General features: G+C 73.9%; 47 protein-coding genes and 1 riboswitch (2 of these 48 only partly in view). Of the genes, 20 read left to right on the plus strand and 27 right to left on the minus strand.

Translation table 11 applies throughout. The features are described from left to right. On the plus strand, nt 1-2,812 hold the 3' portion of the coding sequence (locus ACFYZF_RS05450) for an ATP-dependent helicase (RefSeq protein WP_387016302.1). The gene continues 1,769 nt to the left of window position 1, outside the view; 2,812 of the gene's 4,581 nt are visible here — the last part of the coding sequence; its start codon lies beyond the left edge, outside the window; the stop codon is at nt 2,810-2,812. Here ACFYZF_RS05450 and ACFYZF_RS05455 read toward each other — a convergent pair. Continuing rightward, nucleotides 2,760-3,326 (minus strand): Lrp/AsnC family transcriptional regulator, encoded by a 567-nt coding sequence (locus ACFYZF_RS05455; RefSeq protein WP_387016304.1) that lies wholly within the window; start codon nt 3,324-3,326, stop codon nt 2,760-2,762. The two genes, ACFYZF_RS05450 and ACFYZF_RS05455, sit on opposite strands and share 53 nt — an antisense overlap. 96 nt (nt 3,327-3,422) lie before the next feature. On the opposite strand from ACFYZF_RS05455, the gene ACFYZF_RS05460 reads away from it, so the two are divergent. Continuing rightward, a complete protein-coding gene (locus ACFYZF_RS05460) occupies nt 3,423-4,262 on the plus strand; it encodes an arginase family protein (protein ID WP_387016305.1) in 840 nt (279 codons plus the stop codon). Between the two features lie 118 nt (nt 4,263-4,380). Here the strand turns inward: ACFYZF_RS05460 and ACFYZF_RS05465 are convergent, their stop codons facing one another. Next, nucleotides 4,381-5,313, minus strand: a complete 933-nt coding sequence (locus ACFYZF_RS05465) for an SDR family oxidoreductase (protein WP_387016307.1) — start codon at nt 5,311-5,313, stop codon at nt 4,381-4,383. 93 nt (nt 5,314-5,406) lie between these two features. On the opposite strand from ACFYZF_RS05465, the gene ACFYZF_RS05470 reads away from it, so the two are divergent. Further along, nucleotides 5,407-6,003, plus strand: coding sequence for a TetR/AcrR family transcriptional regulator (locus ACFYZF_RS05470; RefSeq protein WP_387016308.1), 597 nt, complete (start codon nt 5,407-5,409; stop codon nt 6,001-6,003). An 803-nt stretch (nt 6,004-6,806) separates the two neighbouring features. Here ACFYZF_RS05470 and ACFYZF_RS05475 read toward each other — a convergent pair. Next, on the minus strand, nt 6,807-7,193 hold the full coding sequence (locus tag ACFYZF_RS05475) for an ATP-binding protein (RefSeq protein ID WP_387016310.1): 387 nt from the start codon (nt 7,191-7,193) through the stop codon (nt 6,807-6,809). Nucleotides 7,194-7,408: 215 nt separating this feature from the next. Here ACFYZF_RS05475 and ACFYZF_RS05480 point away from each other — a divergent pair, with 215 nt between their 5' ends. After that, complete coding sequence (locus ACFYZF_RS05480) at nt 7,409-7,774, plus strand: STAS domain-containing protein (protein ID WP_387016312.1); 366 nt, start codon at nt 7,409-7,411, stop codon at nt 7,772-7,774. Here the strand turns inward: ACFYZF_RS05480 and ACFYZF_RS05485 are convergent, their stop codons facing one another. The 5 genes from ACFYZF_RS05485 to ACFYZF_RS05505 form a co-directional block, all read right to left on the minus strand. Continuing rightward, entirely contained in the window at nt 7,775-8,998 is a 1,224-nt protein-coding gene (locus ACFYZF_RS05485) for a PP2C family protein-serine/threonine phosphatase (RefSeq protein WP_387016314.1), read from the minus strand. A 278-nt stretch (nt 8,999-9,276) separates the two neighbouring features. After that, nucleotides 9,277-10,461 (minus strand): polysaccharide biosynthesis protein, encoded by a 1,185-nt coding sequence (locus ACFYZF_RS05490; protein WP_387017096.1) that lies wholly within the window; start codon nt 10,459-10,461, stop codon nt 9,277-9,279. Nucleotides 10,462-10,505: 44 nt separating this feature from the next. Then, entirely contained in the window at nt 10,506-11,531 is a 1,026-nt protein-coding gene (locus tag ACFYZF_RS05495; protein WP_387016316.1) for an NAD-dependent epimerase/dehydratase family protein, read from the minus strand. Nucleotides 11,532-11,542: 11 nt separating this feature from the next. Then, nucleotides 11,543-12,349, minus strand: a complete 807-nt coding sequence (locus tag ACFYZF_RS05500; RefSeq protein ID WP_387016318.1) for a glycosyltransferase family 2 protein — start codon at nt 12,347-12,349, stop codon at nt 11,543-11,545. Then, nucleotides 12,346-13,551, minus strand: coding sequence for a nucleotide sugar dehydrogenase (locus ACFYZF_RS05505; RefSeq protein WP_387016320.1), 1,206 nt, complete (start codon nt 13,549-13,551; stop codon nt 12,346-12,348). The genes ACFYZF_RS05500 and ACFYZF_RS05505 overlap by 4 nt, the downstream gene beginning before the upstream one ends. Before the next feature lie 113 nt (nt 13,552-13,664). Between ACFYZF_RS05505 and ACFYZF_RS05510 the strand changes: the two genes are divergently transcribed. The 3 genes from ACFYZF_RS05510 to ACFYZF_RS05520 are packed head-to-tail and all read left to right on the plus strand — an operon-like array spanning nt 13,665 to nt 18,163. Further along, nucleotides 13,665-14,426: an FkbM family methyltransferase gene (locus ACFYZF_RS05510; protein WP_387016322.1), complete on the plus strand. Its 762-nt coding sequence runs from the start codon at nt 13,665-13,667 to the stop codon at nt 14,424-14,426. Continuing rightward, nucleotides 14,423-16,354, plus strand: a complete 1,932-nt coding sequence (locus ACFYZF_RS05515) for a hypothetical protein (RefSeq protein WP_387016324.1) — start codon at nt 14,423-14,425, stop codon at nt 16,352-16,354. The genes ACFYZF_RS05510 and ACFYZF_RS05515 overlap by 4 nt, the downstream gene beginning before the upstream one ends. Nucleotides 16,355-16,357: 3 nt before the next feature. Further along, complete coding sequence (locus ACFYZF_RS05520; protein ID WP_387016325.1) at nt 16,358-18,163, plus strand: hypothetical protein; 1,806 nt, start codon at nt 16,358-16,360, stop codon at nt 18,161-18,163. 55 nt (nt 18,164-18,218) lie between these two features. On the opposite strand, the gene ACFYZF_RS05525 is transcribed toward ACFYZF_RS05520, so the two are convergent. Beyond that, nucleotides 18,219-19,400: a glycosyltransferase family 4 protein gene (locus tag ACFYZF_RS05525; protein WP_387016327.1), complete on the minus strand. Its 1,182-nt coding sequence runs from the start codon at nt 19,398-19,400 to the stop codon at nt 18,219-18,221. Between the two features lie 101 nt (nt 19,401-19,501). Here ACFYZF_RS05525 and ACFYZF_RS05530 point away from each other — a divergent pair, with 101 nt between their 5' ends. From ACFYZF_RS05530 to ACFYZF_RS05540, 3 genes are all read left to right on the plus strand, one after another. Beyond that, a complete protein-coding gene (locus ACFYZF_RS05530) occupies nt 19,502-21,223 on the plus strand; it encodes a substrate-binding domain-containing protein (protein WP_387016328.1) in 1,722 nt (573 codons plus the stop codon). Further along, a complete protein-coding gene (locus ACFYZF_RS05535; protein ID WP_387016330.1) occupies nt 21,220-26,187 on the plus strand; it encodes an alpha-(1->3)-arabinofuranosyltransferase family protein in 4,968 nt (1,655 codons plus the stop codon). The genes ACFYZF_RS05530 and ACFYZF_RS05535 overlap by 4 nt, the downstream gene beginning before the upstream one ends. Before the next feature lie 65 nt (nt 26,188-26,252). Further along, nucleotides 26,253-27,341, plus strand: a complete 1,089-nt coding sequence (locus tag ACFYZF_RS05540; RefSeq protein WP_387016332.1) for a DUF3068 domain-containing protein — start codon at nt 26,253-26,255, stop codon at nt 27,339-27,341. A 377-nt stretch (nt 27,342-27,718) separates the two neighbouring features. Here the strand turns inward: ACFYZF_RS05540 and ACFYZF_RS05545 are convergent, their stop codons facing one another. After that, nucleotides 27,719-28,300, minus strand: coding sequence for a hypothetical protein (locus ACFYZF_RS05545; RefSeq protein ID WP_387016334.1), 582 nt, complete (start codon nt 28,298-28,300; stop codon nt 27,719-27,721). 183 nt (nt 28,301-28,483) lie between these two features. Between ACFYZF_RS05545 and ACFYZF_RS05550 the strand changes: the two genes are divergently transcribed. Continuing rightward, nucleotides 28,484-29,044, plus strand: coding sequence for a hypothetical protein (locus ACFYZF_RS05550; protein WP_387016335.1), 561 nt, complete (start codon nt 28,484-28,486; stop codon nt 29,042-29,044). An 80-nt stretch (nt 29,045-29,124) separates the two neighbouring features. Here the strand turns inward: ACFYZF_RS05550 and map are convergent, their stop codons facing one another. Continuing rightward, the gene (map, locus tag ACFYZF_RS05555) at nt 29,125-29,907 is read right to left on the minus strand and encodes a type I methionyl aminopeptidase (protein ID WP_387016337.1); all 783 of its coding nucleotides are present in this window, start codon (nt 29,905-29,907) and stop codon (nt 29,125-29,127) included. Nucleotides 29,908-29,974: 67 nt separating this feature from the next. Between map and ACFYZF_RS05560 the strand changes: the two genes are divergently transcribed. Continuing rightward, nucleotides 29,975-30,277, plus strand: a complete 303-nt coding sequence (locus tag ACFYZF_RS05560; RefSeq protein WP_387016339.1) for a helix-turn-helix transcriptional regulator — start codon at nt 29,975-29,977, stop codon at nt 30,275-30,277. Between the two features lie 104 nt (nt 30,278-30,381). On the opposite strand, the gene ACFYZF_RS05565 is transcribed toward ACFYZF_RS05560, so the two are convergent. Beyond that, a complete protein-coding gene (locus ACFYZF_RS05565) occupies nt 30,382-30,909 on the minus strand; it encodes an RBBP9/YdeN family alpha/beta hydrolase (RefSeq protein ID WP_387016341.1) in 528 nt (175 codons plus the stop codon). A gap of 81 nt (nt 30,910-30,990) precedes the next feature. On the opposite strand from ACFYZF_RS05565, the gene ACFYZF_RS05570 reads away from it, so the two are divergent. Both ACFYZF_RS05570 and ACFYZF_RS05575 read left to right on the plus strand, forming a co-directional pair. After that, a complete protein-coding gene (locus ACFYZF_RS05570) occupies nt 30,991-31,776 on the plus strand; it encodes an S-adenosyl-L-methionine hydrolase (protein ID WP_387016343.1) in 786 nt (261 codons plus the stop codon). A 115-nt stretch (nt 31,777-31,891) separates the two neighbouring features. Beyond that, a complete protein-coding gene (locus ACFYZF_RS05575; RefSeq protein WP_387016345.1) occupies nt 31,892-32,134 on the plus strand; it encodes a CPCC family cysteine-rich protein in 243 nt (80 codons plus the stop codon). A gap of 121 nt (nt 32,135-32,255) precedes the next feature. Here the strand turns inward: ACFYZF_RS05575 and ACFYZF_RS05580 are convergent, their stop codons facing one another. Then, a complete protein-coding gene (locus ACFYZF_RS05580) occupies nt 32,256-32,483 on the minus strand; it encodes a hypothetical protein (protein ID WP_387016346.1) in 228 nt (75 codons plus the stop codon). Between the two features lie 70 nt (nt 32,484-32,553). Here ACFYZF_RS05580 and ACFYZF_RS05585 point away from each other — a divergent pair, with 70 nt between their 5' ends. Together ACFYZF_RS05585 and ACFYZF_RS05590 are read left to right on the plus strand one after the other, a co-directional pair. After that, complete coding sequence (locus ACFYZF_RS05585) at nt 32,554-33,426, plus strand: zinc finger domain-containing protein (RefSeq protein ID WP_387016347.1); 873 nt, start codon at nt 32,554-32,556, stop codon at nt 33,424-33,426. Nucleotides 33,427-33,647: 221 nt separating this feature from the next. Continuing rightward, on the plus strand, nt 33,648-37,295 hold the full coding sequence (locus ACFYZF_RS05590; protein WP_387017098.1) for a multicopper oxidase domain-containing protein: 3,648 nt from the start codon (nt 33,648-33,650) through the stop codon (nt 37,293-37,295). Nucleotides 37,296-37,299: 4 nt separating this feature from the next. On the opposite strand, the gene ACFYZF_RS05595 is transcribed toward ACFYZF_RS05590, so the two are convergent. From ACFYZF_RS05595 to ACFYZF_RS05625, 7 genes are all read right to left on the minus strand, one after another. Beyond that, the gene (locus tag ACFYZF_RS05595) at nt 37,300-38,085 is read right to left on the minus strand and encodes a hypothetical protein (RefSeq protein ID WP_387016349.1); all 786 of its coding nucleotides are present in this window, start codon (nt 38,083-38,085) and stop codon (nt 37,300-37,302) included. A gap of 95 nt (nt 38,086-38,180) precedes the next feature. Then, complete coding sequence (locus ACFYZF_RS05600) at nt 38,181-39,047, minus strand: PspA/IM30 family protein (protein WP_387016351.1); 867 nt, start codon at nt 39,045-39,047, stop codon at nt 38,181-38,183. 309 nt (nt 39,048-39,356) lie between these two features. Further along, nucleotides 39,357-39,812 carry a helix-turn-helix domain-containing protein gene (locus ACFYZF_RS05605; protein ID WP_387016353.1) on the minus strand — a complete coding sequence of 152 codons (456 nt, stop codon included), beginning with the start codon at nt 39,810-39,812 and terminating at the stop codon, nt 39,357-39,359. A gap of 158 nt (nt 39,813-39,970) precedes the next feature. Beyond that, nucleotides 39,971-40,549 carry a CinA family protein gene (locus ACFYZF_RS05610; protein ID WP_387016354.1) on the minus strand — a complete coding sequence of 193 codons (579 nt, stop codon included), beginning with the start codon at nt 40,547-40,549 and terminating at the stop codon, nt 39,971-39,973. A 157-nt stretch (nt 40,550-40,706) separates the two neighbouring features. Next, nucleotides 40,707-41,300, minus strand: a complete 594-nt coding sequence (gene pgsA, locus ACFYZF_RS05615; RefSeq protein WP_387016356.1) for a CDP-diacylglycerol--glycerol-3-phosphate 3-phosphatidyltransferase — start codon at nt 41,298-41,300, stop codon at nt 40,707-40,709. Nucleotides 41,301-41,377: 77 nt separating this feature from the next. After that, nucleotides 41,378-42,979: a 30S ribosomal protein S12 methylthiotransferase RimO gene (gene rimO / locus ACFYZF_RS05620; protein ID WP_387016357.1), complete on the minus strand. Its 1,602-nt coding sequence runs from the start codon at nt 42,977-42,979 to the stop codon at nt 41,378-41,380. An 88-nt stretch (nt 42,980-43,067) separates the two neighbouring features. Then, nucleotides 43,068-43,991: an ornithine cyclodeaminase family protein gene (locus ACFYZF_RS05625; protein ID WP_387016358.1), complete on the minus strand. Its 924-nt coding sequence runs from the start codon at nt 43,989-43,991 to the stop codon at nt 43,068-43,070. 75 nt (nt 43,992-44,066) lie between these two features. Further along, a riboswitch (guanidine-III (ykkC-III) riboswitch) is annotated at nt 44,067-44,139 on the plus strand. A 56-nt stretch (nt 44,140-44,195) separates the two neighbouring features. On the opposite strand from ACFYZF_RS05625, the gene ACFYZF_RS05630 reads away from it, so the two are divergent. Next, nucleotides 44,196-44,510: a DMT family transporter gene (locus tag ACFYZF_RS05630; RefSeq protein WP_387016360.1), complete on the plus strand. Its 315-nt coding sequence runs from the start codon at nt 44,196-44,198 to the stop codon at nt 44,508-44,510. A 54-nt stretch (nt 44,511-44,564) separates the two neighbouring features. Here the strand turns inward: ACFYZF_RS05630 and ACFYZF_RS05635 are convergent, their stop codons facing one another. Further along, the gene (locus tag ACFYZF_RS05635; RefSeq protein WP_387016362.1) at nt 44,565-47,036 is read right to left on the minus strand and encodes a DNA translocase FtsK 4TM domain-containing protein; all 2,472 of its coding nucleotides are present in this window, start codon (nt 47,034-47,036) and stop codon (nt 44,565-44,567) included. Nucleotides 47,037-47,150: 114 nt separating this feature from the next. On the opposite strand from ACFYZF_RS05635, the gene ACFYZF_RS05640 reads away from it, so the two are divergent. Continuing rightward, nucleotides 47,151-47,618: a YbjN domain-containing protein gene (locus ACFYZF_RS05640; RefSeq protein ID WP_387016363.1), complete on the plus strand. Its 468-nt coding sequence runs from the start codon at nt 47,151-47,153 to the stop codon at nt 47,616-47,618. After that, nucleotides 47,615-49,327: a YbjN domain-containing protein gene (locus ACFYZF_RS05645; protein WP_387016365.1), complete on the plus strand. Its 1,713-nt coding sequence runs from the start codon at nt 47,615-47,617 to the stop codon at nt 49,325-49,327. The genes ACFYZF_RS05640 and ACFYZF_RS05645 overlap by 4 nt, the downstream gene beginning before the upstream one ends. A 78-nt stretch (nt 49,328-49,405) precedes the next feature. On the opposite strand, the gene ACFYZF_RS05650 is transcribed toward ACFYZF_RS05645, so the two are convergent. From ACFYZF_RS05650 to ACFYZF_RS05670, 5 genes are all read right to left on the minus strand, one after another. Continuing rightward, nucleotides 49,406-51,094 (minus strand): ribonuclease J, encoded by a 1,689-nt coding sequence (locus ACFYZF_RS05650; protein WP_387016367.1) that lies wholly within the window; start codon nt 51,092-51,094, stop codon nt 49,406-49,408. A gap of 55 nt (nt 51,095-51,149) precedes the next feature. Then, nucleotides 51,150-52,073 (minus strand): 4-hydroxy-tetrahydrodipicolinate synthase, encoded by a 924-nt coding sequence (gene dapA / locus ACFYZF_RS05655; RefSeq protein ID WP_387016369.1) that lies wholly within the window; start codon nt 52,071-52,073, stop codon nt 51,150-51,152. 53 nt (nt 52,074-52,126) lie between these two features. Beyond that, entirely contained in the window at nt 52,127-52,864 is a 738-nt protein-coding gene (thyX, locus tag ACFYZF_RS05660) for an FAD-dependent thymidylate synthase (RefSeq protein WP_387017100.1), read from the minus strand. Between the two features lie 633 nt (nt 52,865-53,497). Further along, complete coding sequence (locus ACFYZF_RS05665; protein WP_387016371.1) at nt 53,498-54,199, minus strand: DUF2752 domain-containing protein; 702 nt, start codon at nt 54,197-54,199, stop codon at nt 53,498-53,500. Continuing rightward, complete coding sequence (locus ACFYZF_RS05670) at nt 54,196-55,425, minus strand: winged helix-turn-helix domain-containing protein (protein WP_387016372.1); 1,230 nt, start codon at nt 55,423-55,425, stop codon at nt 54,196-54,198. The genes ACFYZF_RS05665 and ACFYZF_RS05670 overlap by 4 nt, the downstream gene beginning before the upstream one ends. Before the next feature lie 78 nt (nt 55,426-55,503). On the opposite strand from ACFYZF_RS05670, the gene ACFYZF_RS05675 reads away from it, so the two are divergent. Continuing rightward, on the plus strand, nt 55,504-56,055 hold the full coding sequence (locus ACFYZF_RS05675) for a GNAT family N-acetyltransferase (protein ID WP_387016374.1): 552 nt from the start codon (nt 55,504-55,506) through the stop codon (nt 56,053-56,055). On the opposite strand, the gene ACFYZF_RS05680 is transcribed toward ACFYZF_RS05675, so the two are convergent. Further along, nucleotides 55,954-57,169 carry the 3' portion of a glycosyltransferase 87 family protein gene (locus ACFYZF_RS05680; RefSeq protein WP_387016375.1) on the minus strand. Its footprint extends 95 nt past the window's final position, so only the last 1,216 of its 1,311 coding nucleotides appear in the window; its start codon lies off the right edge, out of view; the stop codon is at nt 55,954-55,956. The genes ACFYZF_RS05675 and ACFYZF_RS05680 overlap by 102 nt on opposite strands.

Raw genomic sequence — 57,169 nt, forward strand, 5'->3', positions numbered from 1 at the left:
GTCCTCGTGGCGGATCGAGGAGATCACCCCCGACCGGGTGCTGGTGTCGCCCGCCCCCGGCCAGGCCGCGCGGATGCCGTTCTGGAAGGGCGACCAGCTCGGCCGCCCCGTGGAGCTGGGCCGGGCCATCGGCGCCCGGGTGCGCACCCTGGTGCGCCACGGCGACGAGGCGGCGGTGGCCGCGCTGCGCGCCGGTGGGCTGGACGACTGGGCCGCCGGGAACCTGATGGCGTACCTGCGGGAGCAGCAGGCCGCCACCCGGTCCCTGCCGGACGACCGGACGGTGCTGGTCGAGCGGTTCCGCGACGAGCTGGGCGACTGGCGGCTCGCCGTGCACTCGGTGCTCGGGGCCCGGGTCAACGGCCCCTGGGCGCTGGCGATCGCCCGCCGGCTGGCCGAGCGGTACGGCGTCGACGCCCAGGTCATGCCGTCGGACGACGGGATCGTGGTGCGGCTGCCCGACACCGCCGAGGAACCGCCCGGGGCCGACGTGGTGGTCTTCGAGCCCGACGAGATCACCCAGCTCGTCGAGGAGTCGGTCGGCACGTCCGCGCTGTTCGCGTCGCGGTTCCGCGAGTGCGCGGCCCGGTCGCTGCTGCTGCCCCGCCGCGACCCGCGCCGCCGGCAGCCGCTGTGGCAGCAGCGCCAGCGCGCCGCCCAGCTCCTCGACGTGGCCCGCGAGTACGCCGACTTCCCGGTCACCCTGGAGGCCGCCCGGGAGTGCCTTCAGGACGTCTTCGACCAGCCGGCGCTGGCCGGGCTGATGCGCGACCTGGCCGCCCGCAAGGTCCGCCTGGTGGAGGTGGAGACGGCCCAGCCGTCGCCGTTCGCCCGGTCGCTTCTTTTCGGGTACGTCGGCGCGTTCCTCTACGAGGGTGACGCCCCCCTCGCCGAGCGGCGGGCCGCCGCCCTGGCGCTGGACTCGGCTCTGCTCGGCGAGCTGCTCGGCCGGGTCGACCTGCGCGAGCTGCTCGACCCGGCGGTGCTCGCCGAGACCGAGCGTCAGTTGCGCTGGCGCACCGAGCAGCGCCGCCCCCGCGACGCCGAGGACGCCGTCGAGCTGCTGCGCACCCTCGGCGACCTGTCCGAGGCGGAGCTGGCCGAACGCGGCGCCCCGGTCGACTGGCTCACCGAACTGGCGGCTGCCCGCCGGGTGCTGCGGTTGCGCATCGCCGGCGAGGACCGCTGGGTGATCGTCGAGGACGCCGCCCGGCTGCGCGACGCGCTGGGCGTGGCGCTGCCGGTCGGGGTGGCCGAGGCGTACCTCGCCCCGGTGGCCGACCCGCTCGGCGACCTCGTCGCCCGGTACGCCCGCACCCACGGCCCGTTCGCCGCGGCCACCTGCGCGGCCCGGTTCGGGCTCGGGGTGTTCGTGGTGGAGCAGGCGCTGCGCCGGCTCGCCGCGACCGGGCGAGTGGTGTCCGGCGAGTTCGCCCCCGACAGCGTGGGCACCCAGTGGTGCGACGCCGAGGTGCTGCGGCTGCTGCGCCGCCGGTCCCTGGCCGCGCTGCGCCGGGAGATCGAGCCGGTGCCGCCCCGGGCCCTCGCCGCGTTCCTGCCCCGCTGGCAGCAGGTCGGGGCGTCGGCGCGGGGAATGGAGGCGCTGGCCGCCGCCGTCGAGCAGTTGCAGGGCGCGGTGGTGCCGGCGTCCGCGCTGGAACGCCTGGTGCTGCCCGGCCGGGTCGCCGACTACTCCCCCGCCCAGCTCGACGAGCTGTGCGCCAGCGGCGAGGTGGTCTGGGCCGGGGCCGGGGCGATCTCCGGCGGCGACGGCTGGGTCACCCTGGCGTACGCCGACTCCGCGCCGCTGCTGCTGCCCCCGCCCGACGACGCGTTGACCCGTACCCCGCTGCACGACGCCGTGCTGGACGCGCTCGCCGACGGGCAGGCGCTGTTCTTCCGGTCGCTGGCCGACCGGGTGGAGTCCACCGACGACGCCACGCTGACCGCCGCGCTCTGGGACCTGGTGTGGGCCGGGCACCTCACCAACGACACCCTCGCCCCGCTGCGGGCGGCGCTCGGCGGCGGCGGGGCGCACCGGTCCCGGCCGACCGCCCCGCGCACCCGGTACCGCCGCCCCGGCCGGGTCGCGCTGCCCGGCCGCACCGGCCCGCCCACCGTCGCCGGCCGCTGGTCCCGCCTGCCGGAACGGGACCTGGACCCCACCCGGCGGGCCGCCGCCCTGGCCGACGTGCTGCTGGAGCGGCACGGCGTGGTGACCCGGGGCGCGGTCGTCGCCGAACAGGTCACCGGCGGCTTCGCGGCCGTGTACCCGGTGCTGTCGGCGCTGGAGGAGCGCGGCGCGGCCCGGCGGGGGTACTTCGTGGAGGGGCTGGGCGCGGCCCAGTTCGCGGTGCCGGGGGCGGTGGAGCGGATCCGCGCCCTCGCCGACCCGGCCGGGCCTGGCCGGGGCCGGGGCGGGGCCGCCCTGGTCCTCGCCGCCACCGACCCCGCCAACCCGTACGGCGCGGCGCTGCCCTGGCCCGAGCGCGTGGTCGACTCCGGCGACGGGGCGGCCCCGGCCACCGGGCACCGGGCCGGCCGCAAGGCGGGCGCGCTGGTCGTGCTGGTCGAGGGCGACCTGCTGCTCTACGTCGAGCGCGGCGGGCGGACGATCCTCTCCTTCGCCGACGACCCGGACGCCCTCGCGGCGGCCGGCAAGGCCCTGGCCGACGCGGTGCACTCCGGCGCGCTCGGGGCGATCTCGGTGGAGCGGGCCGACGGGGAGGCGATCTCCACGTCCCCGCTGCGCGACGCGCTCACCGCCGCCGGCTTCCGGGCGACTCCCCGCGGCCTGCGCCTACGCGGCTGACCGCGCCTGCGGCGGTCGCCGCCGGACGGTCTGCTCCACCGGCTGAGCGGCCACCCGTCAGCGAGTTGAACAGCAGGCTCGTCTGCGTGTCCAGGACCCCCGCGAGTCCACGGATTCTCTCCAGTGCGAGATCCAACTCCGACAGTGAGGCGGCACGTAGCTGTAGGACCAGGTCCCAGGCCCCGATCGTGGAGAACAGCGTCTCGACCTCGGGGTAGCCCCGCACCGCCCGCACTACGTCCTGGCCACGGTTCGGTTCGAGCCTGACCATCGTGACGCCCCGGATGGCGTCCCGGTCGACGTCGTTGCTCAGCCGAACCGTGAACGCCTCGATCACCCCGGAGTCGCGGAGGCGCTCGATTCTCGTTGTCACCGTCGATCGGTTCGCACCGAGGACCCGGGCCAGGGCAGCGACCGGAGCACGGCTGTCGTGACGCAACTCTGCGATCAGTCGGTGATCGAGATCATCCAGCACGCAGTTCGCCCTCTCCCCTTGTGCAATCTGCTGGAACATGCAGCAGATTGTGCGCTACCTGGTCATTGTGTCACCGCTTCGACTGCTCCTACCGTCAGGTCGTCCCTGCCAACTCTCTGGTGAAAGCGAGAACCCGTGTCCACCTCCGACGCCTCGGGACCGGTGATCACCCACTTCGCGGCCCGCGCCGGCGACCACAATGACCACGCCATGCGGGGATCGGGCATGATCGCAGCCGAACTCGCAGTTCGCCTGGGGTCGGCGCCGGTCGTCATCGGGTCGCCCCAGCCCGCACTGTGCGCAAACTGGGACGAGGAACTGGCCCTGGCCCGACCAGCGCTCCACGCCATGTCAGCGCACTTCGACGGACTGTTCCGCGACGGCGCTCTTCCCGTCACAGCGCTGAGCCGCTGCGCGGTCGCCCTGGCCACGCTCCCGGTCGTCGCCAGGCACCGCCCGGATGCGGTGGTCGTCTGGTTCGACGCGCACGCAGACCTCAACACACCCCAGAGCACCACCACTGGCTACCTCGGAGGCCTCGCCCTCAGTGGCCCGCTCGGGATGTGGGACTCCGGTCTGGGACAGGGACTGAAGCCAGAAAACGCGATCCTCTGTGGGGCACGCGACATCGACCCGGCCGAACAGTCCTTGATCGATGACGGCGTGATCACGCTGGTCGAAGTAGGCCCCGGCCTGGCGGAGAGGTTGCGGGCCGCGATCGCCGGCCGTCCGGTCTACGTGCACATCGATTGCGACGTCCTCGAGCCCGGCACGGTGCCCACCGACTACCTCGTGCCCGGCGGCCTCACACTCAGCGATCTCAGATCCGCCGCGCTCGCCATGAGCGGGTTCGACGTCGTCGGGCTGGAAATCGGCGAGTTCGAGGCCGGGGAAGACCCCAATGGTGTCCCGATCCACCCCGGTCCGCTCCTGGACGCCCTTCAGCCGTTACTCCGTTTGGCTGCCGCCTCGTAGCAGCACCTGGTCCGGTGGCCCGGCGACGAAGGCGGCCGGGTCGGCGAGTGCGCGTTCTCGCCCACCCGGCCGGCGCAAGCCCTGTCACCGCCCCTGCCTCGATGGGCGGACCCCGCGCTCAGGAGAAGTAGTGGCCCTGATGGAGGTCGGCGATCAGCCCGGGGCCAGTAGGTTGCCATCCGAGAAGGTCACGAGTGAACTGTGCCGAGGCAGGCCCGTCGATTGACCAGAGGCCGCCGAGCCAGCCGACGTAGTCGCCAGCTTCCTCGGGGCTGACGGAGACTGCGGGAAGGTGTAAAAGCTCGGCGAGAACCTCGGCGACCACCCGGATCGGCACGCCCTCGTCGCCGACCGCGTGCAGCACGGAGCCGGCCGGCGCGGACTCGGCCGCGAGGCGGAACAGTCGCGCGGCGTCATCGCGGTGGACGGCGGGCCAGCGGTTGCCGCCGTCGCCGACGTACGCGACGGCGCCCTTCTGGCGCGCGAAGCCGATCGCGGTGGTGGTGAAGCCGTTGTCGCCCTTGCCGTGCGTGGCGGGTGGGAGCCGCACGATCGAGGAGCGGACCCCGTGGCCGGCGAGCGCAAGAGCGTGCCGGGCGTTCGCCATCCGTCCGCCGGCGCCGCTGATCGGGCCCGTGCTGCCGGCGTCCGGGGCCAGCCCGTCGCGTTCGGTGGCGACCACACCGGACGGCAGCCCGAGCACACCGAGCATGCCGGAGGCCATGACGAACGGCTTGCCGGTGCCGGCGAGGGCTTCGCCGAAGGTGTCGATCGCCGCGCGATCGGCGTCGGTGGCGCCAGCGGGGTCGCCGGCAAAGAACATGTCGTGGTCGAACGCGAGGTGGACGACGCCGTCGGAGGAGGCAGCCGCGTCGCGCAGGGCGTCGAGATCGTCGAGCGGTCCCGGGCGGACCCCGGCCCCCATCGCCCGCAGCGATTGGGCCGCCGCGTCCGAGCGGGCCAGCCCGGTGACCTGGTGGCCGGCGGCGATCAGCTCAGGGACGAGCCCCCGGCCGACCCAGCCCGACGCTCCGGTGACGAACACACGCATGAGGACCTCCCAGATCCTAGAACGATCGTACGAGGAATTAATGTAGTACGATCGTTCTAGGAACTGCAATGCGAGAGGGATCACGAGGCAGCGATGACGGGACGGCCGGTCAATCACCAGCGGCGGGCCGACCTGCTCGACGCCGCGGTCGACTACGCGATACAGCATGGGTTCGCCGAGTTGTCGTGGCGGCCGGTGGCCCGCGCCCTCGGGGTGTCGACCACGACGCTGGTGCATCACTTCGGCACCAAGGAGCAGATGCTCGAGGCCATGCTCGGGCGGTTACGGGAGCGCGCTTTCGCGGCCACGAGCGATGCGGTCGGCGACCAGCCCGACCTGGCTGCGGCCGCGCGCGCGGTCTGGACCCGCACCTCCGACCCGGGCCAGTGGGCGGAGTTCCGGCTGTTCTTCGCGGTCTACGGACGCGCTTTACAGGCGCCGCGACAGTTCGCGGAGTTCCTCGAACGCGTCGTGGCCGACTGGATGAGTGCCCTGGTCGACGCGCAAGGACCGGACACCGACGTGGCGACAGCGACGCGCACCGCCACCCTGGTGATCGCGACGATCCGCGGGCTGCTGCTCGACCTGCTGGCTACCGGCGACCAGGATCGCGTTCAGGACGCGGCCGACAGCTTCCTGGCGACCCTCGAACACGGCCCACGGCCACAGAGCAACGCACAGCCACGCTGAGCGGTCAGCATCGTCGTCCTACTCAACCCCGACCCTCCGGCGGAGCAAGCCGCCGACGTCTGGGCGAAGCTGGCCTCGAGCCAGTCCGCGACGGGCAGCCGGCGGGCAGTGCGGGACCCGGCAGACCGGGCAGTTTCCGTCCCGGCCAGGCCGGTGGTGGCGCAGGACCGTCCGGGCGTTCAGGGTGAGCCGGTTGCGAATCTGGGCCAGGGAGAGAAACGGCGCCGTCAGCGGGTCAGGCCGACCACAGCGGCCAGGTACGCCACGTCGGCCGGTGTCGGGCCGCCGCGCGCCACATCGGCGATCACCGTACGCGCCACGGCCGGCATCGGACCTCGGCCGGCGCGGTCCGGTCCGCCTCCACCAGCGCCCGGCCCGCCCGCACAACGACAGTTCCTCCAACGGGCCGTCGTGTGGCACAGCAGGCGCGATCCTGTGCGCGGCGGCGACCGTGACGGCCATCGCCAACCGGCCCCGCCCCGCCGCGCGCAGCGCCTGCCCCAACGACACCGCCGCGACCGCCCCCAGCAGCGGATCACCGGCAGCCACCGTCAACGCCCGATCGGCTGCCAGCCACGCCAGGTCCGCCTCCCCCAGTTTCACCAGCACTACGGTGCCCGACGGCCAGCCCCGGAGATCGTCTGTCGCGTACCGGCGTCCCGCCCGGCGTGTCGCGCCGGTGACCAGCAGACGATCAAGGGGCGACCCATGGCACTGTGCCGGCGGTGGTGCCGGAAACTTTCTCGACTTTGCCGAGCCCGGGGAGGGGAACCCACTGAGGATGGCGACGCTATTTTCGTACATCAATCGAGGTTTTTGGTGATGCGTAGCAGCACCTGGTCCGGTGGCCCGGCGACGAAGGCGGCCGTGTCGGCGAGTGCGGCAATCAGGGGCAGTCCACGGCCGCCGACGGTGAGCGGGGCGGGAAGCTCAGCGTCGAGTCCGGCGCCCTCGGGGGTACTGCCGCGGTTGCCGACCTTGAGCAGACACACGCCGTCGTCGATGACGATGGCGATGTCGACGGTGCTGTCGGGATCGGCGTGCATCACCGCGTTGGCGCATGCCTCGGTGATCAGCACGGCGAGGTGGCCACGACAGTCCTCGGCGGCGTCGGTGAGGCTCAGCAGGGTGGCGAGCACATGGCGGGCGCGGGTCACCGAGGACGGTTGACGCGGGAGTGACAGCGTCATGTTCACCCGCATTGCGTAGCTCCTCCCCGGCCCGAGCGTGACCCGCCGGACTGCTGCGTCACACCCTAGGCCGGGCTGCTCCGACTGCGATCAGCACTACCCGGGGGTCGCCGAGGTGAAACGGTCCGGGAGCCGCCTCGGCGTGCGCCGGCCCGGGGGAGGTTCGCCCGCTGGCGGATAGGGTAAGTGGAGATCATCGGCGTGGGGAGGTCGTTGTGAGTCTGCTGTTGTCGGTCCGGCCGGGCCAGGGTTGCACCGTGCTCGAGGTGGGCGGCGAGCTGGACATGACGACGTCCCCGCAGTTGCGCGAGGGTCTGCAACGGTTGGTTGACGCCGGTGACCGCCAGGTGGTGGTGGATCTGGCCGGGGTGGGGTTCATGGACTCCAGCGGGCTGGGCGCGCTGGTGATGATGTTCAAGGCGTTGCGTGACCTCGACGGTCGGTTGTGCCTCGCCGCGGTGCAACCCGCCGTGCACAGCGTCCTGACGGTCACGTCGGTGGATCGGGCTATCCAGGTCTATGACAGTGTGCAGGCGGCCGAAGCCGATGTGCCGTCCGTGGACGACGCGACAGGCCCGTAGTCAGTCGGGCAGCGCGGTGCTGGCCCGCGCCTGGTCGGCGCCGGCGCTGGTACGCCGGTCCTCGCTGTGCCCGTCGTGCCAGTCGAGGATGAACAGGGTGGCATCATCGGCCAGAGTCGGTCCGCTGACCTCGAGCACGGCATCGGCCAACGCCCGGACAGCCTCGCGCGGGTGCAGACCGGTGATCGACCGCAACAAGGCCGGTAGATCCAGGTTGGCGGCGCTGCGCTCCCGCATGCCATCGGTGACCACTACCAGACGGTCGCCCGGTCGCAGCGTGGCCTCACCGGCGCGGTACTCGGCCTCGGCGAACATACCCAGGGGGAAGTTGGCCGGTAGCGACAGCGTCCGGGTGTCCCCGTCGCGTACCAGCAGTGGCGGCACGTGTCCCGCGTTGAGCAGCGCGCACACCCCGGTGCGCAGGTCGAGACGGCCGAGGACCGCAGTCATGTAACTGCCGGCCACACCGGCGTGTGCGGCCACGTCGGTATTCGCGGCCTCGGCCTGCTCCACCAGACCAACCCCGCGGCGGCGGCTGTTGCGCAGGCTGCCCACGCCCAGGGTGGCCGTCAGCGCGCTGGCCACCCCGTGGCCCATCGCGTCGGTGACGCTGAAGTGCAGCACGTCCCGGGCAAGGCTGTAGTCGAAGGTGTCCCCGCCGACGCTGGCGGCGGGTTCGAGCCAACCGGACAGGGTGAACGAACTACCCTCACACGTGAACGAGCCGGGCAGCAGGCGGCGCTGGATCTCCCCGGACAGGGTGAAGGGGGTCGTGCGTTGCCCCCACTCGAAAAGGTCGGTGTACCGCCGGTTGGCAATCACCACGTACGCCAGCATGTGCGCCGTGCGGCCGATCTCCTCCAGCGCCTGCGGAGCGGGCTCGTCCGGCAGGACCATCTCGAGCAGGCCGATCGTCTCACCGCGATCGGTCACCGGCGTCAACACCGTCCACCTGTCGGGCTGCGCGACAACCTGCACCGTCTGGGTGCGTAGCGCCTGCTCGGCGGGGCCGCCGTCGAACGGCATCACCGTGGCGACCTCAGCACCGTCCCGGCGGCCCCCACCGGCATCGTCGAACGGCACGTGGGCCAACCGGACCAGCGCCCGACCACTGAGGTCCGCGATCAGGAACGCGACGCTACGTGCCCGCAGCGCCACACCGAGTTCCCGGGTGACCGCCTCGACCGCTTCGACCGGCGAGGCGTTCTCCGCCGCATCCAACATATGGGCCATGATCCGCCCTCGACTGCCTTCCACTGTCGGAGCCTACGAGACCCGGCTTGTCGTCGCCGAGCACGAGGATCGTCACAGCAACGTCGACAGCCCCAACCAGGTCCAGATCCAGGGCCTGTGGATGGGTCCGGCCCCATCATACGGTCCGCCTCCCGGCTGACGACCCGCCCGTGCGACCCGGCGAGGCGGCGCACAGGCAGGCCCCGTGCACAGCGAACGGCGAACCCCGACCACGGACAGCGGCCCGTCATCGGTGCGGAGGGCGCCGGTCACGGCACCGGCTGCGCGCCACCCCGGCGGGTCGCGAGCGCGGTGAGCGCGAGCGCCACCGCTGCCGTGCCGACCGCGCACCACAGGATCGCCGTGAAGGTGTGCGGCACCGCCCACTCGGCAACCACGATCAGGCCGACCGTCGCCGTCCACAATGGCGCCGACGGCCACCGCGCGCCCGCCGCCACCTGGGCATTCACCAGCACGAACACCAGCGCGTACAGGGCGCCGGTGGCGGCGAAGAGCGGCGCGTGGCGGCCGAGGCCGACGTAGTCGGCGCCGCCCGCCAGCCGGAACGCGAGCCCACCGGCGAGCGCCGACGCCGCCACCAGCAACGCGCCGCAGCCGGCCACCAGCCCGGCGGCGATCATCAGTGCCCGCCGGTTGCCCCGCGCCAGGCGCGGGAGCGCCAGCACCGTGACCACCTGGGGCGCCCACAGCGCCCCCTTGGTGAGCACGGCCCCGACCGCGTACCCGCCCGAGGCGTCCGCCGGCAGCAGGTGCCGGACCAGGATCAGGTCGGCGTACGAGACGACGAGCATCGCGAGCGTCGCCGAGCAGGCGGTGAAGACCTGACGGGCGGTGATGCCGTTCCCGCCCGACGCGTCGACCCGCGACCGGGTCAGGTGGGCCAGGACCGGCGGGATCAGCAGCGCGACGGCCGTACCCGCCAGGACCGACCCGGTCAGGCCGGCACCGAGCAGCAGGCCGGCGATCAGGCCGGCGTACCGGCCGACGGCCAGCACCGCCATGCCGAGTGCCAGGCGCAGGAAGCGCTCGTCACCTTGCAGCTCGCCCAGCCACCTGCCGGCCACCACGACGGCGCCGGTGTAGACCGCGAGCAGCAGCGGCACGGCCGGCGGAAGGTCCAACAGCGCGCTCAGGACCGGCGTCAGGACGACCATGGCGCCGGCACAGACGGCCGCGGTCAGCCAGCCGATCCGGCCGCTCGCCGCGCCGCGCGTGCGGGCCCGGTGGATCGCGACCGCGATCTGCAGGCCCACCCCGGGAACGCCGGCGATCGCCGCGATCGCCAGGACGGTGGCCAGCGCGCCCAGGTCACCGGGGCCGAACTGCCGGGCACCGAGGACGGGTACGAGGTAGCCGAGGCCGTTGGTCAGCGCGCCCGCCACGGCCACCGCCGCCCCGGACACGCCGATCCGCCGCCGGGCGGACGTCGTCATGGTCACGGCAGCAGCCGCCGGAGGGGAGGGTGGCTCGACGCGGTTCAGAGGCGACCGTCGTGCACGGCCCGGGTCACCCACGGGATCACCTCGTCGAGCATGGCGTCGAGGCCGGTCGTCGCGGTGAAGCCGAGCACCTCGCGGGCCTTGGCGACGTCGGGCACCCGCTTGGTCACGTCGTGCTCGAACGGCTCGTCGCTGACGTACCGGAACGGCACGTCCGGGCCCTTGATCTTGCGCCAGATCAGCTCGGCCAGCTCCAGCACGGTGGTCGAATCGGCGGTCGAGAGGTTGAAGTCCTCGTTGCGCGCCGCCTCGTGCTCGATGGCCACCGCGATCCCGCGCGCCAGGTCGCCGCCGTAGGTGTAGTGGCGCACCTGCTCGCCGGTGCCGAGGATGTGCAGCGGGTCCTGCCCCTTGACGATCTTCTGTACCAGGTCGGGGACCACATGCGACATCGCCAGCTTGACGTTGCCGGAGAGCACCTCCGCCTCGCCGAGCGCGCGCCCCTCGCCGACACCGACGCAGTTGAACGGTCGCACGATCGTGTACGGCAGCTTGTACTGGTCCCAGGCCGCCCGCGCGTAGTACTCGACCGCCAGCTTCTGGAAGCCGTACGAGGACAGCGGCGGCGGGATCCGCCGCTCGTCGCCCTCCCGGCTCGGCCAGCGGTCGGTCGACTCGTACACCATCGACGACGAGATGTAGGTGACCTTGCGCAGCCGGCCGGCCCGGTGCGCCGCGATCGCCGCGTCACAGGACGCCGCCATGATCCGCTCGTTGGTGGCGAGGAGGTCGTACGCGTACGCGTGGAAGTAGGAGATCCCGCCGATCATCGCGGCGCCGGCGACGAAGTGGTCGCAGCCGGCGAGCAGGTCGGTGAGGAGCGCGGCGTCGCGGGCGTCGCCCTCGACGAACCGGTAGCGGGGATGATCGTCGTAGCTGTGCGCCACGGGGCCGTACTTCGAGAGGTTGTCGAGCCCGACCACCTCGTGCCCGCGGCCGAGCAGCTCCTCCACCAGGTAGCCGCCGATGAACCCCGCCGAGCCGGTGACCAACACCGTCGCCATCCGTGCCTCCTCTACCGCGCCACGTCGCCGGCTGCCACGTCGTCAGCCGCCACAGCCGGCGCGGGTGCGGCCGGCGCCGGGCGCCGGGCCTCCCACCGCGCGGCGAGCTGCTGCGCGGTCAGCCGCCGACCGAACGCGAAAAAATACCAGCGCAGATAGCTGGGCAGGAACCGCCCCACGTCGAAGTGCGACTCGCCGAGCTGCCGGTCCAGCCAGATCGTCGGGATCTCGGCGACCGGACGGCGCAGCCGGGTCGCCTTCGCGGTCAGCTCGATGCCGATCTCGAACCCGGTCCGGGACTCGATGCCGACCTCGCGGACGAAGTCGGTGTCGTACGCCTTGAAGCTGTTGGTCGCGTCGCGGGTGCCGACCCTCGCCAGCAGCCACAGGGTGCGCCCGGCCCACCGGGAGGCCATCCGCTTGAATCGCGGCCCGCCGACCTGCTGCCCACCGGGCATGTAGCGGGACGCGGCGGCGACCACCACGCCACGGTCGACGAGCCGGGCCAGGTCGTCGATCTGCCGTGGGTCGTCACAGCCGTCGGCCATCGTCACCACGGCGACCGGTGCCCGCGCCGCGTCGATGCCGAACCGGATCGCGTTGGCCGGCCCGGGCCCGTACGTGTTGAGCACCGGGCGGACCCGCGGATCGCGGCGGGCGACCTCCCGGGCGTACGGGACGGTGGTGTCCTCCGGCATGTCGTGCACGATGAGCACCTCGGCCGGCAGCAGCACCTCACACAGGATGCGGTCGAGGCAGCGGACGACGTCCGCGCCCTCGTTGTAGACCGGGATGACCACCGTGACCCGGGGCGTCATACCCGTACACCCCGCCCGGTCAGGCCCCACATGTCGATCAGCGGCTGGTCGGTGTCGAGGTCGGCGTAGTCGGCGTGCGGCGCGGCGATCACCAGCAGGTCGGCACGCCGGAGCACCTCGTCGAGCGGGACGAGCCGGTCGTCGACCACGTACGGGTCGGTGCACAGGGTCTCCCCCGCCTTGAGCGTCAGGATCTTGCGCAGCTTGTACGCCAGGCTGCTGCGGGAGTCGTCGCTGCCGCCCTTGAACGCCATGCCCAGGATGCCGACGGTCATCGTGGCGAGGTCGAACCGGTCCTCCAGCCGGGAGACCAGGTACAGCGGCAGGCCCTCATTGATCAACATCGCCGAGTGGCCGAGCACGAAGTTGTTCCGGTTGAACGCGGCCAGCTGCATGGTGTCCTTGAGCAGGCACGGCCCGGCGGCGAACCCGGGCATCGGCAGGTCGGCCGCGCGCGGGTAGTCGAACGCGACGGCGTGCCGGATGCGGGCGAAATCGAGGCCGAAGTCGTTGGCCATCATCCAGAACTGGTTGGCGGTCGCGAACTTCACGTACCGCCAGGTGTTGGTGAACAGCTTCGCGAGCTCGGCCTCCTCCGGCTCCAACGGGACGATCGAGTCGGTGAGCCGGCGGAAGAGCAGCTCCGCCCGTTCCCTGGCCTGCGGCGTCCGGGCCGCGACGATCTGCGGCAGGGCGAACAGCTCGGTCATCGCCCGGCCCTCGGCGATCCGCTCCGGGCAGAACGCCACGTCGACCGTGAGGCCCCTGCTCGCCAGCAGCTTCTCGGTCAGCGCCGTCACGCCCGGGTAGACCGTGCTGCGCAGGACCACCAGTTGCCCGTCGTGCAGGTGCTCGGCGCAGCGTTCCAGCGCCCGGGGCACCGCGCCGAGGTCGGGGTTGAGGTGTTCGTCGACCGGGGTGCCGACGACCACGACCAGGGTGTCGGCCAGACCGACGCTCGTCGCCTCGGTGCTCGCGCGCAACCGGCCGGCGGCCAGCGCTTCCGTCAGCAGCTCCGCGGCGCCCTCCTCGGCGAAGGGCAGCACACCGGAGTTGACCCGGTCGACCGCGGCGGCGTCGATGTCGTACAGCACGACGCTCAGGCCGCGGGAGGCCAGCGCGATGCCCAGCGGCAGGCCGACCCGGCCGCAGCCGCCCACGACGCAGACGTCGACCGTCGCCGCACCGTCCGCCTGTGTCATCGCCGCATCCTTCCGCCGGCCCGGCACGGAAATCGCCTGCCGGCCAGTGCAGGTTACTGGCGAGGAAACCTCGGGTCTACCCATCCGTAGGTAAGGGACTAAGGTTCCACACCATGGCCAGCACGCTGTCCACGGAACTGAGCTCGCGGTTCGCCGCCAGGCTCCCGCCCCGCGCCGTCGGGGCCGCCGTTCGGCTCGCCTATCCGCGGGTCGAACCGGAACTCGCCCGGCTGCCCTCCTACGCTCCGCGCGGCGGCACCGCTGTGGACATCGGCGCCTGGTACGGGCCCTGGACCCGCGGCCTGCGGCGGCTGGCCGACCGGGTCGTGGCGGTGGAGCCGGCCGCCGAGCTGGCGCGGTGCGTGGCCGCCGCCTACCCGGACGTGCGGGTCGTCGAGGCGGTGGCCTCCGACCGGCCGGGTAAGGCGGAGCTGTTCGTGCCCGCCGGTGGTCCCGGTATCGGCACCTCGTCCGTGGAGGGGGGCGACGGCCCGTCAGTCACCGTCGACCGGATCACAGTGGACGGTCTCGGGCTCACCGACGTGCGGTTCGTCAAGCTCGACGTCGAGGGCCACGAGCTGCCGGCGCTACGCGGCGCCGAGCGCACCATCCGGCGGGACGGACCGCTTCTGCTCATCGAGCTCGAAGAGCGGATCCAGCCGATCGACCCGGTGCTCACGCTGCTCGACGGGTGGGGCTACCGGCCGCACGTCATGCCGAACGACCGCTGGGAGCCGCTGGCCGGCTTCGACCTGGTCGCGCACCAGCGGGCAGCGGTCGGCCGGGTGGCGCAGAGCTTCGCCCGACGGGTCGTCGACCCACGGCCGCGTTACGTCAACATGGTCCTGTTCCGTCGCGAGGAGCCGCCCCGATGACCGAGCCGGGGGCCCCGGCCACGCCCGACACCACGGCCGCACCCGACACCACGGCCGCACCCGACACCACGGCCACGCCCAACACCACGGCCGCCAGGCGGGTCGACCCGATCCACATCGCCGCCGTCGTGCTGATCACCGCGAGCGTGTTCTGGCGGGCGTCGATCACCACACGCGGGTTCCTCACCGCCGACGACTTCCCGATCATCGCCCAGGCCGACGCCGGCGGCTTGGCGCCGGGGCACCTGTTCGCGCTCTACAACAACCACCTCATGCCGGCCGCCCGGCTGCTCACCTGGGTCACCCACCGGCTGACCGAGTACGAGTACTGGCCGTACGCCGCGCTCATGGTGATCGGTCAGGTGGCCGTCAGCGTCGCCTTCTACCGGCTGCTGCGCCTCTTGCTCCCGGCGGGCTGGGCGTTGCTGGTGCCGCTGTGCCTGTTCGTGTTCAACCCGCTGACGCTGGAGGTCAGCGCGTGGTGGGCGGTGGGGATCAACCTGCTGCCGATGCAGTTGGCCATGATCGTGGCCATCGGGGCCCAGGTGCGTTACATCCGTACCCGCCGGCGCCGCCACCTGGTCGCGCTCGGCGCGTCGGTCGTCGTCGCCCTGCTCTTCTTCGAGAAGGCGCTGCTGGTGGTCGCGGCGGTCTTCCTGTTGACCCTCTGCCTCTACGCGCCGGGCGGGCCGCTGCGGGCGGTGCCGACCACGATCCGCCGCTGGTGGCCCGCCTGGCTGGTGCTCACCGGGATCTCCGTGGTGTACCTGGCCGGCTACCTGTCGATGTCGGCGTCCGCGCTACGCGCGCCGATCTCGGCGGGCGAGGTCGGCGCCTTCCTCCAGCAGTTCTACGGGCAGTCCCTCCCCGCCGGCCTGGTGGGCGGCCCGTGGACCTGGCTCGACGCCTCGGACGGCCCCGCCGTCGCCGCCCCGGTCCCGGCCGCACAGTGGGTCTCGTGGGCGATCGTGGCGGCGTTCGTTGCAGGTACGGTGTGGCTGCGCCGCACGGTGGCCGTCCGGGCGTGGATCCTGCTGGCGCTCTACTCCGGGCTGGCGGCCGGGCTGATCGGCGCCACCCGGCTCGGCTCCGGGTTCAGCGGCGTGGCCGGCCTGGTGCCGCGCTACTTCGGCGACGTGCTGCTCGTCGCGGCCCTCTGCGCCGGCGTGGCGCTCTGCGGCCTGCGCCGGGTCGAATCCGCCGACGCCATGGAGCCCGCCAGCGCCGCCGAACCGGCCAGCGCCGCCGAACCCGCGCCGATCCGCAACCACCCCCAGCCGTTCGCCACCGCGCTCGCCGTCGGCCTGGTCCTGCTGATCGCCAGCAGCGTCTACAGCGGCGTCGACTTCGGCACCGACTGGCGGTCCAAGGCCAGTCGCGACTACCTGAACACGGCCCGCGCCGGCCTGGCCACCGCCGAGCCGGGAACGGTGTTCATGGACCAGCCGGTGCCCGAGATCGTGGTGCCCGGGTTGTCCCACCCGTGGAACATGCAGTCGCGATTCTTCGCGCCGCTCGACGACGGACCGACCTTCGTGACCAGGGCCCGCAAGCTGTGGGTCTTCGACGACTCCGGCCACGTCCGCCCGGCCTGGGTCAAGGGCGTCAAGGCGGCGCCCGGGCCGGCGCCGGGCTGCGGCTACCAGGTCGCGGGTGGCCGGACGGCCCGGATCCCGCTCCGGGGGACGGTCGTCGACTACTGGCAGGTGGTGCGGATCGGGTACCTCAGCGACCGGGACACCACCGCCACGTTCCGGCTCGGCGGCGGCGAGGTGGTGCCGTTCGACGTGCACCGCGGGCTCAACGCGATGTTCCTGCTCGTGCCCGGTGGCGGCGACGAGGTCCAGCTCGCGGTGGACGACCCGGCGGCCACCCTCTGCACCGACGAGATCGAGATCGGCGCGCTGGTGCCACAGCCGGTCGGGTAGCCGGTGCGCCACCGGCTGATCCCGCGCGCCGCGCCGCATGCCGTCGCGGCGGCGATCACCGCCGTGGTGCTCGCCCCGCTGGTCCTGCCCGGTTACGTGCTGCGCTACGACATGGTCTTCGTGCCCCGTCAGCCGCTGAACTGGGAGATGGTCGCGCCGGCCGACGCGCTGCCTCGCGCCGTGCCGCTGGACGCGCTGGTGTCGGTCACCAACCTCGTCGCGCCGGGCTGGTTGGTGCAACGGATCGCGCTGGTCGCGATCGTCTACCTGGCGGCGCTCGGCATGGCCCGGCTGGTGCCGACCGGACGGACGCTGACCCGGGTGGCCGGCGCGTTCGCCTATGCCTGGACGCCGTATCTCGCCGAGCGGCTGCTGCTCGGGCAGTGGGGCCTCCTGCTGGCGTACGCGGCCCTGCCCTGGCTGGTCGCCGCGGTGCGGGACGTGCGCACCGGCCGGCCCGGCGGGCTGGCCCGCCTGGTGCTGGCGGCGGCGCCGGCCGCGGTGACCCCGACCGGCGGCGTGATCGCGCTGTGCACCGTGGCCGTGTTGCTCCCCGGTGGCTTCGCGGGCTGGCGCCGGGCGACCGCCGCCGCCCTCGGCGCGGTCACCGCGATCAACGCGCCCTGGCTGGTCGCGGCCGCGACGAGTGCCGCCGGCGGCCGATCGGACCCGGAGGGCGTCGCCGCGTTCGCCGCGCGGGCCGAGAACTGGGGCGGCGCGTGGACCGCGCTGGCCGGCACCGGCGGCATCTGGAACGCACAGACCGTTCCCGGCAGCCGGTCCTCGCCGCTCGTGCCGGTCACGACGCTGGTGCTGCTCGCGGTGGCCGTGGTGGGTGTGCGGGAACTGCGCCGGCGGTGGCCGGGCGGGGCCGGGCGGCTGGGGCTGCTCGCGGCCGGCGCGTTCCTGGTCGCCGCAGCGGGCACCGCGCCCGGCGCGCCGGTCCTGGAACGGCTCGTCGGCACGGTTCCGGGCGCCGGGCTGTTACGCGACGGCCAGAAGTTCCTGATCCCGTACGCGGTCCTGCTGGCGCTGGGGGTGGCCCTCGGTGCCGAGGTGCTCGCCGGCAGGTTGGCGCGCCGCCTCGACGCCGGAGCAGGCCGGGTCGTCCTGGCCGCCGCCGCGCTGCTGCCGGTGGTGATCCTGCCCGACCTGGCCTTCGGCGCCGCCGGGCAGCTCCGGCCGGTGCGCTACCCGGCCGACTGGGACGCGGTGGCGGCACGGGTCGCCGCCACGCCCGGCGAGGTGCTCTCGCTGCCGTTCGAGGGCTACCAGCGTTACGGCTGGACCCAGGACACTGTGGTGCGTGACCCCGCGCCGCGCTACCTGGACGCGCCGGTGCTGATGAACGACGCGCTGCGGGTCGGCGACGTGACGGTCGACGGCGAGAACCCACGGGCGGCGCGGGTCCGTGCCGTTCTCGACGCGGACGGCCCGCTCGCCGGACTGGGGGTCCGGTGGGTGCTGGTCCGGCGCGAACCCGGCGTCGAGCCGCCCGCGACGGCCCTCGCCGGACTGCGTCCGGTCTTCGCCGGTCCGCACCTCGAGCTGTGGGAGAACCCGGCCGCCGTACCGCCGCCACCCGCCGGCCGGCGGTGGCCCGCGGCCGCCGCGCACCTGGTCGCCGCAACGATCGTGGTGCTCGCCCTCCTGGCTCTGCTGCTCGGACGACAAAGATCGTGGTATATTCCGCGCACTCACGAACCCGGGGAGGTAGAGCTATGGCCAAGCTGGCCACGTTCGCCGTCGCTGCTGTCCTCGGCGCGGCGCTCGGCGTCATCGGCCTCGTCGCAACGGTCGGAGCGGTGAGTCCCTCGGCCGACCACGTCGCCGAGGAGACCACCACCGACTCTGTCACCAAGGTCTACGGCAACCGCTGATCCACTAGCTGCGGCGTGGTCGCCGGCAACTGTCCGGCGACCACGTCGGCGAATGCCGCCCCCGACACCGACCAGGTGAAGCGCCGCGCATAGGCCGCGGCAGCCGTGCCCATCTCCGCGCGCCGGTCCGCGTCCACCAGCAACGCCCGGACCGCCTGGAAGAACTGGAACTCGTCGTCGACCAGCATGCCCGTCTGCCCGTCGGCCATCGCCTCGGCGACCCCACCGGCGGCGCGGAACGCGACGGACGGGGTGCCCCGGGCACCGGCCTCCACGATGGTCAGCCCCCAGCCCTCCTTGAGCGACGGCACCAACGACACCCACGAGCGGCACAGCAACTCGTGCTTGCGCTCCTCCGGGATGAACCCGGTGAACCGGACGCGGTCGGCGATGTCGAGGTCGGCGGCGAGCCGCCGCAGCGGCTCGTCCCACCAGCCCTGGCCGGCCACCACCAGTTCGAGCTCCGGCAGCTCCGTGGCGAGCAGGGCGGTGGCACGCAGCGCCAACTCCACCCGCTTGTGCGGGACGAGCCGGCCGAGCACCACCAGGCTCGGGTGGGCGGTACGTGGCGCCGGCGGGCCGACGACGGCCGGCGTTCCGTTGTGGATGACCGCGATGCGGCCCGGGTCGACGCCGAGCCCCGCGAGCTCCGTGCGCGTCGACTCGGACACCGTGACGTACCGGCAGGTCCGGTAGACCCGGACCGCCAGCCGCGACTCGATCCACCAGCCGATCCGGGCCATCCACGGGCCGAAGACCACCGGCCACTGCTCACGGTGCACGTGGTGGACCAGCGCGATGACCGGGCGGCGGGCGTAGACCCGGCTGAGGAACGGCATGCCGTTGCACACGTCGACGATCACGTCCGGCCGGCCGAGCCACCGACGGGCCAGCGGACCGACGCCGAAGGCACCCGCCAGGTAGACCAGGGCCGCGTACAGGTAGACCGTGTGCCGGCCGCCGCGGCGCAGGATGCGGAACCCGTCGGGCATCGTCTCCAGGGCGGGGCCGTCGGCGTGCGCCTGGCAGAACAGGGTCACCCGGTAACCGCGCGCGACCAACTCGGCTGCGACCCGTTCGAGGAAGACCTCCGAACCGCCGCCCTCCGGATGCCGCGTGTCCCGCCAACTGAGGAAGAGGACATGAGGACCAGAGGTTTGGGTCATGGCCTACTCATCCACCCCTACTTGCGAGTACGGTTCGCGGTTGCGTCACACTAGGGCGCTCTGCAGAGTTTCCGCAACGGTGACGTCACAGAGGAGGAAGTGTGGCGAACGGCGGCCTGCGGAACCGGCCGGAGTTCTGGCCGGTCCTGCTGCTGAGCGTCGCGCTGGTCGCGGTGCTCGGCGGTTGGGGTGCGACGAGCTACCTCGATCGGACCCGGCGTGAACCGCCGTGTACACAACGGACCGCGCTGCGGATCGCGGTGGCGCCGAGCGTCAAAGCGCCCGCCCGACAGGTCGCGCGCGACCTGACCGCCCGGGAACGCTGCCTCGACGTGACGGTGCAGGCGCGCGAGTCCGCGGACGTGCTGCGCGACCTCACCCGGCCGGCGGCCGGCGGAGCGGGGACCGGCACGGCGACGGGTCCGCTGCCCACGGCGACGGCCACGACCTCGGCTCCCACCGCTCCCCCCGACGCCTGGTTGCCGGAGTCGACGCTGTGGCTACGCCGGGCCCACGCCGCCGGCGCCTTCCAGGTGCCGGCGGAGGGCGTCTCCGTGGCGAGCACCCCGGTCGTGCTGTCGCTCGACGAGCGGTCGGCCGCGCGGCTGAGGCGCGACCGCGACCTCGGTTGGACCAGTCTGGTCGCCGCCGAACGACCACCGCTGCCCGTCGTGCTGCCCGACCCGACGGCCAGCCCGCTCGGCTTCGGCGCGCTGGTGGGCATCCGGGCGCTCGCCGACGCCGCCCAACCGGCGGCGGGTGCGGCCGGCGCGGCGGCGATCATGCGTCGACTGGCGGCCCGCACAGCGCCGTTCCCCGGTGCGGCCCCCGCACCCACCGGCCCCGGTGCGGCCGAATCCGCGGTCGTCAGCACCGAGCAGCAGATCCTCCTGGCCGCCGCCAGCGGCGGTACCCGCCAGGTCGCCGTCTACCCGCCGACGCCCGTACCCGGCCCGGACTACCCGTACGCGATCCTCGCCTCCGATGCGCGCCGCGACGGTGCCGCCGCCTTCCTGCGCGGGATGCTCGCCACCGAGGGCGCGGCGGCGTTGACCGGCCACGGCCTACGTACCCCGGGCGGCGGGTCACCCGCCGGCATCCCCGCCGGCAGCGGGATCCGCACCGGGGAGTACCCGCCGGCGCCCATCCCCGCCGAGGCGGACGCAACCACGCTGCTCAACGCATGGGGCGGGGTGCACATCAGCGCCCGGATGCTCGCGGTCCTGGACATTTCCGGATCGATGGCCGCGCGGCTGCCGGGATCGACGCAGACCCGGCTCTCCGCCACGATCAAGGCCGCTCAGGGCGGCGCGGAGCTGCTCCTGGGCACCACCGAGCTCGGCATCTGGGAGTTCTCCACCGACCTGGACGGCGAACGTGACTACCGCGAGGTCGTACCGGTGGGTCCGGTCGGCCCGCGCCGTGAGGAGATCGTGGACGCGCTCGACCGGGTACAGGTCAAGCCGAACGGCGCGACCGGGCTCTACGACACCACGCTCGCCGCGTACCGCGACGCGACCCGAAACTGGACCGTCGGGCGGATCAACATGGTGCTGGTCCTGACCGACGGCAAGGACGACAACGCCAGCGGGATCAGCCGCGCCGAGCTGCTGGACGAGCTGGCCGGGCTGCGCGACAAGCGCCGCCCGGTGCCGATCCTGTTCATCGGCGTCGGCCCGGAGATCGATCCGGACGAGCTCAGACAGATCGCCCGTGCCACGGGCGGACGGGTCGCGCTGACCCCGCGACCGTCCGGCATCCAGCAGATCTTCTACTCCGCGCTGGCCGAGTTCAGCTGCCTGCCGCCGAAGTGCCGCCGATGACGGCCAGCACGCGGGACCGCGTTACCGGGCCCACCGCCGCCCGGCCGGTCGGCGCGGCCGTCCGCCCCGATGCGGTGGACCGTCGCCGACGGCGTCTCGCCACCTGGGCGGGCGCGCTCCTGCTCGTGATGGTCGCCGTGCTGCAGCGCCCCGGCCGGACCACCTTCGACACCAAGCTGGACCTGGCCGTCGACCCGATCGGGTTCATGGGCCGGGCGCTGCACCTGTGGAACCCGGAGGCGGCCTCGGGGGAACTACAGCAGCAGGCGTACGGCTACCTGTTCCCGATGGGCCCGTTCTTCGCCGCCGGTGACCTGCTCGGCCTGCCCCCGTGGGTGACCCAACGAGCCTGGAGCGCACTCCTGCTCTGCGCCGGGTACCTCGGCGTGGTGCTGCTCGCCCGGGCGCTACGGATCGGTGCCGAGCCCGGGCGGCTGCTGGCCGGGCTGGCCTACGCGCTCGCGCCCCGGATGCTGACCGAGATCGGCCCGCTCTCCGCGGAGATGCTGCCGGTGGTCGTGCTGCCGTGGGTGCTGCTGCCGTTGGCGGCGGTGCGCCGCGTCGGCTCGGCCCGGCGCGCGGCGGCCCTCTCCGGGCTCGCCGTGCTCTTCATGGGCGGGATCAACGCCGCCGCCACCGTGATGGCGCTGGTGCTTCCCGCACTCTGGCTGGCGACCCGGCGCTGGGACCGGCAGCTGGCCGTGCTCGCCGCCTGGTGGTGCGTCTTCGTGGCGGGCGCGACCCTCTGGTGGGTCGCGCCACTGCTGCTCTTCGGGCAGTACAGCCTGCCGTTCCTGGACTACATCGAGTCGTCGGCGACGACCACCGCGGTGACCTCGCTCTTCCAGGCCGTACGCGGCACCAACCAGTGGGTCGGCTACGTCGTCCAGGGCGAACCCTGGTGGCCGGCCGGCTGGGTGCTCATCGACAACCCCGTACTGATGGCCGCGACCGCGCTGGTCGCCCTGGTCGGCCTGGTGGGGCTCGCGCTGCGCGGCCTGCCCGAGCGCCGCTTTCTCGTCCTCGGCGTGCTGACCGGGCTGGCCCTGCTGACCACCGGCTACCTCGGCACGCTGGACAGCCCGCTCGCCCCGTTCGTCCGCGACCTGCTCGACGGGCCACTCGCGCCGCTGCGCAACGTGCACAAGTTCGAGCCGGTGCTGCGGCTGCCGCTCCTGCTCGGCCTCGCCCACGCGGCCAGCCGCCTGGTCGCCCGCCGCCGGGTGCGGATCCATGCGGCACCGGTCGTGGCGGTCCTGCTGCTCGTCGCGTCCGCGCCCGCGTGGTTGCTCATGCTGCGGCCGGGTCCGGGCTGGACGGACCTGCCCGCGCACTGGCGGCAGGCGGCCGGCTGGCTCGCCGCGCAGGATCCGCAGGCCCGCACGCTGGTCGTCCCCGGGTCCGGGTTCGCGCAGCACACCTGGGGCCGGACGGTGGACGAGCCGCTTCAGCCGCTGACCGGCGCCCCCTGGGCGACCCGGCACCAGATCCCGCTCGGCTCCGAGGGCAACATCCGGGTGATGGACACCGTCGAGACGGTCCTGGCGCAGGGCCGTGGCTCACCGGCGCTCGCCGACTTCCTCGCCCGCTCCGGCTACCGCTACCTGCTGGTCCGCCACGACATCGACCGGACGGCCAGCGGCGCCCCGCCGGTCGCGGTCATCCGGCAGGCGATCGCGGGCTCCCCGGGGCTGCGCCCGGCCGCGTCGTTCGGTCCCGAGGTGAGCGTCGACGATCCGCAGCGCAGCCCGGTGGACGCGGCGGAGTCCGTACCGGCGATCGAGATCTTCGCGGTCGACCGCGCGGTGCCCACCGTGTCGGCGTCGGCCCGCGCCGACGTGCCGGTGGTCAGCGGCGGACCGGAGTCGCTGCTCGGGGTGCTCGAACAGGGCCTGCTCGACCCCCGGCAACCGGTCCTGCTGACCGGCGACGCGGAACCGGCCGACGCGGCCGGTCCGCGGATCGTCACCGACGGGCTGCGTCGGCGCGAGCTGAACGTGGGCCGGATGCGCGACAACGTCAGCCACACCCTGACCGCCGACGAGGCGACCCGGCAGGGACGGATCCGCACCGACCTGCTCCCGTTCGCCGCCGACGGGCACCAGACCGTCGCCGTGTACCAGGGCATCCGGTCGGTGGACGCGTCCAGCAGCGCCAGCTTCGCCGACTCCGGCGGCGGCACCGAGCCGTCGCACCTCCCGTTCGCCGCGCTCGACGGCGACCCGGCCACCGCCTGGCGGTCCGACCCGTTCCAACCGGCTTCGGGCCAATGGCTGGAGTTCACCCTCGACACGCCGCGCCGGGTCACCGAGGTGACCGTGGACTTCTCCGACGACCTGCGGACGGCGCTCCCGGTCGGGCTGGTGCGGATCAGCACCGACCAGGGTGCGGTCGACCGAGCGGTGCCCGACACTCCCGGACCGCACCGGCTCGAGACGCTCCCCGGCCTGACCACGACCGTACGGGTGACGGTGCTCGCCCTCCGCGAGGGCTACAGCGGCGGCGCGGTGGCGCTGCGCGAGCTCGGCGTTGCGGGGCTGGCGGCCCAGCGTGGGCTGCGCGCGCCGGCGGACCTGAGCGGGGGGCCGGCGCCTGCGTACGCGTTCAGCCGCGCCCCGCAGGACCGCGGCGCCTGCTTCACCGGCCCGGACGGACTCCGCTGCGACCAGTTCCTGGCCCGTACGGGCGAGGAGCCGCTGGGCGTGGACCGGTTCTTCGCGACGCCGGTGGACGCGACGTACCACCTGCGACTGACCGCGCGACCGCGCGCGGGCGGGTCGATGCCGGTGGACCGCCCGGTGACCGCCTCGGCATCGTCGGTGCTCGCCGGGGACGTCACGGTAGCCGCCGACGCGGCGGTGGACGGCGATCCGGCCACGGCATGGCTCGCGGAACCGGTCGACGACCGTCCGACACTGCGCCTGCGGTGGGAGCAGCGTCGGAAGATCGACCGGGTGCGCCTGGTCGCGCCGACGGCGCCGCTCTCCGCCCGGCCGCGGCAGGTCGTGCTGCGCACCCGGTCCGCTTCGACCGCCGCGCCGGTCGACGCGGACGGCTGGATCCGCTTCCCGGCGCTGACCACCGACCGGCTGGACATCGCGGTGACCGCGTTCGACGGCGCGGTGGCCGACCCGCGCGGCAACGCGTGGCCGGCACCGGTCGGCGTCGCCGAGGTCGAGGTTCCCGCGCTCGCCGACCTTTTGCGGCCGACCGGTGCCGACGCGCCGGTGGCGGTGCCGTGCGGCGGCGGGCCGACGGTGTCGCTCGACGGCGTCGGGTACCCGACCTCGGTCTCCGGCACCCTGGCGGACCTGCGCGCCGGCCGGTCGCTGGCGGTGACCGTGTGCGACGACTTCGCGAGCGAAGGGGTGCCACTCCCCGCAGGCGAACACCGCCTGCGCACGGTGCCCTCGGCCGCGTTCGTCGTGGACTCGGCGGGGCTCGTGCCGGACGGGACCGAACGGGCGGCGCCGACGCGGTCGCGCGACGTGCAGGTCGGCCGGTGGGCCGCCACCGACCGGACGGTCACGATCGGCGCGGGCGAGGCGGCGCTGCTCGTCGTGACGGAGAACTTCAACGCCGGCTGGACCGCGACGCTGGACGGCCGGCGGCTGCGGGCCGAGCGGGTCGACGGTTGGCAGCAGGCGTTCGAGGTGCCGGCCGGCAGCGGCGGCACCGTGACGCTCAGTTTCACCCCGGACCGGCCCTATCGGGCCGGGCTGGTGGCGGGTGCTGTCGCCGTGTTCGTCGTCGGACTCGCCGCGCTCGTGCCGGCTCGACGCCGCCGACCGGTGGAGGGCCCGGCGACGGATCGGCCGTCCCGTACCGGCGGCGAATGGTGGGTCGTGGTGCCGCTGATGGCGCTCGCGGTCGCCCTCGGCGGCGTGGCCGCGGCCGCGCTGCTGCTCGCCGCCATGCTGGTGCGCCTGCTGAGGCCGGGTGCGCTGCCGGGGATCGCCCTCGTCGCCGGTGCCGGCGGCATCTCGGTGGCCGTCCTGGGCCGGCTGCTGGGGCATGGGCAGGAATGGGTGTACGGGGCCGTCGTGCAGGCGGCGATGCTCGCGGCGGTGTGCGCCGTCGCGGCGACCGTGGTGCCGGCCGCCGGCCGGCCGCCCGAGACCGACACCGAGCCGTCGCCGGAGCCCTCTTCCGCGCCACCCGACGAGAATCGGTACCGGGCGACCCTCGGCCGGTCGGTCGCGCTGTTCCGCGGCTTCCTGCACGAACAGTCCGACCCCGACCGGTTCTACTCGCTGCTCGCCGAGGACTCCGTACGCCAACTGCGGTCCTACGTGGACCTCGCCGGTGCGCGGGTCCTCGACGTGGGTGGCGGCCCCGGCTACTTCGCCACCGAGTTCCGGGCGGCCGGCGCGGCGTACATCGGTCTGGACCCGGCCGTCGGTGACTTCGCGGCGGCCGGTGCGGCGGTGTCGGGCATGCTGCGGGGCAGCGGGACCGCGCTGCCCGTACGGACCGGTGGGGTGGAGGTCTGCTACTCGTCCAATGTGCTCGAACACGTCGCCGATCCCGAGGCGATGCTGGACGAGATGGTCCGGGTGACCCGCGCCGGTGGCACCGTGTTCGTGTCGTTCACCCCGTGGCTGTCCCCGTGGGGCGGCCACGAGACCTCGCCGTGGCACTTCCTGGGCGGCGAGCGGGCCCGGCTGCGCTACCTGCGCCGCAACGGCCGGGAGCCGAAGAACCGGGTCGGGCACACTCTGTTCCCGGTCAGCGCCGGGCGGGCGGTGCGGTGGGCCAGGGCGGCCCGGCGCGCCGGCGCCATCGACATCGTCGACGTGCTGCCCCGGTACCACCCGGGGTGGGCGCGGTGGGTCGCCCGGATCCCCGCGCTGCGGGAGACGCTCACGTGGAACTTCACGATGGTGCTCCGGAAAACGGCGGAACCCGACGATCGAGCGTACGAGAATGCCGCGCAGGGGTCGCTTCGGGATGTAACTCGGTAGTAACCTCTGGCAGCCGGCAGCGGTCCGCCTGCCGAACTACCCGTCCCTCAATACGTGGAGGCACTATGAGGTCTCGCGTCATCGGCGCCGCGCTGTTCGGCGTCGGTGTCCTCGCGTTGGTCTTCGCCGGCGGTCTCGCGTTCGTCGTGGCACCCCAGGCGGAGCGTCTGCCGTACGACCTGGAGCGTGCCCAGTCCGTCGCCGAGGCACCCAACGCCCGCTTCCTGCAGATCACCAACGGCAAGGCGGAGGTGAACCAGGGCACCCTGCGCTCGACCATCACCGTCACGCCGGACACCAAGGAGACCGCCAAGCTGGACGGCTCGCTCGACGGCAACGCCGTCGTGTGGCTGGCCGGGCAGGAGGTCATCCGCACCGACACCAAGGCCCTGATCAGCGCCTACAGCACGTCGCTGGCGCTCGACCGCAAGACCGGCGCCGCCCAGCAGTGGGACAAGCAGTGGCTCGACACCGGCAGCAACCGGCAGAGCGTCAACTACTCGGGCCAGATCTACAAGTTCCCGTTCGGCACCGAGAAGAAGACCTACGAGATCTTCGACCGGGACATCAGCACCACCCAGCCGGCACGCTTCATCAAGACCGAGCAGATCAACGGGCTGGAGACCTACCAGTTCACCCAGGAGATCCGCGACGCGACGCAGCCCCTGCCGGCCGACCGCCTGAAGCTCCTGGTGGGCCAGCTGGTGCCCGGCGCCACCACCGGCCGGGTCAGCTACAGCAACACCCGCACCGTGTGGGTGGAGCCGGCCACCGGCCAGTTCATCAAGGTGCAGGAGAAGCAGAGCAAGAAGCTCGTCGGCGACAACGGGCAGGAGACCGTCATCCTCGACGCGGTCTTCACCTACACCGACGACACGATCGCCAGCAGCGCCGACAAGGCGGGCTCCAACCGGCAGCTGCTCCAGATGGTCAAGCTGTGGGGTCCGCTGGCGCTCGCGGTCATCGGCCTGGCGCTTGTGATCGTCGGTCTCCTCATGGCACTTCGCCGTCCCCGCGTGGCGACGGTCGCCGGCAGCGTCCCGGGGCCCCGCCGGGGCTCCGGCCGCCACACCGTCCCCGGTCCGGGGGAAACGGACCCGGTACGCGACGGACCGCCGGCCGATCCCGGCCGGCAGCAGAAGGCCGACAGGTAGGCCGACCAGCTCGACGGATACGCCCCTGAGGTGCCGGCCCGGTCGGGCCGGCACCTCAGATCGCAATTCGGGACTGCCGGTGTCAGGTCAGCGGGGCTGAGCCACGCACCGCCCACCACTTCGGCCCGCGAATCCACCGCCGTGCTCATTGATCAGCGGATCGTCGGCGCTCATGCGACATTCAGCTCTTGGGCCGCCACGTACACACCGCGACACCGGAACGCCGCCGGCGCGTGCACCATCGCGGCGACTCGGGCAGCGCGAGTGTTGAAGGGGAACCAGAATCGCCGCAGCGAGCGGCCCTCCACTTACGAGGGTGTCACCGCGCCCGTGGGCATGGTGGGGGCGATCGTGGGCGGCTACCCGCCGGACCGGCGCTATCCGTTCGTCAGGTGCCGCCCGGCGAGACGCTTTCCGTTCCGATGGCGCCGGACTGCGATGACCACCGTCAACGCGGCACCGACCAGCACACTGAGGGACGCCAGGGCCGAGGCGGCCAGCGCCGCCAGCGCCCTCGAACGCGCATCGTGGAACCGGGGAGGATCACCGATCGAGAAGGACGAGGTGCCGTGCTCGTCCGAGACCGTGCAGGTCAGCGTGTACGTGCCGGCTGGTTTGGCGTAGATCATCTGTACGCCGCGCCAGCGCTCGCCGTCCGCCTCCAAGGTGAGATCGTCGGAGAGCATCGAGACCAGATTCCACTCTCCGAGCTTCTGGGTGTCCGCCTCCGAGTTGTGGCAGGCGGGGAAATACTGCTCGCCCTTGACCCACACCATCTTCCCGGCCTCGGGCATATGCACGGTGATCGGCTGCCCGGGCGTGATGCGCTGCCCGAGGTCACCCCCGAAGGGAATCAGGAACAGCATCACGGCGGCAGCCAACACGCCGCCGGCGGCGATCAGCGCCGGAACGACGTACCAGATCCGGCGGGGCGGTGACGGGTCGGCAGCGACGGTCACCGGAGCAGGATCCATGGAAGCATGATCGCTTGTCGCCTGTGGCCGGACCAGTACCCGTTCGGCCTGAGGGCCGGCCGCTGTCGCATCGCTGTCAGAGCCACCAGGTAGATAGAGTGATCTCTATAGTTGTCGTTGTTCCCGGCACCGCCGCCCATGCCTGCCGTTCCGCCACGGAGGTGGCCCGTGTCCCCCCACCACACCCTGCCCATGTTCCGCCGCCGTCGTCCGTCGACCCTGCTCCTGGTGTTCGGTCTGGCGCTGGGCCTGGCCGCCCCCACGCTGGTGGCGACCCCCGCGTCGGCTCGGCTCGCCCCGCGAGCTGCCCACATCCTCTGCTACGCCGGCGGGTTCAGCGAGCCGCCGGGCCCCGGCCGCCCGGTTGCCCTGACCTGGTCGCACATCGGCAGCCGGTCCAACGGCAGCTACACCTACCGATACTGGATGGTGCAGGAGGTGAGCGGTTCGACGCTGTACTACCGGAACAGCTACGTGGCCAAATGCTCCGGCGACTCACTGGTCTCCACCACGGAGATCACGCCGACCGACGGATTCGGCACTGCGGCCTGCACCAGCACCGTCGACCGCTACCCGACGGCGTCGGACGCCGAGCGGTTCGTCGGGGGACGCACCTCCTGGGAGCGGCCGTTCATCACGACCCGCACGTTCCGGTACTGGCACCGGGAGTGGCTCTCGGTGAGCACCCTGCAGTGGGTCTACGGGTCCAGCTACGTGGTGAGGTGCTGAGTCACCGTTTCGCCCCGACGTCGGCGACCATCCTCAGCCTGCCGCCGGACGCCACGAGGGGAACGCGGATGGCTGTCACCTCACGGTTGTGCCTGCTTCGGCAGGGTGAGAATTTCGGCTCCGTCGTTGGTGATGGCGATCGTGTGCTCACTGTGCGCCGTCCGGCAGCCTGTCGCGCTTCGGAGTGTCCAGCCATCGGCATCGGTGACGAGCTCGGCGGTGTCCGCCATGACCCATGGTTCCAATGCCAGCAGCAGCCCAGGGCGCAGCTTGTATCCGCGACCGGGCCGCCCCTTGTTCGAGACGTGCGGGTCCTGGTGCATCGTCGATCCGACGCCGTGGCCGCCGAACTCGGTGTTGATCGAATATCCCGCCTCGCCGAGAACCGAGCCGATGGCATGGGAGATGTCACCGATGCGAGCTCCGGGGCCGGCCGCGGCTATCCCCGCGCTCAATGCGCGCTCGGTCGCGTCGATCAGCGCAACGCTCTCCGGGGGCCTGACGTCGCCCACGATGAAGCTGATGGCGGAGTCAGCGACAACTCCGCCCAGGCAGACGGCGAGGTCGAGCGTCAGCAGGTCGCCGTTGGCAAGCGGGTAGTCGTGCGGCAGTCCGTGGAGCACCGCGTCGTTGACTGACGTGCAGATGTAGTGGCCGAACGGCCCGCGTCCGAAGGACGGCTCATAGTCGACATAGCAGGACTGCGCCCCGGCCTCGGTGATCATGCTGCGGGCCCACCGGTCGATGTCCAGGAGGTTCGTGCCGACCGTGCTGCGGCTCCTCAGTGCCCGCAGTATGTCGGCGACCAGGGCGCCGGCGTCCTTCGCTCGCAGCAGGTCTGTGGGGCTCAGGATCTCGATCATGCAGCGCCTTTCCTCGTGGGACCAATAAGTATCCCGGCCATATTATCCCGGTACTAGAATCGGAGCCATGGTCAGGTTGCCGCTCACCCCCGCAGAGGTCGAGCGCGGGCAGCGCCTCGGCGCCCTCCTACGTCGAGCCAGGGGGGAGCGTTCGATGCTCGTTACCGCCCTGGAAGCAGGTGTCTCGCCGGAGACTCTTCGGAAGATCGAGTCCGGTCGCGTAGCCACCCCTGCCTTCCCGACCATCGCCGCGATCGCCAACGTCCTCGGCCTCTCCCTCGATGCGGTGTGGTCAGAGATCAACCAGTCAGCCGGCGGGGCCGAACTCGCAAGATCAGGCCGCTACGCAGGTGGGCGGTTGGCCTCGTAGGTCTCGACCCCGCAGCTCCGTTGCAGTTGCCGACGACGTTGCAGTTGCCGACGACAGAGAACACCTGGGCGCAGTTTCTCGATCAACGTCCCCGACCGGTGCAGCTAGGGGGCGATCAGGCGGGCGATCAGATCCTCCGCCAGCGGCCAGGGGCCGTATCCGTCTGCGGCGGTGACGTGCCCGGCGTCGCCGAGGTCGACCAGCTCGGCACCCCACCGCCCGGCGTAGTGCACCGCCCGCTCGTACGCCATCATCGGGTCGTTGCGACTCGCGGCCAGGATCGACGGGAACGGCAGCGGGTCGTCGGGCAGCGCCGGCATCGAAGACTCCCCGTCCGTCCACGGCTCGGCGATGTCGGGCGGGGCGACCAGCAGCGCCCCCCGCACCGGGCCGTGGCCGCCGAGCGCCCAGAGCGCCACGGTGAGGCAGCCGGCGCTGTGCGCCACCAGCACGGTCGGCTCGGCCGGCTCGGCCAGCGCCACGGTGAGGGCGGCCACCCGGTCCTCGGCCACGTACCGGCCGCGCTCGGCGTGGCGAACCCAGCGACGCGCCGCGTCCCGGCCGCGCAGCCACTCCTGCCAGTGCCCGGGCAGCGGCTCGTTCCGGCCGGGCACCAGCAGCACACGGGTCACAGCCGAGAGGTTAGCGTCGAACCGGCAGCCGCGCCGCCCCTGCGCTGCGGGCGGCATGGGAGACACCCGAGTACGAGGAGGATGCCCGTGGTGTGGATCTCACTGACCACCGACTACGGCCTCACCGACGGGTTCGTGGCCGCCTGCCACGGGATGATCGGACGGCTCGCCCCGGCCGCCAGGGTGATCGACGTGACCCACCTGGTGCCGCCGGCCGACGTACGCCGGGGCGCGGCCGTGCTCGCCCAGACGGTGCCGTACCTGCCGGTCGGGGTGCACGTCGCGGTGGTCGACCCGGGGGTGGGCACCGCCCGGCGCGGGATCGCCCTGGCCGCCCCGGGCGGGCTGCTGGTCGGGCCGGACAACGGGCTGCTGCTGGACGCCGCCACGGCGCTCGGTGGCGTCACGGCGGCCGTCGAGCTGACCAACCCGCAGTGGCTGGCCCCCGAGGTGTCCCGCACCTTCCACGGCCGGGACGTGTTCGCCCCGGTCGCGGCCCGGCTGGCGCTCGGTGCGCCGCTTTCCGACGCCGGCCCGGCGGTCGACCCCGCCGCCCTGGTCCGGCTCCCCGAGCCGGTGGTCCGGCCCGGCCCCGACGGCTTCACCGCCGAGGTGCTGACCGTGGACCACTTCGGCAACGTGCAGCTCGCCGCGCCGGGCGACCTGCTGGCCGCGCTGCCGGCCCGGCTGCGGGTGGCCGGGCGGGCGGCGGCGCACGGGCGGACCTTCGGCGACGCCCCACCTGGTGAGCTGGTGGTGTACGTGGACTCCGCCGGCCTGGTCGCGGCGGCGGTGAACGGCGGCCGGGCCGTCGACGTGCTCGCGGCCGGGCCAGGTGACCTGGTGGCCGTCACCGCCGGCACCTGAGCACGACACTGTGCCGGGGCGTCGGTGGAACGGCCGGGAACGGCCGTTCGGTGGGTGACGAAATCGGACCACCGCCGGACTGATGCCCGGTGGCCGCTTGTGGAATGCTCTTCCGGTGGGTGAACAATGGGTTCCGTCGGCATGCCCCTGCTGCGCATCGAAAACCGGGGGCGGCACCTGCCCGGTCTGTTTCTGGACCGACGACGGCCAGGCCGACGCCGACGCCGATGTGGTGCGGGGCGGCCCGAACGGCGACCTGAGCCTGTCCCACGCGCGGCTCAACTTCGCGATCTACGGTGCCAGCCATCCCCGCTACCAGGAGATCGTGCGCCCGGCCCGCCCGGAGGAACGCCCCTGACCCGCCCCCGAACGTGGGGACGGGCCGGGGCGACGCCGGACGCCGCGCCGACGCGGGACCGGGCGAGGGGCCAGGACGCGAGGGGCCAGGACGCGAGCGCCCCTGCGCCGGCCGGCGGCGGTCAGCAGCGCGGCGCAGCGCCGCCGTACACGGCGGAGATGTACGCGTGGCTGACGTACTGCCCGCTGGCGAGGCGGTTCCACCGGTTCGTGGTCCGGCAGGTGCCGCTGACGGTCTGGCCCGTGACGTAGCACTGGATCGGCACGTGGGCGTACGTGGCGGCGAGGCCACGGGCGGCGTACCCGGTGCCGGGGCCGGTGCGGAGGTTGAGCGGGCCGGAGCCGATCACGCCGGCCAGGTATGCCTCCGGACAAATGGCGATACACGCGAATCCCGTTCGGGGGAGGGAGAATGGCGGGGTGCCCGAAGGCGACACCGTCTGGAACACCGCCCGCGTCCTGCACCGCGCCCTCGGCGGGGCCCGGCTCACCGGCTCCGATTTTCGGGTGCCGCAGTTGGCCACCGTCGACCTGACCGGCTGGACGGTGCACGAGTCGGCCAGCCGGGGCAAGCACCTGTTGCTCCGGCTCACCGCCCCGGAACCGGTCACCGCCCCGGAGCCGGTCACCGCCCCGGCCGCCGGTGACGATCGGACGACCCGCTGGACGCTGCACTCGCACCTGCGGATGGACGGGGTCTGGCGGGCGTACGCGCCGGGCGAACGCTGGACGGCCCGGCCCGCGCACCTGATCCGGGCGGTGCTGCGCGGCCCCGACGCGGTGGCCGTCGGGTACCACCTGCACGAGCTGGCGCTGGTGCCGACCGCCGAGGAGGGCGCGCTGGTGGGGCACCTCGGGCCGGACCTGCTCGGCGCCGACTGGAACCCGGCCGAGGCGGTCCGCCGGATCGCCGCGCGCCCGGAGGCGGCGATCGGGGAGGCGCTGCTCGACCAGCGCAACCTGGCCGGCGTGGGCAACCTGTACAAGTGCGAGGTGCTGTTCCTGCGCGGGATCTCGCCGTGGACCCCGGTCGGCGCGGTGCCCGACCTGGCCGGCACGGTGACGCTCGCGCAGAAGCTGCTGGCGGCCAACCGGGGGCGGTGGACCCAGAGCACCACCGGCTCACTGCACCGGGGGCGGACCAGCTACGTGTACGGCCGACGCGCGCAGCCCTGCCGCCGGTGCGGCACGGCGATCCGCAAGGAGGAGCTGGGCGAACGGGTCACCTACTGGTGCCCGGCCTGTCAGCCCGCTCCGCCGGGCACCGTGCCGCCCCGGCCGGCGACCTCCTGACCCGGGTTCTCCTGACCCCGGCGACCGGGCCGGTCAACGCCCTGACCTGCCACGACGCGCCCGTCCCAGGGTCCGGGACGCCCGCAGATACGGACGATTGGGTAGTTCCTAACCAGGGGTCCGGCGTCGCATGCTGCGGTTGAGTGCTCACCGATCGTCAACAGGCGCGCCAGCCGCCCCAAGGGGGTGGCGGCCGGCGCGCCTCGATCCCGGGGAGAGCCATCGTGCTGTTCCGCAGACTGCGTACCAACCTCGCCGACCGGGCCGCCCGCACCGGCCGGGAGGTCGGGCCGACCGTGCCGGCGGCCCGGGCCGCCGAGGAGGCGGCCCCCATCCCCGCCAGCCTCGACCCGGCCGCGGTCCCGCGCAGCTTCGGGCCGGTGCCCAACTTCGCCACCAGCCCGCTGCCGGTCCCCGACGGGCGGGGCGGGACAGTCCCCGGCACCGGCCTGCGCAAGTTCGTCGACGCGCTGCCGGGCCCGGGCGAGGCGGGCCGCAACGAGCTGGGCGGGTACCTGCCGGTGGCCGCCCCCGACACCATCACCTGGCCGGGCTGCGACTACTACGAGATCGGTCTCCAGGAGTACGCCCAGCGCCTGCACCGCGACCTGCCCGCCACCCGGCTGCGCGGCTACCGGCAGCTCAACCTGGGCACCGACGGCTCCGGGCACAACACGGTCGCCCCGCCCGACCGGCCGTACCTGCTCGGGCCGGTGATCGTGGCCCGGCGGGGCCGGCCGGTACGGATCAAGTTCATCAACCAGCTCCCCACCGGGCGGGCCGGCGACCTGTTCCTGCCCGTCGACCCGACCCTCGACGGCGCCGGGGAGGGGCCGCTGGACGGGCCGGCGCCGTACCCGCAGAACCGGGCCGTGCCGCACCTGTACGGCGGGCAGACCGGCTGGATCAGCGCCGGCAACCCGTGGCAGTGGGTGACCCCGGCCGGCGAGATCACCCCGTACCCGACGGGGGTGGGGTTGACCCACGTGCCGGACATGCCGCCGCCCGGCCCCGGGGCCACGACCCTGTACTACCCGAACGAGCAGAGCGGCCGGCTGATGTGGCTGCACGACAACACGCTCGGCCTGTCCCGGCTCACCGTCCACTCCGGTCAGCTCGCGCTCTACCTGCTCGCCGACCCGGCCGAGGAGCACCTCGTCGCCGACGGCGTGCTGCCCGCCGAGCAGTTGCCGCTGGTGATCCAGGACCGCACCTTCGTGCCGGACGACACCCAGCTCGCCGCCCAGGACCCGACCTGGGACCGGGACCGCTGGGGGGCCCGGGGCAGCCTGTGGCATCCGCACGTCTACCAGCCCCGGCAGAACCCGTACCGGGCCTCGGGCGGCAACCCGACCGGCCGGTGGGACTACGGCCCGTGGACCGGCCCCCCGCCGGGCCGGGAGGCGGCCGTCCGACCGGGGCCGGACCCGGAGACCGACGGCCGCCCGGCCGGGCCGGCGCCGAACCCGCACCACGATCCGGTCGCCACCCCCGACGAGCCGCCGCTGGCCCCGGGCGTGCCGCACCCGTCGGCGGTGCCGGCGGCGTACGGCGACACCCCGCTGGTCAACGGGGTCGCCTACCCGTACCTGACGGTGGAGCCGAGGGCGTACCGGTTCCGGATCCTCAACGCCTGCGCGGACCGCGGCCTCAACCTCCAGCTCTACCGGGCCCGCTCGGACGGCCCGATGTGGGGCCCGGACGGCGAGCTGCACGACGCCGACGCGGGCGAGGTGCCGATGGTGGCGGCGGTCCGCTCCCCCGGCCGCCCGGCGCACTGGCCCACGGACGGCCGCGACGGTGGGGTGCCGGACCCCGCCGCGGCCGGGCCGGAGTTCGTCCAGGTCGGCAACGAGTGCGGGCTGCTGCCCGCCCCGGCGGTGCTGCCCAACCGCCCGGTGGGCTACCGGTACGACCGGCTGGACCCGACCGTGCTGAACGTCGACGGGCACACCCTGCTGCTCGCCCCCGGGGAGCGGGCCGACGTGGTGGTCGACTTCTCCGCCGTCCCGCCCGGTGCCACGGTGATCCTGTACAACGACTGCCCGGCCCCGCTGCCCCGGTTCGACCCGCGCTACGACCACCACACCGACGCGCCGGACCGCACCGCCGTGGGCGGGATCGCCGGCACCCGCCCCGGGTACGGCCCGAACACCCGCACCCTGCTCCAGTTCCGGGTGGCCGGCGAGCCCGCCGAGCCGTTCGACCTGGCCCGGCTCGCCGACCGGCTGCCCGCCGCGTACGCGGCCAGCCAGCGCCCGCCGATCGTGCCCCAGCCGGCGTACGACGCCGCGTTCGGCACCCGCACGGCCGGGGACACCGTGGTCACGGCGTACGCCACCTCGGTCAGCTTCACGCCGGCCGGGACCGCCGTCCCGGTGACCCTGCCGCTGGCGGTGAAGACGGTGGGGCAGGTGTTCGAGCCGGCGTACGGGCGGGTGGCCGGCCGGCTCGGGGTCGCCCACCCGAACGCCGGCCCGCTCGGCCCGGTGACCCTGCCGCTCGGTCCCGTCGACCCGGCCACCGAGACCCTGGTGATCGCCGACCCGACGGTGCCGGTCGGCGCGCCCGCCGACGGCACCCAGCTCTGGCGGATCACCGGGGACGCCGGGCAGACCCACCCCGTGCACGTCGGCGGCTGCGACGTGCAGCTCGTCAACCGCGTCGGCCGGGACGGCACGATCCGCCTGCCGGAGGCCAACGAGCTGGGCTGGAAGGAGACGGTCCGGGTGAACCCCCGGGAGGACGTGGTCGTGGCGCTGCGCCCAGTCGCGCCCGTCCTGCCGTTCAAGCTCGGCGACAGCGTCCGGCTGCTCGACCCGACGCGCCCGGCCGGTGCCCGGATCGGCTCGACCCCGGTCAGCCCGCTCGACGGACGGCCGGCGGCGGTGGTGAACCAGCTGGTCAACATGGGCTGGGAGTACCGCTGGCACAGCCAGCTCGGCGGCCACCGGGACCAGGGCATGAGCCGCCCGCTGGTGCTGCGGGTCGCCCCGAGGGGCCCGACCGGGCTGACGGCCACGCCGATGGCCGGGTCGGCGACCGTGCTGCCGGCGATCGCGCTGACCTGGACCGGCAACGGCAGCCACCCGCAGGCCCGCAGCCACCTGCTCCAACGGGCCACCGACATCGCCTTCACCGAGGGGGTCATCGCGATCACGGTGGCCGCCGCCGCCAACCGGTACACCGACGCGACGGTCACCCCGGGGGTGACGTACCACTACCGGATCCGGGCGGAGAACGAGGTGAGCTGCTCGGCCTGGTCCAACGGGGTGCCGGCGGCGGTCCGGCTCGCCGCCCCGGCCGGGCTGGTCGCGGCGATCCCGCCGGCCGCGCCGCCGCGGGTGGCGCTGCGCTGGGCGAACCGCTCCTTCGCCACCGGCGTGGACGTGCAGCGGGCCACCAACCCGACGTTCACCAGTGGACCGGTCACCACCGCGATCGGGGTGGGCGGGCAGCACGTGGACGCCGTGGTCGCTGCGGAGACCACCTACTACTACCGGGTGCGGACCACCTACCTGGGGGCGGCGTCGCCGTGGTCGACCGTCGCCACCGTCACCACTCCGCCCCGCCCCGCGCCGCCCACGGCGCTGGCCGGCGCCGCGAGCGCCGCCCCCGCGCTTGACACGGCGACGGTGGCGCTGACCTGGGCGGCCGGGCCACCGGGCGGGCCGGGGGCCGGCTTCGTGGTGCAGCGGGCCCTCGACCCGGCGTTCGAGCGGGAGGTCGTCGCGTTCACGGTGCACGGGCGGGGGTTCACCAACACCGGCCTGGCCCGGGGCGTGACGTACCACTACCGGGTGCGGTCGTTCAACGTGGTCGGCAGCTCGCCGTTCACCCCGCCGGTGGCGGTGAGCACCCCCGGCTGAGCGGTCAGCGGGTGGGGGCGCGCTGGGGGTCGCCGACCGTGCGCAGCTCGGCCAGCGCCGAGGCCACCCCGTGCAGCAGGTCGGTCGCCTCGGCGAGCCGGGACGCGGCGGCGTGCTCGCTGCTGGGGCGGGCGTCCTCGGCCAGGTAGCCGGCGGCGGCCACCACCAGTCGCTCGTACGCGGACACCCCGCTCTCCAGTTGCCCGGACAGCTCCCGGTGGGCACCGGCGAGCGGGGCCCGGGCGTCGGCCGGGGCGAGCCGCAGGGCCCGCTCGACGCTGGCCACCCGCCCGGCCAGCTCGCGCAGCGAACGGTCGGCGGCGGCGGCCTCCAGCACGGCCGGCTCGGCCAGCCCGGTCAGCTGGCCGGTCATCCCGCCGAGGGTCAGCGCGGCCCGGTCCAGCCGGGCCCACGGCTCGGCCACGCTGGTGCCGCGCAGGGCCAGCCGGGACCGGGCCCGGCGCACCTCGGCCAGCACCCCCTGCCCGGCCGGGAGTCGTTCCACGGCGGCGACCAGCCGGGCCCGGGACCGGGCGGCGGCCTCGGCCGGGTCGAGCGCCGGGGGCGCCGGCCGCGACGCGTGGGCCCGCAGGTCGAGCCAGCGCCAGGCGGCCAGGGCCACCGCGCTGCCCGCGGCGCCGGCCCAGGCCGCGTCGGGCAGCCCGAGCCCGGCGTACGGGGTCAGCACGGCCGCCGCCCCGGTCAGGCCGCCGCCCAGGACGCTCCACCGGCGGGCGCCCCGCCGCAGCCGGCGCAGCTCGCGGAAGTACCGTGCCCGCTCGTCTGCCATGCGTGCCTCCTCACTCCGGCCGCCGGCCGCCGGCGCTGACACGCCGCCCGGCCCGTCCGGCCCTGGTGCCGCCCGACCAGCGGCGCTGGTGCCGCTCAGCTGGCGGCGGTGGTGTCCCCGGTGCCGCGCTCCTGGCCCATGCTGGCCCGGATCTGGTCGAGCCGGGCCGCGGCGGCCGGGTCGGCGGTCGGGGCGGTTTGCCCCTGCCCCGCCGCGCGGTCCTGCCGGCCGGCGAGCTGCTCGCCCGCCATGCTGGAACGGATCTGCTCCAGCCGGGACGAGCCGGCCGAGTCCAGGGACGCCTTCTGGATCTCCAGCATCCGGCCTTCGACGGAGTTGCCGGCCAGCTCGGCGCGGCCCATCGCGGTGGCGTAGCGCTGCTCGATGCGGTCCCGCACCTCGTCCAGCGAGGGGGTGCTGCCGGAGGCCGTCAGGGAGGACATCGACTCCAGCGAGCGGGCCACGCTCTCCTGCATCTTGGCCTGCTCCAGCTGGCTGAGCAGCTTGGTGCGCTCGGCCAGCTTCTGCTGGAGGATCATGGAGTTGTTCTCCACCGCCCGGCGGGCCTGCGCGGCGGCGCCGAGCGCCTGGTCGTGCAGGGTCTTCAGGTCCTCCGTGGCCTGTTCGGCCGAGACGAGCTGGGTGGCCAGCATCTGGGCGGACTGCTCGTACTTGCCGGCCTCCGCCTCGTCGCCGCGGGCCCGGGCCTGGTCGGCGAGGACCAGGGCCTGCCGGGCGTTGCCCTGGAGCCGCTCGACCTCGGACATCTGCCGGGACAGCTTCAGCTCCAGCTGACGCTGGTTACCGATCACCGCCGCCGCCTGCTGGACCAGCGCCTGGTGCTGACGCTGCGCCTCCTCGACGGCCTGCTGGATCTGCACCTTGGGGTCGGCGTGCTCGTCGATCCGGGCACCGAAGAGCGCCATCAGGTATTTCCAGCCCTTGACGAACGGGTTCGCCATCTCCGCGGTATCCCCTCAGTAGAGTCGCGCCGCCCCGACCGTGCCGGGCGGTCCGGCCGGCGGTCGCACGCGGCAGTGAAGCCATGGTCCCAGCCGGGCGCCAGCCCGGCATCCGTGCGCGACGAGCGGCACGCGCCGCCGTCTGATCAACAGTACGCGGCGCGGGAAAGCCCGGCCACGTCGTCGGGTGGCCGGGATAGCGCCGGCCGCGCGGTCGGCAGGGCGGGCGGCTCGCGGCTCCCGCCGACGAGGCACCCGGGGCGTGCCGGCGGCCGTGGTGGGCCGCCGGGCGGGCTGGTGCAGCCTGGATCAGGCGGCGCAGACGACGTCGCGGTCGCGGTCGGCGGGGCGCACCCGAGTGCTGCGCAGGGTGGCCTTCAGCGGCGAGTCCTGGTGCACCGCCACCGACACCGCGCCGCCCGTGGAGACCTGGCGCATCCCGCGGCCTGCGGCGTTGCGGACGGAGGCGCGGCCCACCGGCGCCGGCTCGACGGGCTCGTCCTGCATCGGCATCAGCACCCCCGGGAGCTGCTCGGCGAGCGCCACCGTGTCGCTGACCTCGCGGAGCAGCTCGGAGAGGCGGGCACCGAGGGCGTCGCAGATGGCGGCCAGCAGCTCGCTGGAGGGCTCCTTCTGGCCGCGCTCGATCTCGGACAGGTAGCCCAGGCTCACGTTCGCCGCGGAGGAGACCTCGCGCAGGGTGCGCTGCTGCCCCTGACGGCGCGCCCGCAGTGCGTCACCGATCACGCGGCGTAGCAGGACCATCGCACCTCCCCTGACTGGTCTCACCCCTCCGACGGCGGTCGTTCCCGACGCGGTGTACCGCCCCGGTGCCGACGACACGCGTCGGAGCCTTCCCGCAACCGTACCCGCTGCCGGCCCCGGTGACATCCCACCCTGCCCCACCATCTGGCGGTGGCCGCTCAGCGCCCGCCCGTCCCGGCGGTCGCGGAATCCCCGTCGGCGGCGGCCGGCACACCCGGCGCGGTCGCCGCCGCCTCCGCCGCGTGGACCCGCTGGGCGAGCAGCCGCAACGCCTCGATCACCGTGGCGGAGCGGATGTGGTCCCGGCCGCCGTCCAGGTCGAGCCGGGTGACCTCGGCGCCGCCCGGCCCGGCGACGGCGATGTAGACCAGCCCGACCGGCTTGCCGTCCTGCGGCTGCGGCCCGGCCACGCCGGTGGTGGCCAACCCCCAGTCGGCCCCGCAGCGCCGCCGGCCGCCCTCGGCCAGGGCGAGGGCCACGTCCGGGTCGACCGGTCCGCGGTCGGCCAGCAGGTCCTCCGGTACGCCGGCCAGCAACGCCTTCAGCTCGGTGGCGTAGACGACCAGCCCGCCCCGGTAGACCCCGCTCACCCCGGCGATCTCCACGAGCGAGGCGGAGAGCAGCCCACCGGTGAGCGACTCCACGGTCGCCAGCGTCTCGTGCCGCTGCGCGAGGCGGTGCACCACCCCGGCCGCCGGGCTCCCGACCGGCCGTCGCCCGTTCGCATCCGTCTCCATCCCCACGTTCCTTTCCCCGCCGCTGCCGCCCTACGCCACCCGCCCCCGCATCCTCCCGCCCCCCACCGGTCATCATGGGGTGGTCGCCGGACCCGCCGGGCGGACCGTCGACCGCCCCGTGACCAGCGGGGAGGCCGGGCCGGCTGAGTGGGGCCGGTCAGGGGCGGGGCCGACGGAGCCGGAGGGCCTGGACGATGTAGTCGAAGCCGGTGACCACCGTGACGATCACGGCGGCGGCCATGATCCAGGGGCCGACGTCGGCGAGGCCGGCCGGCATCGGCCACAGGTACCAGGTGATCGCGAGCACCTGGAGCGCAGTCTTGATCTTGCCACCCCGGCTGGCCGCGATGACGCCGTGCCGGATCACCCAGAACCGCAGCGCCGTGATGCCCAGCTCGCGGACCAGGATCAGCGCGGTCACCCACCAGGGCAGCAGGTCGTACCAGGACAACAGCACCAGGGCCCCGCCGGTGAGCGCCTTGTCGGCGATCGGGTCGGCAACCTGACCCACGGAGGTGACCAGGCCGAAGCGGCGGGCGATCCAGCCGTCCACCAGGTCGGTGGCCGAGGCGAAGACGAAGATCAGGCAGGCCACGATCCGCCACCCGGAGTGACTCATCGCCGACATCACGACCGTCGCTCCGAAGACCGGCACCAGCACCAGCCGCAGCAGGGTCAACGCGTTGGCCGCGTTGAGCACCGGCACCCGGGCGACCACCGGCGACGGCGTCGACTCCGCCGCCGGAGTCATCGGCGTGCCCCGATCGGGCCGCCCTGGCGTACCTGCCGCCGCACCACGTGGCTCCCCCGCTCTCTCAGGGCCCGCCGTCACCGTGCCGCGCCGGGCGCCGCCGAGATCATCTCATCCGGGACCGCGACCAGGTCCACCCCTTCGGTGGCGGTGACCGTCGCCCGAACCAGGTCGCCGGGGCGCAGCGCGGCCAGGTCCACACCACCCTCGACCGGGGCGACCAGGGTGGTCGAGCCGTCGACCTCCGGGGCCTGGTGCGCCGCCCGGCCCTCGACCACACCGTCGTCGACCGAGTCGACCAGCACCTCGACCGTGGAGCCGAGCCGCTCCTCGGCGCGCTGCGAGCACAGCTCGTCGGCGAGCGCGCTGAGCTTGTCGTACCGGCGCTTGATGGTGGCGGCGGAGACCTTGCCGGGCAGGCCGGCGGCCTCGGTGCCGTCCTCGTCGCTGTAGTCGAACATGCCGATCGCGTCGAGGCGGGCCTCGGTGAAGAAGCGGACCAGCTCGGCGATGTCGGCGCGGGTCTCGCCCGGGAAGCCGACGATGAAGTTGCTCCGCGCACCGGCCTGCGGGGCCAGGGCGCGGGCGGAGGCCAGCAGCTCCAGGAACCGGTCGGTGGAGCCGAAACGGCGCATCCGGCGCAGCACCGGCTCGCTGGAGTGCTGGAACGACAGGTCGAAGTAGGGCGCGACGCCCGGCGTTCCGGCGATCGCCTCGACCAGCCCGGGCCGGGTCTCGGCGGGCTGGAGGTAGCTCACCCGGACCCGGACGATGCCGGAGACGGCGGCGAGCTGCGGCAGCAGCTTCTCCAGCGCCCGGGGGTCGCCCAGGTCCTTGCCGTACGACGTCGAGTTCTCGCTGACCAGCACCAGCTCCCGGACGCCGCTGCGGGCCAGCCACTCCGCCTCGGCGAGCAGCTCGTCGGGCGTACGCGAGACGAAGGCCCCCCGGAAGGCCGGGATGGCGCAGAACGCACAGCGCCGATCGCAGCCGCTGGCCAGCTTCAGCGACGCCACCGGGCCGGTGTCGAGCCGGTGCCGCAGCACCTGGCGCAGGTGGGCCGGGGTGTGCTCGTCGGTCTGCACGGCCGCCCGCGAGGTGCCGTGGCCGGGCAGCGAGACCGCGCTGTCGCGCCGGGCGACCGGGGTCAGCGGCAGCAGCTCACGCCGGTCGCGCGGGGTGTGCGCGTCGATCGCCTCGCCGGCCACGACCGCGTCGAGCCGGGCGGCGATGTCCGGGTAGTCGTCGAAGCTCAGCACCGCCTGCGCCTCGGGCAGGCTGTTGGCCAGCTCCCGGCCGTACCGCTCGGCCATGCAGCCGGCGGCGACCACCTTCGCGCCGGTGTCGGCGGCGGCCAGCAGCGTCTGGATCGAGTCCTGCTTGGCCTTCTCCACGAAGCCGCAGGTGTTGACGACCACCACGTCGGCACCCTCGCCGTCGGTGGTCACCTGCCAGCCGTCGGCGTGCAGCCGGGCGGCCAACTCCTCCGAGTCGACCTCGTTACGGGCGCAGCCCAGCGTCAGCAGGGCAACGCGGCGGCCGGTGACGGCGGACGACGGCTCCAGGTCGCGCGGCGCCGAACGCGCCGAGCCGGAGTTGTCGGACGACGGCTCCAGGTCGCCGCGCGGCGTCAGACGCGCCGAGCTGGAGTTGTCGGAAGGGGAGGTGGCAGACACCATCCGAGGGTACCGGGCGCGCGGAGGCCGCCTGGCAACGGCGGTCGCCACCCTCCGTACCGACTACCGGGAATCGGGTGCCGGCCCGCCGTCAGAGCCGGGCCGCCCCGACCTGGACCAGGCGGTCGAGCAGGAAGACCTCCGTGCCGGCCAGGCCGGTGGAGCAGAACACCGACACCTGGTCCGCGCCGGTCCGCCCCGGGACCGCCCCGGCCAGCACCGCGCCCAGGTCGGCCAGCCGCCCCGCGTACGGGGGCAGAGCGGCGAGCATCGGCGGGTCGTACGCCATCGCCTGGGCTGGCGAGTCCGTGACCAGGACGTCGGCGGCGTCCAGCAGATCGGCGCCGAACTCGGCCCGGCCGCGCTGCTTGAAGCCGACCGCGTTGACGTGTGCCCCCGGGGCGAGGTCGGCGGCGTCCAGCACCGGCGTGGGGCTGGTGGTGGCGAGCACCACGACGTCCCGGCCGGTCACCGCGGCCCGGACCGTGGCCACGGCGCGGGCCGGGACGCCCAACTCGGCGCGGACCCGGGCGGCGAACGCCTCCCGGCGGGCCGCCGAGCGGCTGTGCACGGTCACCTCACGCAGCGGGCGCACGGCGGCGGCGGCCCAGACCTGGGTCCACGCCTGCCCGCCCGAGCCGATCACGCCGAGGGTGGCCGCGTCCGGCCGCGCCAGCGCGTCGACCGCCACCCCGCCCAGCCCTCCGGTGCGCCGGGAGCCCAGCTCCTCGCCGACGGCGATCGCCCGCACCGCCCCGGTCCGCCCGTCGTGCAGCACGACGAGCTGCTCGCCCTGCGGGTGGCCGAACGTGTCGTACGTGCGGTAGCCGTACCACTCGTCGGTCAGCTGCCCGGCGGTGAGGACCATCCGGCCGCCGCTCAGCGGGGCGGACGCCCGGGGCGGCGCGACCAGCCGGCCGGCGTGGGCGGCGAGCAGGGCGTCCCGCATCGCGGCCACGGTGGTGGACGCGTCGAGGACGGCGGCGACCTCCCGGTCGGAGACGAGCAGAGTCATGCCGGCAATACTGGTACCTGAACTCAACTTCATGTCAACCGGCGGGGTGGGCGGGGCATGGTGCTAGCGTCGGGGGCGGTGGCCGAGGCACGACAACGGCCGTTCCGGACGAGGGTGGGCGTACCCGGTGAGGCCAAGACGCCCGCGAGGCGTGCCCACTCGTCCCGGTCCCCGGCGGTCCGGGCCCCGCAAAGGTGATGTCACATGGCTTGGATCGTGTTGGTGGTCTCCGGACTCCTGGAGACCGCGTGGGCGATCTCGCTGGACCGCAGCGTCGGCTTCAGCCGCCCCCTCCCCTCGCTCGTCTTCGTCGTCACGCTGGTGCTCAGCATGCTGGGGCTGGCGTACGCGCTGCGCGAGATCCCGGTCGGCACCGGCTACGTCATCTGGGTCGGCATCGGCGCGGTCGGCACTGCGCTGGTCGGGATGCTGGCGCTGGGCGAGTCGACCAGCCTGCCCCGGATCCTCTGCCTGCTGCTGGTGGTGGCCGGGGTGGTCGGCCTGAAGGTCTTCCACTGACACCGTGGGATCCCCGCCCCGCCGTCGCGGTCAGTCCCTCCGCCCCACCGGCGGTCAGTCCCCCGCGCCACCCAGGCCGGCGAGGACCTCATCCAGCTCGTCCGGTTTGACCAGCACGTCGCGGGCCTTGGAGCCCTCCGACGGGCCGACCACGCCCCGGGTTTCCATCAGGTCCATCAGCCGGCCCGCCTTGGCGAAGCCGACCCGCAGCTTGCGCTGGAGCATCGAGGTCGAGCCGAACTGCGAGGTGACCACCAGCTCGACCGCCTGCACCAGCAGGTCGAGGTCGTCGCCGATCTCCTCGTCGACCTTCTTCCTGGTGTCCTGCGCCGGGGCCAGCACGTCCGGGCGGAACTCCGGCTCGCGCTGGTCCTTGCAGAACTTCACCACGTCGGCGATCTCGCGCTCGGTGACCCAGGCGCCCTGGATCCGGACCGGCTTCGACGCGCCCATCGGCAGGAACAGCCCGTCGCCCCGGCCGAGCAGCTTCTCCGCGCCCGGCTGGTCCAGGATGACCCGCGAGTCGGCCAGCGACGAGGTGGCGAACGCCAGCCGGGACGGCACGTTGGCCTTGATCAGACCGGTCACCACGTCGACCGAGGGGCGCTGGGTGGCCAGCACCAGGTGGATGCCGGCCGCGCGGGCGAGCTGGGTGATCCGGACGACCGAGTCCTCCACGTCGCGGGGGGCGACCATCATCAGGTCGGCCAGCTCGTCGACGATCACCAACAGGTACGGGTACGGCCGCATCTCCCGCTCGCTGCCCGGCGGGGCTGTGATCTCCCCACTGCGCACCTTGCGATTGAAGTCGTCGATGTGCCGGACCCCGTTCGCGGCGAGATCGTCGTAGCGCATGTCCATCTCGCGGACGACCCAGTCCAGCGAGTCGGCTGCCTTCTTCGCGTTGGTCACGATCGGGGTGACCAGGTGCGGGATGCCCTCGTAGCCGGTCATCTCGACCCGCTTCGGGTCGATCAGCAGCAGCCGCACCTCGTCCGGGGTGGCCCGGGTGAGGATGGACACCAGCAGGGTGTTGAGGCAGGACGATTTCCCGGCGCCGGTGGCGCCCGCGATCAGGATATGCGGCATCTTCGCGAGGTTGGCCACCACGAAGCCGCCCTCGATGTCCTTGCCGAGGGCGACCACCATCGGGTGGTGGTCGCTGGTGGCCACCCGGGAGCGCAGCACGTCGCCGAGGGCCACGTTCTCCGGGTCGGTGTTCGGGATCTCCACGCCGACCGCGCTCTTGCCCGGGATCGGGCTGAGGATCCGCACGTCCGGCGACTTCACCGCGTACGCGATGTTGCGGGAGAGCTGGGTGATCCGCTCGACCTTGACGCCCGGCCCCAGCTCGACCTCGTACCGGGTGACCGTCGGGCCCCGGGTGAAGCCGGTGACCTCGGCGTCCACCCCGAACTGGTCGAACACCCCGGTCAGCGCCGCGATGATCTCGTCGTTGGCCTTGCTCCGGGTCTTCGCCGCAGGGCCACCGCTGAGCATGTTGGCCGGCGGCAGCGTGTAGTCGCCGGACAGGCCGCTGAGCGCGAGCTGCTCGGCCCGGGTGGGCGCGGGCGAATGCTCCGGCGGCTCGACCGGCTTGCGGGTGGCGGGCACCTTCGCCGGGGGCTTGCGGGGCAGCACCACCGTCTCCTGGAGGTCGACCCCCTCGTACCCCTCCTCGAAGTCGTCCGGGTCGGGCAGCGGCGGCGCGGCCCGCTTGGCCGGGCGGCGGCGGGCCGGCTTCTTCTCGACCACCTCCACCACCTCGACCTCGTCGACGGCCGGCGGAGTGCCGGCCACCGCCCCGGCGAGCATCCCGAGCCGCTCCGGGATCTTGTTGATCGGGGTGGCCGTGACCACCAGCAGGCCGAAGACCAGCAGCAGGAGCAGCAGCGGCACGGCCACCCAGGCGGTAACGGCGCTCTCCAGCAGGTCGCCGACGCCCGCGCCGATCAGGCCGCCGGCGTAGTCGCGCTGGACCGAGTCCACCGGGTTCTGTCCGATGTGCAGCATCGCCGCCGTGGCGACCAGCATGGACCCCCAGCCGACCAGGCCCCGGCCGCGGTGCTCCGGGTCGGCCGGCGTGCGCATCAGTCGCCACGCGCCGATCGACAGCAGCACGGGCACGACGACCGAGATCGCCCCGAGGAAGAGCCGGACCGTGTCCGCGAGCCGGGCGCCCAGCGGGCCGGCCCCGGAGAACCAGATGGCCACCGCGCTGAGCAGGGCGAGGCCGAGCAGCAGCAGGCCGCCGCCGTCGCGGCGGTGCTCCGGGTCGAGGTCGCGGGCCGAGGCGGCCTGCCGGCCGGCAGCCCGCACCGCCCAGCCGACGCCGTGCGCCAGCCCCATCCACACCGTGCCGACCGCGCGGCCCACGTGGTGCGCCGGGCCGGGCCGCGCTGCGGTGGTGCGCCGCCGGGGCGCCGCCTTGGTGGTCTTCTTCGCCGGCTGACGGGCACGACTGTTCGTGGTGCCACGCGGCGACGCGCCGCGTCGCCGGCTCGCCTGAGAGGTACGGCCCGCCATAGAGTCACCGTAACGGCGGGACCCGGCGGATCGCCGCTTTTCCGGGTCGTGTCCGCGCGTCGCAGCACTGACGGCGCCGCCTGTTGTGTTATTCGCCTCAGAAGGGATGCCCTGATGGCGTCGCCGGATTTCGAGGACGGCCCGGACGGACCTGGCCGAACGCTGCGCCCGTTGACCGGCGAGCTGATCGCCGCCGTGCTGCACGCCCGGGGGTACGCGGTCTCGGTGAACCCGCAGGGCCGGATGCTCGGCCGCTGGGACGACAGCCTCATCTGGTTCCTGCGGATGGGCGCCGCCGGTGAGATCCTCCAGGTGCGCACCGTCGCCGGGCCGACCTTTCCCATCGAGTACGTGCCGACCCTGCACGCCTTCTGCAACTCCTGGAACCACGACCGCTACTGGCCCAAGGCCTTCGTGCACGTCGACGACGACGGGCGCGCCCTGGTCTGCGGCGAGGTGATCACCGACCTGGAACGCGGGGTGACCCCGCACCAGCTCGACCAGTTGCTCGACTGTGGCATCTCGACCGGCTGCCAGCTCGCCGCCGCCGTCGGGCAGCTGGCGAGCGGGGCACGGCAGTGACCGGGACGGCCGGGCAGCCGCGCCCGTGGGACGGCCGGCCCGGGGGCCACGGGGAGGGCCGGTCCCGGGGGCCGGCGGGCGGCGACCAGAGCCCGGCCGAGGCGCTGGCCGCCGCACGGGACCTGCCCGACTCCGAGCCGCGCGCGGCCGAGCTGGAACGGGTCGCCGCCGCCGCCGAGGCGGCCGGCGACCTGCGCACCGGCCTGGACGCCCGGTTCGCGCTCATCGACGCGTACCTGCGGCAGGGTGAGCGGTGGCGGCTGTTCGAGCCGGTCCGGCGCTGCCGGGAGCTCCTCGACCGGGTGCCCGGGCCGGCCGGCGAGCGGGGCGTCGAACTGCGCCGCTACCAGCGCTTCGCGGTGGAGGCGGTGTTCGCCACCCCCCGCATCGGGCTGGACCAGGCCCGGGCCGAGCTGGACGGCCTCGCCCGCTCCCCCGGCGGGCCGGGTGCCGCGGGTGACGCGGACGACACGCCGGGCGACCTGGTAGCCGAGCTGCGCTGCCGGCTCGCCGACCACCTCGGCGACGAACCGGCGGCCCGCCGCTGGTACGACCGCTGGCGCACCGCCCCCGTCGACCCGGCCGCCGGCTGTCCGGGCTGCGCCCCGTCCCGCCGAGCCGAACTGCTCACCGGCTGGGGCGACTGGGCGGCGGCCCTGACCGAGCTGTGCCCGCTGTTCGACGAGCCGGCGCGGGGCTCGGCGTACTGCACCGACCAGCCCGAGCGGGCGCTGGCCGGGGCGCTGCTGCCGCTGCTGCGCGCCGGTGAGCCGGAGCGGGCCGCCAGGGCGCACGTCGAGGCGTACCGGCGGCACCGGCGGGAACGGGCAGCCTTCCCGTACCTCGCCGCGCACCTGCGGTTCTGCGCGCTGGGCGGGCACCTGGACCGGGGACTGGACATCCTCGCCGAGCAGGTGCCCCGGCTGGGCCACCCGGCCGACGACATGGCGACGATGGAGTTCGCCGCCGCCGGGGCGCTGCTGTGCGCCCTCGCCACCGAGGCGGGGAGGGGCGACCGGCGGATGCCCGAACCGCGCCCCGCCGGCCGGGCGGGCGGGGACGTCGACGTGGCCCGGCTCGGCGGGCTGCTGGCCGAGCTGGCGACCGGGCTCGCGGGCAGCTTCGACGCCCGCAACGGCACGGGTCACCAGTCCGGCCGGATCGCCGCCCGACTGGCCGAACGGCCGATCACCGACCCGGTACCGCTGCCCGCCGACGAGGTGGACGGCGACAGCGCCGGCGACGGCGGCACGGACGGCGACGGCGGCGGCACCGACGACGGATACGACGGGCTGGCCGACGACGAGCCGGGGGCGCTGACCGTCGCCCTGGTCACGGACGCCCTGGACCGGCGCGGAGACGCCTGGACGATGCGGACCGGCGGGGCCGTGGTCGGGCGGTGGGACCCGGCGGTGATCGAGTTCCGGCAGGCCGGGGAGCGGGGCGAGATCCTGCACATACGGGTGCTGGCCACCCGGCGCCTGCCGGCGGACCGGCGCGCCGAGGCGTACGCGTTCTGCAACGCCTGGAACCACGACCGGCTGCTGCCCAAGGCGTACGCGCACGACGACGGCGGGGAACTGGTGCTGGCCGGCGACGTCACCACCGACCTGGCCCACGGGGTGGCCCCGGCGCAACTCGACGTGCTGGTCACCGCGGCGGTCACCACCGGCGTCACGTACGCGGAGGCGGTCGCCGCGCTCCCCTGACCCCGGGGCCAACGGGCCGACGCCGGCCCACCCCCAAGGGGCGGGCCGGCGTCGGGACGCGCGGTGAGGTGTGGGCCGTCAGACCTCGACCACCGTCGGAACGATCATCGGCCGACGCCGGTACTTGTCGTTGACCCAGCGCCCGACGGTGCGCCGGACGATCTGCTGGAGCTGGTGCGGGTCGGTGATGCCGTCCGCCGCAGCCCGGTTCAGCGCCTCGGTGACCAGCGGAATAACCGGGTTGAACGCCTCCGGGTCCTCGGAGAAGCCCTTCGCCGAGAGGGTCGGGCCGGCCACCACCTTGCCGGTGACCGAGTCGACCACCACGGTGGTGGCGATGAAGCCGCCGTCGCCGAGGATGCGCCGCTCGGTCAGCAGGGACTCGCTGACGTCGCCGACGGCCAGGCCGTCGACGTAGACGTACCGGCTCTTCACGTGGCCCACCAGGGTGGCGCGGCCCTCGACCAGGTCGACGACGTCGCCGTCCTCGCAGAGCACCACCCGGTCTGGGGCGACCCCGGACTCGATGCCCAGCCGGGCGTGCGCCCGCAGGTGCCGCCACTCGCCGTGCACCGGCATCAGGTTGCTGGGCCGGACCACGTTGAGCAGGTAGAGCAGCTCGCCGGCCGGCGCGTGCCCGGAGACGTGCACCTTCGCCACGTCCTTGTGCACCACCACCGCGCCGGCCCGGGCCAGCCGGTTGATCACCCGGTACACCGAGGTCTCGTTGCCGGGCACCAGCGAGGACGCCAGCACCACCGTGTCGCCGGGGGCGATGGTGATGTGCCGGTGGTCGCCGCTGGCCATCCGGCCCAGCGCGCTCATCGGCTCCCCCTGCGAGCCGGTGGACATCAGCAGAAGCTGCTCGGGCGGCAGCGTGGTCGCCTCCTCGATGCCGACCACGAGGCCCGCCGGGATGTTGAGCAGGCCGAGATCCCGGGCGATGCCCATGTTGCGGACCATCGAGCGGCCGATCAGCGCGACCTTGCGGCCGTGTTCGGCGGCCGAGTCGAAGACCTGCTGCACCCGGTGCACGTGCGAGGCGAACGAGGCGACGATGATCCGCCCCTTCGCCTTCGCGAAGATCGAGTCGAGCACCGGCCCGATCTCCCGCTCCGGGGTGACGAAGCCGGGGATCTCCGCGTTGGTGGAGTCCGACAGCAGCAGGTCGACGCCCTCGGCGCCGAGCCGGGCGAAGCCGGCCAGGTCGGTGATCCGGCCGTCCAGCGGGAGCTGGTCCATCTTGAAGTCGCCGGTGTGCAGCACCAGGCCGGCCGGGGTGCGGATGGCCACCGCGAGGGCGTCCGGGATCGAGTGGTTGACCGCGAAGAACTCGCACTCGAAGGGGCCGAGGCGTTCCCGACCGCCCTCCCGCACGGTCAGCGTGTACGGCTGGATCCGCCGCTCGGCCAGCTTCGCCTCGACCAGCGCGAGGGTGAACTGGGAGCCGACGAGCGGAATGTCTGGCTTGTGGGCGAGCAGGTACGGCACCGCGCCGATGTGGTCCTCGTGGCCGTGGGTGAGCACGATCGCCTGCACGTCGGCGAGCCGGTCCAGGATCGGCCCGAAGTCGGGCAGGATCAGGTCCACGCCCGGCTGCTCGACGTCGGGGAAGAGCACCCCGCAGTCGACGATCAGCAGCTTGCCGTCGTACTCGAAGACGGTCATGTTCCGACCGATTGCGCCGAGCCCGCCGAGCGGGATGATCCGCAGGCCGCCCTCCGGCAGCGGCGGGGGCAGCTCCCCCTCGTTGTGCGCCTCGGTCACGCGTCCACCTCATTCTGCGACGCCGTCACTCGGCGTCCATCGTGTCGTTCGTTCATCAGGGGAGCTCCAGACCCGCCGCCGCGCAGTCCGCGCGCAGCTGGGCGATCTCGTCGTCGGTGGCGTCCACCAGCGGGGGTCGTACGGGGCCGGCCGGCAGGCCCTTGGCCGCCAGGCCCGCCTTGACCAGGATGGTGCCCTGGGTACGGAAGATGCCGGTGAACAGGGGCAGCAGCCGCCGGTGCAGCGCCAACGCGGTGCCGGTGTCACCCGCGTCGTACGCCTCGATCATCCGCTTCGTCAGCACGCCGGTGAAGTGGGTCGAGGTGCCGACCACGCCCACACAGCCGACCGCCAGGGCGGGCAGGGTGAGCGAGTCCTCGCCGCTGTAGTACGCCAGTTCGGTGCGGCTGGTCACCCACGAGGTGGCGGTGAGGTCGCTCTTGGCGTCCTTGACCGCGACGATGCGGCCGTGCTCGGCGAGGCGCACGATGGTCTCGGTGGCGATCGGCACCCCGGCGCGGTGCGGGATGTCGTAGAGCATGATCGGCAGTCCGGTGGTGTCCGCGACCGCGGTGAAGTGCCGGACCAGCCCGCTCTGCGGCGGCTTGTTGTAGTACGGGGTCACCACGAGCAGGCCGTGCGCGCCGGCCTTCTCGGCCGCTGCGGCCAGCTCGATGGTGTGCCGGGTGTCGTTGGTGCCGACCCCGGCGACCACCCTGGCCCGGTCGCCGATCGCCTCCGCCACGGCCCGGATCAGACGTTCCTTCTCCACGTCGGTGGTGGTGGGCGATTCGCCGGTGGTGCCGTTGAGCACGAGCGCGTCATTGCCCTGCTCGTCGACGAGGTGGTTCGCGAGCCGTACGGCGCCGTCGAGGTCAAGGGAGCCGTCGGCGGTGAACGGGGTCACCATGGCCGTAAGCAGTCGACCGAACGGGCGGGACACCGCCCGCTCGGCGGCAACTGGGTGGTCGTGCGTCATGTTCACAACCTAGCGGACGACCACCGGAGGGTCGGCGGGGAAGGGCTCAGGACTCACTCGCCGTGCGGGCTGACCGCGACCTGTGTGCCGTCGGGCAGGGTGGTGACGACGAAGTCGGCGAAGACGCTCGGGGCGACTCCCTGCAGCTGACGCAGGCACTCCACCGCCAGTTCCCGGATCTCCACGTCGGCGTGCTCGGTGGCCCGCATCGCGATGAAGTGCCGCCAGGCCCGGTAGTTGCCGGTGACCACGATCCGGGTCTCGGTGGCGTTGGGCAGCACTGCGCGGGCAGCCTGCCGGGCCTGCTTGCGGCGCAGCGTCGGGTTGGGCTCGTCGGCGAACCGCTCTTCGAGGCCCTCCAGCAGTTCCGTGTACGCCCGCACGCTGGCCTCGGCGGCCTCGACGAACCGCTTGTGCAGCTCCGGGTCCTCGGCGATCGCCCGGGGCTCGACCATGGCGGCGTCCCGCTCCGGGACGTACCGCTGGGAGAGCTGGGAGTACGAGAAGTGCCGGTGCCGGATCAGCTCGTGGGTGAAGGAGCGGGACACCCCGGTGAAGTAGAAACTCACCGAGCCGTGCTCCAGCACCGACAGGTGCCCGACCTCAAGAATGTGCGCCAGGTAGCCGGCGTTGGTGGCGGTGGCCGGGTTCGGCTTCTTCCAGCTCTGGTAGCAGGCCCGGCCGGCGAACTCGGCGAGCGCCTGGCCGCCGTCGGCGTCGGTCGACCACGGCACGTCGTCCGGGGCCTGGAACTGGGTCCACGCGATCAGCTTGACCTGGGGCTGCACCATCTCCGGCATTCCTTGGACTGTAGTGGCCACGTCGGCGACGCCCCAAGTCGGGCTCCTACGCCCGTCACCTGCGGATCAGCCGGGTCGGGCGGGGCGGGCGGGTCGAGCGGGTCCGGCGGGCCGTTTGCTCGGGTCCGGCAGGTGAGCTGGGGCGCGGATGGACCCCAGTCGGCTCGGGCTGACTCTGCCCAGCGCCTATGGAGCTGCCCGCACAGACGGGGCACGCAACTTCGTTCCTCCCCCAGGCCGGACGGACCCGGCCGAAGGACAACGGACCGTCGTTGGCGAGCACAGGCCAGGTGTGGGCCGACGCACCTGCGTCGCATCTGCGCACATGCCGGACACGTGCGCGACACACGGACGGGACGGGCGGACGGGACGGGCGGACGGCACGCGGACGCACATCCGAGGCAGCTCCATAGGCGCCACGGCAACCGCCTCCACCATGGTCAGGCGCGCGACGAACGCGGGCCGGCGCACCAGAGCGGGCCGGGCGCACAAACGGGGCAGCTCCACAGGCGCCACGGGGGCCACCTCCACCACCGTCGAGGTTCTGGTGTCCCCGGAACGGCAGCGGTCCGATGCGCCGCCGCGACCAAGGCTGGAAGCGCGCCGGGACGGGGCCGAGGCCCGTCAGACGTAGAGGGAGGTGAAGGGGGCCCAGGGGAGGTTGCGGGCCACCGAGAAGACCAGCCAGAGGGCCAGGAACCCGCCGATCAGCTTCGAGCTGATCTGCGGCACCGGCAGCCGCCAGCCGAACGCCTGCTTCCCGGCCCAGGCCACGAAGAGGTACGTCAGGAAGGGCAGCGCGAAGACGAAGAGGAAGTGGTGCCGGGCGGCGGCCGGCACGTCGCCGTGCAGCACGTACCAGAGCGCGCGGGTGCCGCCGCAGCCCGGGCAGTCCAGCCCGGTGGTGAGCTTCAGCAGGCAGCTCGGGGCGGCGTCGGGCGCGGCCCGGGTCGGGTCGCTGAGCAGCGCGTACGCCACGCCGAGGCCGACGCAGCCGAGCGCGGCCAGGGGCACCGCCCAGCGGGGCGAGCGGTCGTAGACCCGCATGACGAAGCGGGTCAACCGGTCCGGCTCGGCCATCGGGTACGCCCCCGGCGGCGGCCAGGCGGCATCGGGCTGCTGACCCGCCGGCCACGCGGGGCCGGGCTGCTGATCCGCCGGCCACGCGACGCCGGGCTGCTGATCCGCCGGCCACGCGACGCCGGGCTGCTGATCCGCCGGCCACGCGACCGGGGCGCCGACCGGCGCGGACTGTGGGGCGGATGTGCCCCCGGCCTGGGCGTCCGGCCGAGCGGCCGGGCCGTCAACGCTCGTCACGCCGCTCACGGTACACCGGGCCCGCTCCTCAGCGCGGCGGCCAGCGGGACGGCGAGGTCGCCGGCTGCCGGCGGGGCGACCGCGTCCAGCCCGAGCCAGCCGGCCAGCCGGTACAGCTCGGCGGCCAGGGCGATCGCCGTCTCCCCCGGGTCGACGCCCGGCTCCGCCCAGGCGGCCGGGACCAGCAGCACGCCCGCCTTCCGGTCGGCCTTCAGGTCGACCCGGGCGGTGAACCGCTCGCCCTGGAGGAACGGCAGTACGTAGTAGCCGTACACCCGCTGCGGGGCCGGCACGTAGATCTCGATGCGGTAGTTGAGGCCGAACAGCCGCTCGGTGCGGCCACGCTCCCAGACCAGCGGGTCGAACGGGCTGACCAGCGTGTTGCCCCGCGCCCAGCGGGGCAGCCGGGCGGTGGCGTGCAGCCAGGCCGGGTGTCGCCAGCCGCGCACCGTCACCGGGGTCAGCTCGCCGGCCTCGGCCAGCTCGGCGATCGCCCGCCGGGCACCGGCCACCGGGAGGCGGAAATAGTCGCGCAGCTCCGGCTCGGCGGCCACCCCGAGCGACCGGGCGGCGATCGCGACCAGCGCCCGGTACGCCTCCGCGTCGGTCGGGGTGGGCGCGGCCAGCACGGCCGGGGGCAGCACCCGCTCCGCCAGGTCGTAGCGGCGGGCGAAGGACGTGGTGCGGTCGGCGGCGGCCACCTCGCCGGCCCAGAACAGGAACTCCAGGGCCTTCTTCACGGCCGACCAGTTCCACCCCCAGTTGCCGGTCTCCCGGGGGGCGTCGTGCTCGATCTCGGCGGCGGTCAGCGGCCCCCGGGCGGCCACCTCGTCGCGCACCCAGGCGACCAGACCCGGCTGCTCCCGGGCGATGCCGCGCATCCCGCCCCAGGCGTCGTCGTGCGCCCGGGCCATCCGCCAGCGCAGCGCCGGGTGCAGCTCGACCGGGACCAGCGACGCCTCGTGCCCCCAGTACTCGAACAACTCCCGGGGGCTGCGGTAGGCCGCCGCGTCGAGCAGCGCCGTCGGATACGGCCCGAGCCGGCTGTAGAGCGGCAGGTAGTGCGCGCGTTGCAGCACGTTGACCGAGTCCATCTGGATCAGGCCGACCCGGTCGAGCACCCGGCGCAGGTGCCGACGGGTGAGCGCCCCGGCAGGGGCCGGGTCGGCAAAGCCCTGGGCGGCCAGCGCCACCCGCCGGGCCTGGGCGAGCGAGAGCGATTCCGGTGTGACCATCGTGGGCACCCTAATCCAGGTGTACGACACCGGTGCGGCTCGCTGGACGACGCGCCCGCCGGGGCATAGAACGGACGCATGCTGATCATCCGCCCCGAGGAGCCGGACGACGCCGAGGCGGTCGCCCGGGTGCACGTACACGGCTGGCAGGACGGCTACGTCGGGTTCATGCCGGACGAGGTGCTGGACCGGCTCAACGTGGCCGCCTGGGCGCAGCGGCGGCGGGACACCGGCACGGCCGACCCGGAGCACCCGTTCACCACCCTGCTGGCCGAGCGGGACGGTGCGGTCGTCGGGTTCACCACGTTCGGGCCGTACCGGAACAACCAGGACCGGGCCGACCTGGACCACACCCTCGGCGAGGTGCTGACCATGTACGTCGAGAAGGCGCACTGGGGGGACGGGACGAGCGGGCGGCTGCTGACGGCGGCGAAGGAGCGGCTGGCCGGGCAGGGCTGGAGCGCGTACCGGCTCTGGGTGCTCCGGGACAACCGGCGGGCCCGCCGCTTCTACGAGCGGGCCGGGCTGTCACCGGACGGCGAGCGGACGACCTACCGCGTGCCGCTGGCCGGCGGAGCGCCCCCGCTCGGTCTGGTCGAGCTGCGCTACGCCGGGCGCCTCGACGGCTGACCCGGCCGGCGGCGGTCCCCCGGCCGACCCGGGCCCGACCGGCGCGGCCCACCTGCGGACCGGCAGGAACAGCAGCAGGGCCAGGCTGATCCAGACGTAGGTGTTGCTGCCGAGGAAGCCGTCGACGCCGGTGAAGTCCTTCTCCCAGGCCCAGACGATCCGGCTGATCAGGAAGCCGTACCCGATCGCGGCGGCGGCCAGCAGGACGCCGCGCCTGCGGCTGCGAGCGGGGGCTGCCATGCCGTTGTCGACCAGCAGGATCAGCCCCGGCAGCAGCCAGACCAGGTGATGCACCCAGGTGACGGGGCTGACCAGGCACATCACCGCGCCGGTCAGCGCCAGGCCGGTGGCCTCGTCGCCGGCCGCGGCGGCGGCCCGGGACCGCCACGCCCAGACCGCGAGGGTGGCCAGCACCAGCGCCGCCCAGGCCAGGCTGCTGGGGTGCTCGGGGTTCAGCCGGGCCACCACCCCGCGCAGCGACTGGTTGGACACGAACGCCAGCTCGCCGACCCGGCCGGTGTTCCACAGCGCCGAGGTCCAGAATTCCCGGGACGCGTCGGGGAAGAGCGCGGCGGCGACCAGGCTGGCCGTGGCGGCGGCGCCGACGGCGGTCAGCGCGGCCCGCCAGCGCCCGGTGACCAGCAGGTAGACGATGAAGATCCCCGGAGTCAGCTTGATCGCGGTGGCCAGGCCGATGCCCACCCCGACCCACCGGTTGCCGGCCGGCAGCAGCCGCAGCAGGTCCACCGCGACCAGGAACAGCAGCAGCATGTTGACCTGGCCGAAGTTGACCGTCTCGCGCATCGGCTCGAACGCGGCGGCCAGCAGGAGCGCGACGGCGAGGGCGTACCAGCGGGTCCAGCCGGCGCGGCGGGCGATCGGGTCGACCAGCCACCAGATCAGCACAGCGCTGACCACCACGGACGCGGCCACGCTCACCACGATCGCCGCCGTCCAGGGCAGCGCCGCCATCGGCAGCATCGCCAGGGCGGCGAACGGCGGGTAGGTGAAGCCGTACTGGGTGCCGGGCTTCAGGAAGTCGTAGATCTCCCCGCCGTCGTGCACCCAGAAGTTCAGCGCGCCGTAGTAGACCTTGAGGTCGAAGAAGCCGTGC

This window comes from Micromonospora sp. NPDC001898, assembly GCF_042891255.1.
GTDB lineage: Bacteria > Actinomycetota > Actinomycetes > Mycobacteriales > Micromonosporaceae > Micromonospora.

Bases quoted from the DNA above. Each gene is read 5' to 3' on its own strand.
- ACFYZF_RS05675 (WP_387016374.1), top strand. From the start codon at position 55,504: ATGCTGATCATCCGCCCCGAGGAGCCGGACGACGCCGAGGCGGTCGCC.
- ACFYZF_RS05595 (WP_387016349.1), bottom strand. From the start codon at position 38,085: ATGGCAGACGAGCGGGCACGGTACTTCCGCGAGCTGCGCCGGCTGCGG.
- ACFYZF_RS05455 (WP_387016304.1), bottom strand. From the start codon at position 3,326: ATGTTCCAGCAGATTGCACAAGGGGAGAGGGCGAACTGCGTGCTGGAT.
- ACFYZF_RS05465 (WP_387016307.1), bottom strand. From the start codon at position 5,313: ATGCGTGTGTTCGTCACCGGAGCGTCGGGCTGGGTCGGCCGGGGGCTC.
- dapA (WP_387016369.1), bottom strand. From the start codon at position 52,073: ATGACGCACGACCACCCAGTTGCCGCCGAGCGGGCGGTGTCCCGCCCG.
- ACFYZF_RS05470 (WP_387016308.1), top strand. From the start codon at position 5,407: ATGACGGGACGGCCGGTCAATCACCAGCGGCGGGCCGACCTGCTCGAC.
- ACFYZF_RS05600 (WP_387016351.1), bottom strand. From the start codon at position 39,047: ATGGCGAACCCGTTCGTCAAGGGCTGGAAATACCTGATGGCGCTCTTC.
- ACFYZF_RS05515 (WP_387016324.1), top strand. From the start codon at position 14,423: ATGACCGAGCCGGGGGCCCCGGCCACGCCCGACACCACGGCCGCACCC.
- ACFYZF_RS05625 (WP_387016358.1), bottom strand. From the start codon at position 43,991: ATGACTCTGCTCGTCTCCGACCGGGAGGTCGCCGCCGTCCTCGACGCG.
- ACFYZF_RS05505 (WP_387016320.1), bottom strand. From the start codon at position 13,551: ATGACACAGGCGGACGGTGCGGCGACGGTCGACGTCTGCGTCGTGGGC.
- map (WP_387016337.1), bottom strand. From the start codon at position 29,907: ATGATCGAGATCCTGAGCCCCACAGACCTGCTGCGAGCGAAGGACGCC.
- ACFYZF_RS05560 (WP_387016339.1), top strand. From the start codon at position 29,975: ATGGTCAGGTTGCCGCTCACCCCCGCAGAGGTCGAGCGCGGGCAGCGC.
- ACFYZF_RS05525 (WP_387016327.1), bottom strand. From the start codon at position 19,400: ATGACCCAAACCTCTGGTCCTCATGTCCTCTTCCTCAGTTGGCGGGAC.
- ACFYZF_RS05500 (WP_387016318.1), bottom strand. From the start codon at position 12,349: ATGACGCCCCGGGTCACGGTGGTCATCCCGGTCTACAACGAGGGCGCG.
- ACFYZF_RS05605 (WP_387016353.1), bottom strand. From the start codon at position 39,812: ATGGTCCTGCTACGCCGCGTGATCGGTGACGCACTGCGGGCGCGCCGT.
- ACFYZF_RS05670 (WP_387016372.1), bottom strand. From the start codon at position 55,425: ATGGTCACACCGGAATCGCTCTCGCTCGCCCAGGCCCGGCGGGTGGCG.
- ACFYZF_RS05540 (WP_387016332.1), top strand. From the start codon at position 26,253: ATGAGGTCTCGCGTCATCGGCGCCGCGCTGTTCGGCGTCGGTGTCCTC.
- ACFYZF_RS05490 (WP_387017096.1), bottom strand. From the start codon at position 10,461: ATGACGACGTCCGCCCGGCGGCGGATCGGCGTGTCCGGGGCGGCGGTG.
- rimO (WP_387016357.1), bottom strand. From the start codon at position 42,979: ATGGTGTCTGCCACCTCCCCTTCCGACAACTCCAGCTCGGCGCGTCTG.
- thyX (WP_387017100.1), bottom strand. From the start codon at position 52,864: ATGGTGCAGCCCCAGGTCAAGCTGATCGCGTGGACCCAGTTCCAGGCC.
- ACFYZF_RS05475 (WP_387016310.1), bottom strand. From the start codon at position 7,193: ATGACGCTGTCACTCCCGCGTCAACCGTCCTCGGTGACCCGCGCCCGC.
- ACFYZF_RS05495 (WP_387016316.1), bottom strand. From the start codon at position 11,531: ATGGCGACGGTGTTGGTCACCGGCTCGGCGGGGTTCATCGGCGGCTAC.
- ACFYZF_RS05535 (WP_387016330.1), top strand. From the start codon at position 21,220: ATGACGGCCAGCACGCGGGACCGCGTTACCGGGCCCACCGCCGCCCGG.
- ACFYZF_RS05610 (WP_387016354.1), bottom strand. From the start codon at position 40,549: ATGGAGACGGATGCGAACGGGCGACGGCCGGTCGGGAGCCCGGCGGCC.
- ACFYZF_RS05485 (WP_387016314.1), bottom strand. From the start codon at position 8,998: ATGTTGGATGCGGCGGAGAACGCCTCGCCGGTCGAAGCGGTCGAGGCG.
- ACFYZF_RS05635 (WP_387016362.1), bottom strand. From the start codon at position 47,036: ATGGCGGGCCGTACCTCTCAGGCGAGCCGGCGACGCGGCGCGTCGCCG.
- ACFYZF_RS05570 (WP_387016343.1), top strand. From the start codon at position 30,991: ATGCCCGTGGTGTGGATCTCACTGACCACCGACTACGGCCTCACCGAC.
- ACFYZF_RS05640 (WP_387016363.1), top strand. From the start codon at position 47,151: ATGGCGTCGCCGGATTTCGAGGACGGCCCGGACGGACCTGGCCGAACG.
- ACFYZF_RS05510 (WP_387016322.1), top strand. From the start codon at position 13,665: ATGGCCAGCACGCTGTCCACGGAACTGAGCTCGCGGTTCGCCGCCAGG.
- ACFYZF_RS05630 (WP_387016360.1), top strand. From the start codon at position 44,196: ATGGCTTGGATCGTGTTGGTGGTCTCCGGACTCCTGGAGACCGCGTGG.
- pgsA (WP_387016356.1), bottom strand. From the start codon at position 41,300: ATGACTCCGGCGGCGGAGTCGACGCCGTCGCCGGTGGTCGCCCGGGTG.